This is a genomic window from Burkholderia sp. WAC0059, from assembly GCF_002870125.1.
In the GTDB taxonomy this organism is placed as follows: Bacteria; Pseudomonadota; Gammaproteobacteria; order Burkholderiales; family Burkholderiaceae; genus Paraburkholderia.
The window spans coordinates 341,963-397,378 of the sequence record NZ_PNEO01000001.1 but is presented as its reverse complement, the minus strand read 5'-3'; the positions used below and the strand labels follow the sequence as shown (position 1 = coordinate 397,378).

Here is a 55,416-nt window from a genome sequence, read left to right as displayed (position 1 = left end):
GGCGGGGGTTTTCGATTCTGATACGCCCCGGGCCGCCGCCCGCCCAGGCTTGACGTTACGCGGCCTGGAGGGAAATGCGAACGACATGGCACGCTTCCTGCATTGAGGTGAGCACAGGATCGGCGGTAGCACGCCCCGGGGCAACGGCGCTCCGACAAGGCAAGGCCGATCCCGCCTGGCACTCGGGCAGAGTGCGTGAAGAGTGCGCAGCGCGGGGCAGCGCACCGGAGTTAGCTTCGCTGAGGTGAAACATGATGCTGTTCGACGATTTGAGAGACAACGAATGGGCGCTGGTCGAGGCGTTGTTCTGTGCGGAGCCCGCACGGAGCGAGCGGCGCGGACGGCCTCGTGTGGAAGCGCGCGCGGTCGTCAATGCCGTGCTGTGGGTGCTCTCGACTGGCGAAGGCTGGTCGAAGCTGCCCGGCCGGTATCCGTCGCCGCCGACGTGCCGCCGTCGTTTCGACGAATGGCAGGCCGATGGCACGCTCGCCGAAATCGTAAAACGCCTGGGTTCGAGCGGACGTCAAATTTCCCTGCGCGGTCGCATCGGGGCGACTGCCACCAAATCGCCTGCTCCGCCGAGCCGCGACCGCCTGCGCGGCGCGTTCTGGACCAATCCGGAATCGTGGCGCGCGCCGGTCAAGATGGCCTGAACTCAGCAGCCACCGTCTGACCACCCTCCGCGGCCGGACCCCGCTCACGCGGCCGGCCGCAAGCTCCCTCTCCCGACCCGAAAGCGCGCCAGTACGCGCTTTTTTCGTCTCCGACGCTCCCGACTCCCCGCAGCAAACATTGCGCTCCCGAACGACCCGCACATCGCCGCGGATCCCGGGAGATACATCTCTTTACCATTATTTACAGCGGCCTTTCGCCGCCGACACTATCGTGTGATCATGTCAACAAACGTCGACGCGCCGGCTTGACAGGAGGCTGCGATGAAACCCATGGCCCTGCTCATCTGCGGCATCATGGTTTCGTTGCCGATTTATACCGTGGCCCGACCGGCTCCCTCCAGCGTGCCCGACTGGCACGCGCTGCCCACCTCGATGCTGCTGCGCCAGGCCGATCTGCCGGGCCCGGCGCACGCGGACAGTCCACCCGTGCCGCGCGGCAACCTGCGCGGCGACATCGAAAGCAATGCTCACAACCGCGCGCTGGCGCACCAGCACAACGCGCCGGCGCACTTGCCCCGGCATTGACGGCATTCCGACGTTCGATTGAGTAACCGCGGCACTTCGCGTCATGTCCATGTCGACGCCACTAGCACAACGCTGTGGTAGTCGTGCCGGTAAGCGCCCGTATCTTTCGATACGGGCTTTTTTTCGGCATTGTCCTTGAGATCGCCCCGCAGACAAGCCCGCGGAAAACGCCGACCCGCGCGAGTAGAGAAGAAGATACGACGCTATTGCCGCGCCTCGAGATCGGGTTGAGGCGCATCGGCAGTCGGCGCGTAGTCGGCCGACCGGTTCCCGGACCAGTCCAGCGCACGCTCGTCGCGCGCGAGCCGGGCGAACTCGGCCCGCCCCCGGTCGGTCAGCACCGCGATGTCCACCGGTGCATGAAAACCGGGCGCCGGCGCCACGGTCCGCTGCCGGACCGTTTCCATCAATCCGAGCGTGCGCAGATATTCGAATACTCCGGGACGCCGCGCCCACGGGACCTGCCGGTATTGCACCCGTCGTAGTGCTTCGAGTACCGCTTCGTTGGAATACGTCCTCATCTCACTTCTTTATGAAAATGCAACCCTGCTATGAATCCTGCCTGCTGCGACATGCCAGCCGGCACGGTCCGCCATGCGATGCGGCGATGACCCGTACCCCGGAAAAAACGCCTCACGACAGGGACGACAGGTTATTTCGGGCCCCGTAGAAGAGAGAACGCCCACCGCCGAACGACCAGCGCAGTACGATGGTAGCCTCCGCATCATCCCGAAAATTGATACGTTACCCCATTTGAATTGATTCTATTCACTTTATTTGCGCTTTTTTTCGCACTATCCGTCCTATGGCGCAGCGCGCGACGCGCCGTCGTAGCCTGTACCGTCGCCATTTTCTGGCTGATATCCGCGGGCTGGCTGACCGTGCCGCTGCTCGATCTCGCGCAACCAGAGATATATCGCACTCCGTACGAATCAGAAAATGTCCGTCCCTCGACGTTCGGCGCACGCACGGTCATCATCGTGCCCGGCAGCGGCACGACCCGGTCAACCGATGGGCCGCTCGTCCCGCAACACGACGCGTTCGCGCGCCTGTCGACGGCGGCATCGCTCTACCGGCGCTGCCGCGCGTCGGGCGCGCTGTGCCGCGTGATCCTGAGCGGCGGCAACCCCCAGCATCACGCGGCCAGCGAGGCCGACACCTATGCCCCCTATCTGGCCCGGGCCGGCGTTCCGCCTGCGGACATCGTCATCGAGAACCGCAGCCTGACGACCTGGCAAAACGCGCGAAACGTCGCCCGCATTCTGGACCATGAACATGACGATTCGCTCATGCTCGTCACCTCGGCCTACCAGATGCGCCGCGCCCTGCTCGACTTCGGCCGCTTCGGTTACGCGCCCATGCCCATCGTGTCGAACGTGCGCCGGGCCCGAGTGGGACTGTTGCCTCGCCGGAGCAACCTGGCAGCCGCGGAAACGGCATTGCACGAGTTGATCGGCACGGCCCAGTTCTATCTATACCGCATGATCGGCTGGTTTTGAGCGGCTCCCAAACTGGCAAAATCGCCACAGGAAACGTAACCAGATGTAACTATTTGCTGCGGCAACCGGCCAATGTCATCTGGAACGTATATTTGGCCGTTAGAATGATCGGGTCCTTTCCGCATGGACAGGCACCAGTCAGGCCCATAAACCGCTTCCCTGGAGGTCAAGATGAGAAAAGTGTCCCTCGCCGTTCTGGTTGCGCTTTCCGCGTTGACGGGCGTCGCCCACGCGCAAACGGAAAATGGCATCACGATGAGCACCGATCCGCAAAGGGCGGCCGACATCGAGCAACACGCCCAGGATCTCCAGGCGCAGCAGGAGGCAGCCCCGTCGACGGAATCCGCCCGGCCGGTGCACCACCATCGCGCGCCGCATCACCATAAGAAAGCCGCCCAGTAACCCGGGACGCTGCTTCCCGGTTCGCCCCGTGGGCGGAACCGGCAAGGCCGAAGCCAGCTACCATGCCGGCTTCGGCTTTTTTTGTTTCGGTCTCTTTTGCTTCGGTCTTTCGTCGCCGCGATCCCGCCGGCGCGAACCTCGCCGCGAGGCCGGCCCTGGCCGGCGGCAAGGCCCGGCGGTATGCTAAAGTCCCGCACCTCGAATCGACCCACCCACCGTGCGCCCCTGACGCGGAGAACAGCATGAGCAACATCCAGCTCGACATCGAATGGACCGAGGCGGCATCCCGCAAGATCGAAAAGCTGATGCCGCGCGACAGGCAAGACGCGTTTCTCGCCCTGCCGCCGGTCGAATGCCTGCCGATGGAAGGCGACGTGCTGTTCCTCGGCCCGGCCGGCAAGCAGCAGCCGTTCATCGTCATCGAACGGCAGTATCACCACGACGGCGACGCGGACTGGACCATCATCCTGATTCTCGACGTGCCGGGCACGACCCACTGACGGCCGGCTGTCGAAGCGCCGTCATCCGTCCGCGACGCGCCCCCGCCCGGCTTTCACCTCGCTGCGCTTCGCCTTGCCGTCGAGCCGCCGCAGGTTCGAGGCGCGGCTCGGCCGCGTCGGAACGCGGGCGCGACGCGTAACGCTGACGCTATCGATCAATTCGCCCAGTCTTTCGAGCGCGGCCGCGCGATTCTGCTCCTGCGTGCGATGCTCCTGCGCCTTGATGACGATGACGCCGTCGCGCGTCACGCGGCGGTCCGACAGCGCGAGCAGACGCCGCTTCAGCACGTCGGGCAACGACGAGGCCTGGATGTCGAAACGCAGATGGATCGCGCTCGACACCTTGTTCACGTTCTGCCCGCCCGCACCCTGGGCGCGGACGGCCGTGAATTCGATTTCGTGTAGCGGCACCGGGTGGCGGGCGATCATGGTTGCAACCTGTCTACGAAGCGAAGCGGAACGGCGAGTTTCGCATAGACCGGCCGATGCACGCACCGATCGCGAAGCCTGCCGGCAGTTTGCCAGGTGGGTCGGAATGGGCCGATACTTTCGCGCATTACCCTTGTCGAGTAAACCGGCATGAAGCTACGTCCAGCCCTCGTCGGCGAACTGGCGGTCAACCTGCTGCTGCCCTGGCTCGCCTACCGGCTCGCGCAGCCGCACTGGGGCGAATTCGGCGCTCTCGTGGCGTCGGCCGTGCCGCCGCTCGGCTGGAGCCTCGTCGAACTGGCACGCTTCAGGCGTGTCGACGCGCTGAGCGCCATCGTCCTCCTCGGCATCGTGCTGTCGATCGGCGCGATGGCGCTCGGCGGCGGTCCGCGCATGCTGCTGATGCGCGAGTCGCTCGTGTCCGGCATGGTCGGCGTCGCGTTCCTGCTCTCGCTCTTCGCGCCCCGGCCCCTCCTGTTCTATCTCGCCCGCGCGAGCGGCGCGCGCGAGCAGGCCGGCGGCGGCGAACGCATCGAAGCGTTGTGGCGCGAGCGTCCGGCGTTCGTCTCGGCCATGCGCGCGCTCACGGCCATCTGGGGCGTCGGCCTCACGGGAGAAACGGCCTTGCGCGCGTGGCTCGCGCTCACCTGGCCCATCGAGCGGTTTCTGGCCGTCTCGCCGTTCATCAGCTACGGTATCTACGGCGCGCTGTGCGCCGCCACGTTCGGGTATCGCGCCCGGATGCGGCGCGCCGGCAGGCGCAGCCTGCCCGACGACGCGTCGAACCGGATCCGCAACGCGCCATAGCCCGACCATAGCCCGGCGGCCGAACCCGCGCCCGCGCCGACGGTCAGACGGCCGGAAAAATCAGTTAGACTCACCGGCAGCCCGCAATCCGCCGACGCAACCCGTTGCCTGCCCGTCGTTACGTCCGCTTCCGAACCTCACCAGCAGTCGATGCGCTATTCGGTAGAAGTCAAAAAATTCCTGTATAGCCAGTATTTCTACGGCGGCCTGCGCATCGCGGTCGGCATCTCGCTGCCGGCCATCCTGTGCCTGCTCGTATTCCACGACAGCGACCTCGGCTTCACGATCTCGACGGGCGCGCTCGGCGCCTGCGCCGTCGACATGCCCGGCCCGCTCAAGTACAAGCGCAACGAGATGCTGGCGTGCAGCGCGATCGGGTTCCTGTCCGCGTTCGCGACGGGCCTCGCGACCGTCAACGGCCTCGCGCTCTGGTGCGCCGTCGTGCCGCTCACGTTCGTGCTCTCGCTGATCGTCGTCTACGGCAACCGCTGGCCGCAAATCAGCTTCGCGACGCTGTTCATGATGGTCATGACGCTCGACGCGCATTTCACGCCGTGGGAAGCGCTCGCCAACGCCGCGTGGATTCTGCTCGGCGGGCTCTGGTACACGTCCTGGGCCACGTTCGTGAGCCATCTGCTGGTGAGCCGCATCGAGCAGCAGGCGCTCGCCGAAAGCGTGTTCGCCTGCTCGGACTATCTGCTCGCGCGCGCCCAGTTCTTCGACCTCGACAACGATCTCGACGAGTGCTATCGCAACCTCGTCGCGAAACAGATCGCGGCCGTCGAGCGCCAGGACGCGGCGCGCGACATCGTGCTGCGCAACCTGCCGAAATTCAGGAGCGGCGAACTCGACGCGCGCCGCGCGATGCACTTCAACCTGTTCATCAACACGGTCGATCTGCACGAGCTGTTCGTCGGCACCCACACCGACTATCCGCTCGTGCGCAACACGTTCGGCGGATCGGACCTGCTCGTGTTCTATCGCGACCTGATCCGCAAGGCCGCCGCCGATCTCGAGGACATCGGCCTCGCGGTGCTGCAGAATCGCGCGCCGCGCGCGCGCATCAACGTGAAGGCCGAACTGCGCGCGATCGAGTACGAACTCGAGCTGATGCGCAAGAACGACGTGCCGCAGAAGGACCCCGAAGCCTACGCCGCGATTGCCGCCACGTTCCGGCGCATCTGGAGCGCCACGCGGCTCATCGACCGGATGCGCCGCAGCCTCGCGAACGAGACGCACACGACCGAAACCGAGCTGCGCATCGACGAGGCGCTGCAGCGCTTCGTCTCGGGCCGCCGCGTGCCGCTGCGGCAACTCTTCTCGAACCTGACGATGGCCTCGCCGAGCTTCCGCCACGCGCTGCGCGTGACGATCGCCGTGGCCATCGGCTTCTGGCTCGGCCGGCTGCTGCCGCTCACCAACGCATACTGGATCGTGATGACGACCGTCATCATCATGAAGCCCGGCTATTCGCTCACGCGCCAGCGCAACGCGCAGCGGATCGTCGGGACGCTGATCGGCTGCACGGCGAGCATGACGCTGATCCTGCTCGTCAAGCATCCGGCCGTGCTGCTCGTGGCGATGTTCGCCTCGATGGTGATGAGCTACAGCCTGCTGCTCTTCAACTACACGGCGAGCGTCGTGTTCACGTCGGCCTACGTGCTGATGATGTTCCATCTGCTCGCGCCGGGCGACCTGCGCATCATCGGCGAACGCGCCATCGACACGGTGATCGGCTGCGCGATCGCCATTGCCGCGAGCCATCTGTTCCCGTACTGGGAATACCGGCTGATGGGCAAGCTCGTGAACGCGATGATCGCCGCGACCCGCCAGTATCTCGACGCCAGCGGGTGGAGCGGCGGCCGCGCCGCCGCCTCGGCGGTCGCGAGCGAGGCCGTGACCGAGGCCGGCGCGCGCGCGCCGGCCGTGGCGATGGCGGCGGGCAGCGCCGAGGCGGCCGCGGCTCAAACCGGAGCGGTCGTTGCCGCCGGGGCGCTGGTCGGCGCGGCAGCAGCGGCGGCGACCACGGCCGCGGAAAACGCCTCGCCGGCCGCCGGCCAAAATACGACGGACGACGTAAAGAACGAACCGCCCGAGACCGGCGACGCGCCGGGACAGTCGGCACAAGCCCAAGCCCAGGCATCGCCGTCGCTGCGCCTTCGCGTGGCGGCGGCCGGCGCGGCCGCATCGTCGCTCGAGCGCGACTACCGCTACCGACTGGCGCGCAAGAACGTCCACGTCGCGTTCGCCAATCTCGGCCAGGCCTTCCAGCGCATGATGCTCGAACCGAAGTCCGCGCAGAAGTTCGTCCCCGAGCTCAACGACCTGCTCGTCCGCAGCCACGTGCTGGCCTCGCAGATCACGGCCGCCGCTGCGCTGCTGCGCAGCCCGGCACGGCAGAACGAGGCGCCGCGCGAAGCGCTGCAGCAGGCGCTGTCGTGCGTGCGGGACAATCTCGATGCCGCCGGGGCCGGGGAAGCCGTGCCCGCCGATCAGGCCGAGATCACGAAGCGGTTGACGCGCGCACTCGACACCATGGTGATCGACGCCGAACGCGAACTGGGCGCCACGGCCGACGCGGCCCAGGAGTTGAAACTGCTGGCGCACCAGTGCAAACAGATGCTCGCGGCCTCGTGGCTGATTCGCAAGGACGCAAGCGTGATCCGGCTGCCCGATGCATGAAAAACGCCGTCGGAAACGCCGTTGCGGCGACGACGCTTCAGGGCAGGCGCACGGGCAGCGCGGTCGAAAACTTTAGCTGCTCCATCGCGAAGCTCGAACTGACGTCGAACAGCGGCACCGCCCGGATCAACTGCTTGTACACGCGGTCGTAGTCCTCGATGTCGGAGACAACGACGCGCAGCAGATAGTCGGTTTCGCCGCTCATCCGGTACGCCTCGACGATTTCCGGAATGTCGCGCAACGCGCGCGTGAACGTCTGGGCCCAGTCCTCGGTATGCAGATTCGTGCGCACCGCGACGAACACCGTCGTTCCGACGCCGAGCTTCTTCGGATCGCACAGCGCCACCTGGGCGCGAATCACGCCGGTTTCCCTGAGCCGCTGAATACGCTTCCAGCATGGCGTCTGCGAAAGGTTGACGCGCTGCGCCAGCTCGGCGACCGGCATCGTCGCATCCGCTTGCAGCAGCTCGACGAGCTTCCTGTCGATCATATCCATGCCTTTTCACCCCCATTCGTAAAATATTTTTCTATAAATTCCGATTCAGAGGGAATTATATGGAAACTTCTTCTCTCGATAAACGGCTATAAATGGTGGTCGAATTCACGCCAACGCCGTCAGGGAACACACGATGAATCTGCCTGCCGAACCACATCGCTTTCGCGCCGACGCCGCGGCCACGGCGGCCGTCGAACGTCTTCGGATCGCGCTCGAGGCGGCCTTCGAAACCGCCAGTCCGGCCCGCGGCGACGAAGCGCTCGGCCACGGCATTCGCACAGCGCTCGAGGCCGCGCTGGCCGACGACGCGCTCGTCACGCCGGCGCAGCGCGCCTGCGGCACCGGAACCTATCAGCGTCATCTGATTTTCGCCGACCCGCGAGGCCGCTATGCCGTCGCGTCGCTCGTCTGGCCGCCCGGCCAGGCGAGCCCCGTGCATGCGCATCACACGTGGTGCGGCTATGCCGTCCTCGACGGCACGCTGACCGAAACGCTCTACACCTGGGACGAGGCCGCCGGCCATGCACGCGAAACTCGCTCGCGGCCGCGCGCGGCAGGCGCCGTCTCGTTCGCGGGACGGGGCCGCGGCGCGGCGCATCGGCTGGCCAACAGCGGCGATGCGCCCGTCGTTTCGCTGCACGTCTACGGCGTGACCGGCCAGCAGATCGGCACGCACGTCAACGACGTGTTGCCGTTGGCCCACGCGGCTTGAAGGTCCGACATCCGGCGGCGGCCGTTCAGTAAGCCGCCGTGGCCACCTGCCTGACGAAGCGGCCCTGCTCGAGTTCGTCGACGAACGCGACGGCGTAATCCTCGGCGGAGATCCGGCTATTGCCGTCCGCATCGGCAATCAGCGTGCCGGCCCCTGTCCTGAACCGCCCCGTGCGCTCGCCGGGCGCGATGAGCGCGGCGGGGGCAAAAAAGGTCCAGTCGAGATCGGACACCGTGCGGAAATAATCGAGCGCCGACCGATGCGCAAGCGCGATCGGCTTGTACGCGTCGGGAAAGCCGTCGGTGTCCACGAGTTGCGTGCCCGGCGCCGCCAGCAGCGACCCCGCGCCGCCCACGACGACGAGCCGCTTCAGCCCCACCGCCCGGAGTCCCTCGACGAGCGCCCGCGCGACGACCGACACGTCGTCGAGCCGCTCCCGTGGCGGCGCATAGGCGCTTGCCACGACGTCGTGGCCGCGCACGGCCGCCGCGACGCCGGCCGGGTCGGATACGTCGACTTTTTCCGCCCGGACGGCGGCGGTAGCCGCCACGCGCCCGGGATGGCGCACGAGCGCGCTCACGCGATGACCGCGCCGCACGGCCTCCCCGACAATTCGCGATCCGATGACCCCCGTTGCTCCGAAGAGGGCGATGTTCAACGTTCTGCTCATTTCAATGCTCCTGTTGCAACTAATGTAACCATAATAGTTACATATAAGAAGAAAAAAACGGAGGCGGCGCCTCCTTTCCTTTGGGCCAGCCCGGCCCAGCCGGACCGTCCGAAGCGTCTCGCGGCAACGCGATCAGGCCGACTATCCGCTACGCCGCCGCGCCAGCCGCCGCTCGTTGCGCACCACGTCCGCCGTCACGTCGGCCAGCGTCCGTGCCGCCAGCGAAGTTTCCATCGCCCGCTGCGCGTCGTCGATCACATCGCGCAGCACGTGCTGGATGTTGCGCCCCACGACGCAGGCCGGATTCGGCGCTTCCCGGTGCAAGGCGAAAAGCTGGCCTTCGTCCACGGCCCGATAGACGTCGAGCAGCGTCACCGCCTGCGGTTCGCGCGCCAGCAACGCACCGCCGCCGGCGCCGAGCTGCGAGGTCGTCAGGCCGGCCTCGGCCAGCATCGTCAGCAACCGGCGGATCAGCGCGGGATTCGTGTTGACGCTGCCCGCGATCATTTCCGACGACAGCGGTACGCCTTCCTGTCGCGACAGCAGCGCAAGCACATGCACCGCAAACGCAAAGCGGCTACTGGTGTTCAATCCGGTTCCATACGTCCAATAATTGAAACTATCTTAGTTACATTAATCCGGGCCGTCAATTGTTATCGTCAAGGCGCGCCCTGATCGCGCGATGCCCCCGCTTCCGACGCGGCGCCGTTCCTGTCCGCCCATTGCTGCAACGAGCGGCCGGCCGTCTGCAGCTCGTCCCCGGTTGCGGCCGCCGCATGGCCCAGTACCGAGTGAGCGGCGCTGGCCGCCTCGTGCCACTGCCCATGCGCCGCCGATGCCGAGCCGGACCCTCCCGCCCCAGACTGCGACGCCATCCCGGCAAAACGCCGCTGCGCGTCGGCACGCGCCGCGTCCACCTGCCGATCGACGTGACGGGCGATTTCGTCGAGCTTCTTCTCCGCCTGTTGCCCGATTTGCTGCGCCGAGCTGGCGGCCTCGTTGTCCGCATTGCCGGACGGCGTGCCGTGCTTTTCGCAACCGGCCGCGAGCAAGACGCAGGCCAGCACAGAAACAACGCGCCAACACCGCGACTGCGGCGCATCGGGAAACGTCGTCGTCATCGAAAGGCCCTCCTGGGCGATGGCGCGAGGGCACGTCCATCGTCCCTGCGCGCCGGTCCTGCCGCTGTTACGGATTGTTCAAACATGCTGGAGTAGACTCGTTCGATGTCGGGCGTGTTCCCACTATTCCACTCCGGAGGTATGCGATGGCAGCCAGGAAAATCCTGTTTCTGACCGGCGATTTCGCCGAAGACTACGAAACGATGGTGCCGTTCCAGGCATTGCAGGCGGTCGGCCACGTGGTGGACGCCGTCTGTCCCGGCAAGAAGGCCGGCGAGCGCGTGAAGACCGCGATTCACGACTTCGAAGGCGACCAGACCTATTCCGAGAAGCCCGGACACCAGTTCACGCTGAACGCGTCGTTCGACGACGTCGATCCCACCAGCTACGACGCGCTCGCGATCGCGGGCGGCCGCGCGCCCGAGTATCTGCGCCTCAATCCGAAAGTGCTCGACCTCGTACGCTACTTCGCCGGCGCACAGAAGCCGATCGCCGCCATCTGCCACGCGGGGCAATTGCTTGCCGCTGCCGAGGTAATCCGCGGCAAGCGCATCTCGGCCTACCCGGCCTGCGCGCCCGAGGTGCGTCTCGCGGGCGGCGAATACGCGGACATTCCCATCGACGCCGCCGTGACCGACGCGCCGTTCGTGACGGCGCCGGCCTGGCCCGCTCACCCCGAGTGGCTGCGGCAATTCCTCGTGCTGCTCGGCACGCGAATCGAGCTGTGAAATTCGGCGCGGGCCGCGCCAGGTCAGACGCCACTGTTCCGGCCGATGGGGCTCGCCGCTCTGTCGGCCGGAAGCACAGGCGGAATGAGGACCACGGAAGCCTGCCCAACAAGCGAGCGATTAATGTCCAATCTGGTGTTTACGCACAAATAAAGGGCAATCCCGCACTCTGCCGGCACCGTTCCGCCGCCGACAAAATCCCTGAATCGGTGCGGAAACGCGCTAAATTCAACCCGCCCTCACCATAATCGATCACTTCTGGCCCATCTCTTGCTTAATCCTGCGCCATTTTTGAGCACAAGCGGGACAAGGGATGGACAATCTGAAGACAGGCGCCGATACGCTCTTTCTGCTACTCGGCGCCACCATGGTATTTGCGATGCACGCCGGCTTCGCGTTTCTCGAGCTCGGCACGGTACGCCGGAAAAACCAGGTCAACGCACTGGTCAAAATCCTCGTCGATTTCTCCGTTTCGACGCTCGCCTATTTCTTCATCGGCTACACGATCGCCTACGGCGTCCAGTTCTTCGCCCGCGCCGATCTGCTGGCCGCCCACAACGGCTATGCGCTCGTGCGCTTTTTCTTCCTGCTGACGTTCGCCGCGGCGATTCCCGCGATCGTCTCCGGCGGCATCGCCGAGCGTTCGAAGTTCAACCCGCAGCTTTTCGCGACCTTCGTCATCGTCGGCTTCATCTATCCGTTCTTCGAGGGCATCGCGTGGAACGACCGCTTCGGCTTGCAGGACGGGCTGACCCGAATGTTCGGCGCGCCGTTCCACGACTTCGCCGGATCGGTGGTGGTACACGCGTTCGGCGGCTGGGTGGCGCTGCCCGCCGTGCTGCTGCTCGGCGCGCGTCACGGACGCTATCACCGCGACGGCCGCGTCGTCGCGCATCCGCCGTCGAGCATCCCGTTCCTCGCGCTCGGCGCCTGGGTGCTGGCCGTCGGCTGGTTCGGCTTCAACGTGATGAGCGCGCAGACCCTCGACAAGATCAGCGGCCTCGTCGCCGTCAACTCGCTGATGGCCATGGTGGGCGGCACGCTGGCCGCCTGGGCGGCCGGCCGCAACGACCCCGGCTTCACCTACAACGGACCGCTTGCCGGCCTCGTGGCCGTCTGCGCGGGCTCGGACGTCATGCATCCGCTGGGGGCGCTCGTCACGGGCGCGATCGCCGGCGTGCTGTTCGTCACGATGTTCACCTGCGTGCAGAACCGCTGGCGCATCGACGACGTGCTCGGCGTCTGGCCGCTGCACGGACTGTGCGGCGCGTGGGGCGGCCTCGCGGCCGGCATCTTCGGCCTGCCGGCGCTCGGCGGCGTGGGCGGCGTATCGTTCGCCTCGCAGCTCGTCGGCACGCTCGGCGGCATCGTCGTCGCGACGCTGGGCGGCACGCTCGTGTACGGCGTGCTGCGCGTCACGGTCGGGCTGCGCATCGACCTGGAAGAGGAATACAACGGCGCCGACCTGTCGATTCACCGCATCTCCGCCACGCCGGAACAGGAGAGCGCGCGCTGACCGGGAACCCGCTCCGGATCGCCGTCGACATCGACCCGCTCAGCCGCGCGCCCGCGACGTCGGGCGAAATGCCGGGCGCGGCCACGCCCGGCTTCCTACAGACGCTGCGCGATCGCGAGCGTCAAGATCCGCGCCCAGCGCTTCGCCTCGCGCTCGCTGCGCATCGGCAGCAGCCATAGCGGCTGGCCCCGGTCGCTCACCCGCAACGCGACGCGCCAGCCCGCGCCCTCCCGCTCGGGCCGCGCGCCCTGCAGATCGGCGAAGATGTACGAGCCGCGCGTCGCGCCGACTCGCACGTCGCAGAGCCTTTTGTCGGCAGCGAGACGTATCTCGCCCCAATCGTCCGAGAGGCCGTGCGTCCAGTCGCCGTCGTGCAGATTGGCGGCGACGTCGCGACGACGGCGCAGGAAAGCGGCGAGCGCCACGGCGAGGGCCGCCGCGACGACGACCGCCGCGCCGATCGCTACATCCGTTCCGAACCGTGCTGCCAGCGTATCGAATGCGCGCACCGCGCCGTAGACGAGCGCGACGAACGCCAGCAGCAAAACGAGAATCGGCATGCTTCAGGACGTCCGCGCTTCGACGCGCGGCGCGCCGTCCCGCCCGAAAGAAGGCGGGACGGCCGGCGCCCGGCCGTGGAGGGAAACCGCAACGGTCATTGCGACTGCGGGTGCTGCGCGGCCCAGGCCTTGACGGCCTGCAGCGTGTTCGCGACGTGCTGGTCGGGCGAAAGGCTCGTGTACTCGTAGAGAATCGTGCCGTCCGGCGCGATCACGTACGACACGCGGTTGGCCAGCGATTCGTGCATCGGCATGGCCGCGTCGTAGGACTTGATGATCCGGCCGCTTTCGTCGGCCGCGACCGGGAACTTGCTGCGGCACTCGCTCACCGAGAACTTCGTCAGCGTGGCGATGTTGTCGTGCGAGACTCCGATCACCGTCGCGCCGTACTTTCGATACTCGTCCACGGCGTCGGCGAACTCGTGCGCCTCGATCGTGCAACCCTTCGTGAAGGCGGCCGGATAGAAGTACAGCACGACCGGCCCCTTCCTGAGCGCGTCCGCCAATGAGTAGCGATAGGTCTTGCCGCCGAGCGAGGCTTCGGCCGTGAAATCGGGCGCGTGCTGGCCCGGCTTGAGCGTCGCCTGCGCGGTCAGCGCATGCAGCGAGAGAGCGGCGAGCGCTGCGCTCACCGCCGCGATCCTGCTACGTTTCATGTCCCGAATCCTCACAATGGTCCCGCGAATCGTGGTTATCGACTTCTTTTCCGATGCTCCGTGCCCGCCGTGGCGGCGCACGCGCGCAGGGGCTAGATGCCGCCGCGCGCCGTGAACCAGGCGAGCGCGCCGAGATTGAGTTCAGCGAGCCGGGCCGGCGTCAGCATCGCGAACGCGCCGCCCTGCGCCGCGACGAGCGCCTGCGCCCCGGCATCATCGCCGCGCTCGACCGCGAGCGCAATACGCAACAACACGCCCAGGTCGCCGTCGCGGCTGCCCACCGCGTCGCGAATCGGCTGCGCGAGGCCGAGACGACCGAGCGCATCGTCGCCCGTCGAATCGACGAGCACGTGCAGCAGCGAAAACACGCCGGTCATGAACGCCGCGTCGGCGAACGCCGCATCGTCGGGCCGCAGCGCGCGGGCGGCCAGCTCCATGAAGCAGGCGCGCGTGCCGGCCAGTTGCACGAGCGGATCGGAACCCCAGGGCAAATCGTGATCGCTCGCGTAGAGCAGGAGCTGCGTCCAGCGCGCGATCCGGCGCCGGCCGGCCGCGAGCACCGCCTCGCGCAAGGACGAAATCGGCTTCGTCAGGCCCAGCGTCGACGAGTTGACGAGCCGCAGCAGTTGCACGACCACGCCCGGGTGAGCCTTGAGCTCGGTTTCGAGCTCGTCCACGCCGGCATGGGAAGCGACGAGCGTCAGGAGTCTCGTCAGCCCGGCCTGCGAGGAGCGCGTGCGCGGCATGCTGAGCACCTGGGGACGCGCGAAGAAATAGCCCTGGAACAGATGGAAGCCGAGCGAGAAGGTCAGGTCGAAGTCCTCGCGCGTCTCGACTTTCTCCGCCACGAGCTGCTTGCCGGCGGCGATGACGGTCGCGGCCAGCCCGGGCAGCGCGGCGCGATCGACCTGCAGCAGGTCGACCTTCACGATGTCGGCATGGGGCAGCGCCGCGAGGAATGCGTCGTCGCAGGCGACGACGTCGTCGAGCGCGATCCGGAAGCCGCGCCGGCGCAACTGGTCGACGCGCTGGCGCACGGGCTCGTCGAACCGGACGTGCTCAAGCACTTCGAGCACGAAGCACGCGGGAGAAAGCAGATACAGGATGTCGTCGAACAGCAGGTCGCGACCCACGTTCACATAGCCGGCGTGTTGCCCCAGCACGGCCTGCACGCCGAGATTGCCGAGCGCGCGGACGATCACCTGGGCCGTCGCGAGCCCGTCGTCGGTCACTTCCGCCCGGTTGACCGGGCTCGCGCGGAACAGCAACTCGTAGGCCGTGATCGCGCCGTCGCGGTCGAGAATCGGCTGGCGCCCCAGATAGACGAACGGCAGTTCCGCGCTGGCGTCGGCGCCGGCCGCCTCGACGGCCGGCGGATCGTGCGTCGACGACGGATCAGGCATGGGGGCGCGGCTCCGGAGAACGCACGGCGCCGGTCCGGTCAGGCGCGACGGGCGGGCAGGCGAGCCCTTGCGGGCGGGCGAATGGCGGCGGCATGGTCGCACCACTTTAACCGAATCCTTATACAGTCGCACCTGCTTCCTGCCCGTGCTCCGATCCGGCAAGGAACCCGACGCTTTTTGCATTCGGGCTAAAGATTTGTCCCGCAGAAGCCGATAACTGTATGACAAACGTTTCCAGACGCCCAACCGATCTGGCCCCAACGGGCCGGCGGGCGCTGCCAGCGAGCATAGTGGGGCAGCCTGGCCCGTACATGAGCGAGAGATTGCCAGCAACACACATGGAAGCGAACAGAATGACCGCGCTCCGCCCGCGCAGGTTGCGTAAAGCCCTCGACCGGCTTTACGCCCTCGTGAGACGCGACGACGACGCGCGCGAAGGCCCGGCGAACGCCGCCAATGACGCCGCCGACGCCGGCCCGCGCGGAACCCGATTCGCGCAGAACGCGGCCGGAGCGGCGCTCGAAACGACGGCCGGCGCAGTCGATTTCTTCGTCCACGTCGACGAAAGACTGCGCTTCCTGTATGTCTCGGATGCGAGCCTGCGCTTTGCCGGCTACCCCCGCGCCTATCTGCGGGACGCGACGCTGCGCGACCTGGTCGCGGCCGCCGACCTGCCCCGGCTCGACGCCCTGCTCGAACGCGCCGCCGCGAGCAGCCGCACCGAGAAAGCCACCGTCGATCTCGTGCGCTCGCTCACTTACCCGCTGACGGTCGAGCTGCGCGTGCTGCGCGCGCCTTACGCGGGCGTCGACGGCTACGCGGTCGCGGGCTTCGACGTGTCGGACCGGCAGGCCACGGAGGCACGCCTCACGCACGCGCTCCATCACGACCCGCTCACGGCGCTGCCGAACCAGGCCGCGCTCGCGTCGGCGCTGGCGCGCATGCAGGCCGACGCCGACGCGAGCGGCCTGCCGGCCGCCCTGCTGGTGCTCGACATCGACAGCTACCAGCGCGTCAATCGCGCGCTCGGCTACGACGCGGGCGACGAGATGCTGCGCGAGACGGCGCGCCGGATCACGAACCTCGCCCAGCAGGGCGAGCTGATCGCGCATGCCGGCAGCGACGAATTCGCCATTCTTATCGCGCCGCGCGCCGGCGTGGACGCGCAAACCCTGCAGGCCGAAGCCGAAACGCTCGGGCGCCGGCTGCTCACGGCCGTCCTGGAACCCTATCTGTTCTGCGAACAGCCCGTGCACCTGTCGGCCAGCATCGGCATCGCGCTCTATCCGGACGCCCGGCACGCGGCCGACAACGCCGCGCGCAACGGCAACGCGAGCCCGGTGCTGCGCTGGGCCGACCAGGCGCTGCAGCGCGCGAAAGCCTCGGGCGGCAACACGCTCGCGCTGCACGTGCCCGACGACGACCCCGCCGACGCCGAGCGGCTGAAGCTCGAATCGGACCTCTACGACGGCGTGCGCAACGGCGAGTTCTCGCTGCACTTCCAGCCCATCACGAGCAGCCAGACGCACGGCGTCGTCGGCGTGGAAGCGCTGATGCGCTGGCAGCATCCGGTGCACGGGCTCGTCCCGCCCTCGACTTTTATTCCGCTTGCGGAATCGGTCGGGCTGATTAATTATCTCGGCAACTGGGTTCTGAAGGCCGCCTGCATGCAGCTCGCCAAGTGGGACGAGCAGGGCATTTCACTTCAATACATCGCCGTCAACGTGTCCCCGCAACAATTTCGCAATCCGCACTTCAAGGACAGCGTGTACGAAGCGATCGAGCTGACCGGCGTCGATCCCGGCCGGCTCGTGTTCGAGATCACGGAAAGTCTGCTCATGCACGACCCGGTCCATGCGCGCGCGCTGCTCGAGGACCTCACGGCGCTCGGCATCGGCTTCGCCATCGACGATTTCGGCACCGGCTATTCGAGCCTCGCCTACCTCCAGCGCTTCCCGCTCTCGAAGCTGAAGATCGACCGCAGCTTCGTCGAGAACCTGCTCACCTCGCGCAACGACCAGGCGATCGTCAACGCCGTCGTCGGGCTCGCGCGCACGCTCGAACTCGAGCTCGTGGCCGAAGGCGTGGAAACGGAAGCCCAGCGTGAGCTGCTCACGAAGATGGGCTGCGATCACATCCAGGGGTGGCTCGTCTGCAAGGCGCTGCCGTCGGAAGAACTGGCGCAGCGCTTCGAGTCGCGCGCGCTCTATCTCCACCGGGAGGCGGCCTGATGATTCTGCGCCCCGCCCTTCCATGATCGACATGGCGCAGACAACGACGAAAACGGTACTGCTCGAGCGGCTCTGGACGCGGATGAACGAGCGCGGCGACTTCCCGATGCTCTCGCAGGCGTTGCGCAGCACGATGGCCGCCGTGAACAGCGACGAGCTCGACTTCGGCGCACTCGTGCAGATCGTGCTTTCCGACTTCGCGCTGACGCAAAAGGTGCTGCGGCTCGCGAACTCGGCCATGTACATGGCGTTCGGCGGCAACATCACGACCATCACGCGCGCGCTGACGGTGCTCGGCATGGACGCGGTCGGCCATCTCGTGGTCGGGCTGAAGATCGTCGATCACTTCCATCACAGCGCGTCGCGCCGCATCGACGCGAAGCTCGAGCTGAACCGCACGATGCTCTCCAGTTGCGTGGCGCGCAAGCTCACCGAGCACGACGACCTGCGCACGGCCGAAGAGGCGGTGGTCTGCACGCTGATGCGCCAGGTCGGCAAGCTGCTCGTCGTCTGCTACCTCGACGCGGAATGGGACCAGATTGGCCGCAGCGTCACCGACGGCATCGGCGAGGACGAGGCCGCCCAGACCGCGCTCGGCGTGACGTTCGCGGAACTCGGACTCGAAGCGGCGGTGCGCTGGCGACTGCCCGAGCAGATTCGCTCGGGCATGGCGCTCTACGACCCGCACGGCGACGAGCCGCGCCCGGTGCAGTGGCTGCGCGCCATCACGAGCTATTCGACCGAAGTGGCCGGCGTGCTGACGACGCCCGACCTGGCCGGCGAAACGCGCGACGCGCGCCTCGCGGAACTCGCGTGCCGCTACAGCCGCGTGCTCGCCGCCGATTCGGACACGCTCGTCAAAATGAGCGTCTCGCTGGCCGCCGAGGAAACCGAAGGCAGCGTGATGCGCGAGATCACCGAGCTGCGCGCCAACGCCATGACGCGCGCGGACCTCACGCCCGGGGCGCGCATCGCCGCCGGCATCGAGGACCTGCGGGCCCTGCCCGACGACAGCCCGCTCGACGCCGTGCTCTCGCTGGTGTCGGAAACGGTGCTGGCCGGATTCGGCTTCACGCGCACGATCGCGTTCGTCTCGCGCGGCGAACCCCTCTTCGAGGCGGGCTTCGGTTTCGGTCCGGGCGCCGAGGAGGCCCTGCCCGGCCTTTCGCTCAGCGCGACGTTCGAGCCCGACGTCTTTCACCTCGCCATCGCGAACTCGGTCGGCATCTTCATCGAGAACGCGCGCGATCCGAAAATCGTGACGCGGCTGCCCGGCTGGTTTCATCGCTCGTTCGGCGATGCGCGGGCCTTCGTGCTGCTGCCGGTGCCCGGCGGATACGAAGACGCGCCGCCTGCCGCGCTGCTGTACGGCGACTGGCTGATCACGCAGCCGCAGCCCGGCATCTCGCAGCAGGAAATGAATGCGCTCAACGAGCTGGCACGCGAGCTGACGCGCTTTTTCTCGCGAAACCAGAGCACGGTGCTTTAGCCGGAGAGCGCGGGACGACGGCCCGTCAGTCCTCGATGCGCTCGAGTTCCGACGCGTCGGTGTTGCGGTCGGCCATGCCGGCCCATTCGGCCGCCTCGAGGCCGAGCGCCGACACGTCTGCCGCGCCCAGCGATTCGAGCCGCTCGCACACCTCGTCGATCCGCGCCCAGTTCGCGCATTCGAGCGCCTGCACGGCGTCGAGCAGCTGCCCGAGCCGCCCTTCGCGCTGGACGATGGCCTTGCGGATCATCGGCGAGAGGGCCAGCCTGTCGAGCGTGCCGCCGATCGCGCCGCCGAACACCGTGTCGATGAGCGAAAACACCCCCACGAGAAACGCGGCCTCGACTTCGCCGAGTCCCGCGTCGGGCAGCCGTTCCATGGCCAGCTCGATGAAACGCGCGCGCGTGGCCGCGAGCTGCAGCAGCGGATCGTCTTCGAGCGGCACCTTGCGACCGTCCGCATAGAGCAGCAATTGCGTCCAGCGCGCGATGCGGTCCGTGCCGGTCGCGTTGATCGCCTCGCGCAGCGTCGTCACCTTGCGGCCGAGATCGAAGCGGCCCGAATTGGCGAGCCGCATCAGGTGCATGACAAGCACGGGGTTCAGCATGAGTCCGGCTTCGAGCTGCGCGACGGTCGGCTCCGAAGCCAGCAATTGCAGCATGTCGAGCAGCGCATGGCGAGGCGCGCTCGCATGGCGCGTGCTGCCCTGCGGCAGCGCGAAAAAATAGCCCTGAAAGCGATCGAAGCCGAATTCGTGCGCGAGCGAGAAATCGGCCGCGTTCGCGACGTGATCGGCGATCAGGATCTTGCCCGCCGCCTTCAGCACCTCAGCGAGCTTCGGCAGCATCACGCGCGGGATGCGCGAGAAGTCGATCTTCACGGCCTCGACGTAAGGCAGCAGTTTCGCGAAGGCGTCGTCGATCTGCGCGACGTCGTCGAGCACGAAGCGATAGCGGTAGCCGTGCAGCTTGACGAGCCGCTCGATCAATGCCGGATCGGCGCCGAGGGCCGGCGAAAGCTCGAACGTAAAGCGGCCTGGAGGCAAGTGGCGCATGCCGTCGTCGAACAGCAGCCACGCCGGCACGTCGATCTGCGCGTCGTGTCCGGCCAGCGCGGCCCGCAGGCCCGGCGACGCGAGCGCGCCGACGAACGCGCGGATCTCGCCGGCATGCGGATTCGCTCCGTCGCCCGGAGCGCCGTCCGATTCGTCCGATACGGCGCCCGGCGCGTCCCGAGGCGCGTCGGGCGACTCGATACGGACGATGCGCGCCTTCAGCTCGAAACCGCAGAGCATGCCGTCGCGATTCAGGATGGGCTGACGCGCGAAACAGACTTCGTACTGCTCAACTGCGTGAGCGCTCTGCACGCGTTGCTGCAATGGCGGCTGCACGCCGGCATCGTCGTTCATGTGTCCCCCGCAAAGCGTGACCCTTCTTTCGATTTCTGATCGTCCGGTTCGCGATTTTATCCCGACGCAGGCACCGCAGCCTACGCGCAAATCGCTCTATTTTCGGCAAGTACGGCCGGAATAATGACCGCATACGCCCCCCAATTTCCGCCTGCCGTCGTTCCGTCAGGCGAGCGAGGCCAGCGTGTCCGCGGTCGTCTCGACGACCAGCAGCCCCGCGCGCAAACCGGGCTTCACGGCGGGATTCGGAAACACGATGCGCTCCTCGTCGTGCCCGGCCACGTAGCGATGATCGCCGTCGCGCGCGAGCAGCGTGCCGCGCGCGAACGGCGTGAAATTCGGCACGTCGGACGCGAGCTCGAGTTCGAAGGCCTCGCTGTGTTTCGTGATCTGCGCCGTCACCGTGAAGACGCGCGGCAGCGTCACGCCGGCGCCGGCCAGCGCACAACCCGCCAGCAAGCCGCGCACCGCGCGGTCGGCGGCCTCGAAACGCGTCAGATCGTTCTGGCCGAACGGCCTCGCCCGGCCGAGCTCCAGCGTGCAGGCGAGCGTGCCGCAGCGCCCGGCCGTGAAGTGGGACCACGTCGCGCCTTTTTCGGTATGCACGAGCACGGCCGCGACGCGCGCCTCGCCCAGCCACGCGAACATCGCGCGCGACGGCAGCGCCCCCGTATGCGGCAACAGCGCGAACGGCTCGAACAGCGAAGCCCGGATGGCCGTGTGCATGTCGAGATGCCAGCGCGCCTGCCCTGCCGGCGCGTCGTCGAAGAAGCGCCGCACCATGCGCTCCAGCGTCGCCGCGCGCGGCGCTTCGCGGCTGCCGGACAACCGCTCGTGGCGACCGCCGAAGAGCCGGTTCAGATCGTCGTCGAGATAACGCCGGCCGGCGCGCATCGCGGCCACGTTGCCGAGCACGACGAGCAAACGACACGAGAGCGATGCCCGAGCGCAGGCCAGATCGCGCACGAGCCGCGAGAGCAGCTCGATCGGCGCCGTTTCGTCGCCGTGTATGCCGGCGGACACGATCACGCTGCGCGTCGCGAGCCCCGTCGGCCCCGGATCGAACTGCAGCACGCCCTCGTCCAGCCAGCGCCAGCGCACGCCGCGCGCGCACTCGCCCCGTTCGTGTCCGGGCGCGGGACGCGTGCCGGCCAGCGTGCCGCCGACGAAATCCGCCAGCAACGCGGGCAGATTCGCGAGCTCAGCGCTGAAAGTCATAGAGCGAGCCCAGGCCGAGGATTTGCGTCAGTTCGTCGAGCGCCGTGCGCGATTCGACGAGCAACGACGGATCGGCGAGATCGTCGGGCGCGAGCCGGTCGCGATAGTGCCGCTCGATCCAGGCATCGAGCCGCCCGAACAACGCCTCGTCGAGCCAGACGCCGGGCGCCGTCGCCGCGCGCTGCGCCTCATCGAGCACCACGCGCAGCCGCAGGCAAGCCGGGCCGCCGCCGTTCTTCATGCTCTCGCGCAGATCGAACGCGAGCACTTCGCCGATCGATCCGCGCCGCGCCACGAGTTCGTCGAGCCAGGCGCCGACCCGCTCGTTCTCCCGGCACTCCTGCGGCACCACGAGCATCTGCGTCCCGTCGGTCCGGCTCAGCAACTGGCTGTTGAACAGATACGACGACACGGCATCCGCCACGCTCACCTGTGCGTCGGGCACCTCGATCACCTCGAGCTCGGCGCCGCGCGCCGCCAGCTTCTCGCGCAATGCGTCGTACACCTGCCGCTGTCCGACGAACGCGTGCTCGTGGCACAGCAGCGTGCCGCGATTGCCGACGGCGATCACGTCGTTGTGGAACACGCCCGCGTCGATCGCGTCGGGATGCTGCTGCGCGAACACGACGCCGTCTTCGGCGAGACCGTGCCGATGCGCGACGGCGCGGCTCGCCTCGAAACTCTGGCGCGCCGGAAAGCGCTTCGGCTCGGGGCCACGGCGAAACTCGCTGCGCCCGTACACGAAGAACTCCACGCCCGGCGCCCCGTATTGCGAGCAGAATCGCGTGTGGTTCGCCGCCCCTTCGTCGCCGAGCGCCGGCGTGCCCGGCAGCGCCTCGTGCACGACGAAATGCGCGGAATCGGCGAAGACAGCCGCGAGCGTCCGGCGCGTCTCCTCGTGCTCGATCGCGCGATGCAGCTTGCTGCACAGGTTCGCGGGCGTGAAGTGCACGCGCGCGTCGGGCGTATCCGGCGACGGGCTCACGGTCGCCGCGTTCGCCGTCCACATCGCCGACGCGGAGCTCGCGGCCGCCAGCAGTTCCGGCGCGGCCTTCGCGGCACGCGCGATGGCCTCGGCCTCCTTGCCGCCGAAGCCGAGCTCGCGCAGCAGGCGGATCGCGGGCCGCTCCTGCGGCGGCAACACGCCCTGCCGGAAACCGAGGTCGGCGAGCCGCTTCATCTTGCGCAGCCCCTGGCGCGCGGCCGCCTTCGGATTGGCCGCGGAACGCTCGTTGCTCCGCGAGGCGACGTTGCCGTACGAAAGCCCCGCGTAGTTGTGGGTCGGTCCGACGAGGCCGTCGAAATTCGCTTCGAATGAAGCCGGATCGTGCGCTTGCATCAGTGGTATTCCCCAGAACTCAGAACGAAAGACCCGGCGCGACGCCCGCCGCTATCCGCAGTCGCGGCAGTCTCGCGACCGGCGCCATCGGCCGGGCGCAGTAATCGGCCGCGCGGCAGGTGACGTCGTTCGCCGACGCGCCCGCCCCGCGCCACACGGTCTCGCCCGCTCCCGTATCGCGCGACGAAAAGACCGGCCCGGATACGCGCCGCCGCTCGCCGTCGATGAAGCATTCGCCGTTCATGCGCGCCCCGTCCCTGACACCGTAGCCAGCGGCTCATGCCTGCCTCGGCCTGAGCGCGAGCACGCGCACCGGATCGCCCGCCGCGACGCCGAGCGCAACCGCTTCGTCGGCCGCGAGCGCGAACGCGCCGTCCCGCACCGTGCCCGCCGCGATGCCCACGCGGAAATCATCCATCGACGTATTCGACACGAGCGCGCGCGCGCCATCGCCCGCTTCGTCGCGCGCGCCGATTTCGACCGTCGCGACCGCGCTCTCGCGCACCGTGCGCAAGTCGGCGATATGGCATTCGAGCACGGGCCCCGCGTCGAAGATGTCGACGTGATTCTCGTAGCGCAGCCCCTCGGCTTCGAGCATCCGGCGCGCCGGAATCGTGTCGGCGTGCGTGCGGCCGACGCAACGCTGCGCTGCGTCGGGCAGCAGCTCGAGATAGACCGGATAGCGCGGCATCAGCTCCGCGAGAAACGACTTGCGCCCATGCGAGCTCAGGTAGTCGGCCGCGTTGAAGTCGATCTGGTAGAAGTGCGAACCGACGGCGCGCCAGAACGGCGAGGTGCCGTCCGCGTCGAAGTGGCCGCGCAACTCCGCGCAGAGACGTTGCGGAAAGCGCTCGCGGAACTGTGCGAGGAACATGAAGCGCGAGCGCGACAGCAGGCCGCCGACGCCGCCCGCGCGATGGCGCGGCGAGAGGAACAGCGAGCAGAGCTCGGTATAGCCGGTCAGGTCGTGCGAGATGTTGAGCGCGTGCATGTGCGTCCAGATGCCGAGGTCCTGGCTGGCATGCACGACCGTGCTCACGCGATAGTTGTAGAACGGCTGCCGCAGCCCGACCGAGGTCTCGATTCCGCAAACGCCGCCCACGTCGCCCGTGGCCGTGTCCTCCATCACGAAGAAGTAGCCGGCCTCGTGCGGCTCGGCCGCGCCCGCTGTCGTGCGCCGTGCGCGCGCGATGCGCGCGGCGAGCGCGTCGCGATCCGGTTTGAACGTGGTCAGCCCCGGCCCCGTCTCCTGCGCGAGCGCGACGAGGGCGTCCACGTCGCCGGTCCGCACGGTACGCACGACGATCATCGCGGACCTCCGCTCGTCGCGCCGCCGTCCGGTTCCGCCGGACCGTGATCGCCATGATCGCCATGATCGCCGGGAGCGCCGGGAGCGCCGCGATGCAGCGGCACGCAGCGCACCGCGTCGCCGCCGCGCACGCCGAGCGCGTCGCGCGTGGCGGCATCGAGCGGCGCCAGCGCCACTTCCCGCTCCCCCGCAGCCGACGACCGACGCGCCGGCAGCATCGCCAGCACGCAGCGGAATTCGCCGTCGCGGTTGCTCGCCACGAGATAGCGCGCGCCGTCGTCGGCCGCGCTTTCCGCCGTGCCGTCCACCTCGCGCACCACGCGAAGCGCGTTGTCCCTGACCGACGCGGTGCGCTCCACCTGTGCCGTCAGCACCGGGCCCGCATCGAAAATGTCGACGTAGCGGTCGGGCTCGAAGCCCTCTTCCAGATGGATCTCCCAGGCAAGCAGCGCCCGCGCGTCGGGCTCGCCCAGCACGCGCTGCGCCGCTTCGGGCAGGAGCGGCACGTAGATCGGCCAGGCCGGCATGACCTCGGCGATGAACGTGCGGCTGCGCCCGCCCGAGGCCACCTCGATCTCGCGAAAGTCGCGCCCGAAGAACTTGCGCCCCACGGCCTCCCAGAACGGCGAAACGCCGGCATCGTCCGTCACGCCGAGCAGCAGCGAGAACACCTCGGACGTGAAGCGCCGCCGGTTCGCCGCCACGTACATCATCCGCGCGCGCGAAAGCAGATGCGCGGCCGCGTCGCCGCGCAGCGACGGGTCGAGATAGAAGCCCGCGAGCCGGCTCTTGCCGGTCAGCTCGTGCGACATGGTCAGCGCGTGGATCTTGCGCTTCACGTGCAGCTCGCGCGACGCGTGGATCAGCGCATCGTTGCGAAACGCGTAGAACGGCTCGGCGTAGCCCGCCGCCGCGACGATGCTCGCGGTGCCGAGCAGCCGGCCGCTCGCCGCGTCCTCGAGCACGAACAGATAACACTCCTCGCCCGGAAAATCGACGTCGGCGCGAAACGAGTCCCCGGAAAGCGCGATGCGCGCGGCCAGCGCCTCCCGTTCGTGCGGCAGCGAATGCAGCACGGGCTGCGCGGCGCGCGCCATCCGCGCGATTGCGTCGAGGTCGGCCAGCCTGGCTGCACGTACAAAAAGCATCGTCGTCGGTCCCGTATCCGCTCTGCCTGCCGCTCCGAAAATCGTCAGTTCGATCTCATCGTCTGCGCATTCCGCCCGGCCCGGCCGCTATCCGATGCCTAGCTGCTCGCGAATGGCCGGCAACATGTACTGCACGGCCGCGCGCCCTTCCGCAATGGCCGGCGCGGCGCGGTGAAAGTCGAAGATGCCCATGCCGCCCAGACGCGGCTGCACCAGCACGTCGGCGGGTTCGCCGGCGAGGCGGCTGCGCGTAATACGGACCTGCATGATGTCGATGCTCTGGGCGACCGAATTGAGCAGCGAGGGCGCGCGCGCGCTCGGCGGCGGCGCGACCCGCACGTCGGCGCCGGACGCGTCCGGCTGCAGCCAGCGCGAGAAGAAGTGCCCGTTGCGGCGCGCGGCTGCCGGCGCGACGGCCGACTCGCCCGGCGCCGCTTCCGGACGCTCCGGCTCGGCGCCGGGCGCGACCTCGCGCGGCATCGTGTCGATGGCGCCGCCGAGATCGCGGCCGTTCAGGATGTCGTGATTGAGGTCGACCGCGATCACGCAGTCCGCGCGCATCGCGCGCGCGGCCGAGACGGGCACCGGATTGCAGAGGCCGCCGTCGACGAGCCAGACGCCGTCGCGCCAGACCGGCGTGAAGAGCCCCGGAATCGCGATCGACGCACGCACCGCGTCCACGACGCTGCCCTCCTGGAGCCAGACCTCGCGGCCCGTATCGAGCTCGGTGGCCACGGCCGCGAACGGCAGGCCCAGCTCGCGAATCTCCCGCCCGTTGAACTGCCGCTCGAACAGCTCGATCACCTTGCGCCCGCCGAGCAGGCCGCCCGAGAAGCGCAGGTCGAGCAGCCGCACCACGGTTTGCCAGGTCAGCCGGCCGGCCCAATCCTCAAGCCAGTCGAGGTCGCCGTTCGCATAGACGGCGCCGATCAGCGCGCCGATCGACGTGCCGCACACCACGTCCGGCCGGATGCCCGCCTCGTGCAGCGCGCGGATCACGCCGATGTGCGCCCAGCCGCGCGCGGCGCCGCCGCCGAGCACGAGTCCGATTCGGTTGGAACGTCGCGGATGGATCACCAGAGTCGCTTCTCCCGACGAAAAGTAAAGGACGGCGCCTCGCCGCTCAATGCCCGCGCGGCAGGTCCGAGCGCGAGGTTGTCTCGACCCGGCCGTCGGGCCCGAAGTGCACGTTGAACAACGCTTCCGCGATCACGCCGCCCTCGCGCCATTTCCAGCTCCACACGGTCTGCGGCTTGAGCCGATAGGCGGCCACCTCGCCCGGCTTGCCGAGCAGTTGACGCACCTCGTCCGTGCTCATGCCCGGCCGGATTTTCGCGAAGTTTTCGGCGGTCAGCACCTGCGCGATCGAGACGAGCCGCCCGTCGGAATCAATGTCGACCATGAAGGTGTCGAGGCCCGCGGGACCGCGCGGATATTCGAGGCGCCGCGAGCCGTCGTCGAACGCGCGCTCCGTTTCGGGCTTGCCCATCTGGCGGCGCACCTGGTCGAGCGTCGAAACGCCGGGCGTGAGGCCGCGCAGCAGCAGCGCGCTGGGCTTGATCGCGTTGAACAGATCCCTGAGTGTCTGCACGATGGAAACGCCCGGTTGGTCGTGGCCCTGATCGATGTCCGCCGCCCATGGCGAGCGCGCAAGGCCCGGTCCGGCCGGCATTGGACAGCCGGGCGAACGGAAACGGCTGGCCTCGTGCGGAAGTCCGGCGAACCGGGGGCGGCCGACGCGCCTGAGCACGCGCCGGCCTTCGGCACAGCATAACCGCCCCGCGCCGAAACCGCGAGTCGACGAAATTAGCCGGCGTCCCTGCGCTCGTCCGCGCTCCTCGCCGCGCGCGCGGCGCTTGCGGACGGAACCGCCGCCGGAACCGCCGCCGGCGCGGGCTGACCCGCGAGCGGCACGACGGAAGGCACGAGCGCCGGCGTCTGGCGCGCCGCGCGGCGGCGGCCGCGCACGAGTTCCGCGACCTGCCACGACACGAGCGCGAGACAGCCGAACACGACCTCGCGCATGCGCTTGACGAGCGCGAGCGAGAGCGCCGTCTCGCGATCCACGCCGAAAATCTGCGCAAGCATGACGACGGCCGCCTCCTGGACGCCGAGTCCCGCCGGCACCATGAAGGCGGCGTGGCGCACGGCCTGGGTCAGCGCCTCGATGGCGAGCGCGCCGCCGACCGAAACCGGGAAACCGAGCACTCGCAGCGCCCACCAGGTTTCGAATGCGCCCAGCACGTAGCCGGCGAGCTGCCAGAGAAACGCGCGCAGCAGCAGGCCGCCGCGACGCAGCAGCGCGTCGATATCGGCATCGAGCTGGGCGCCGTCGACGCCGGCGAGCACTGGATGCGCATCGCCGAGCAGATGCGAGGCCCAGCGCTCGATGGCCCGGAAAATGCCGCCGCGACGCAGCAGCACGACGGCGATCACGGGCAGCGGCAGCGAGAGCAGCAGCGAGAGGCCGATCGTGCGCAGCGCGTCCGGGTGATGCGTCGAGACCAGAATCAGCACGAGCCCGAGCGCCGAAAACGCGTACTGCACGGCGATCGTCACCATTACCTCGATGATGACCGACGCGCTGACGCGGCTCGGCTCGGGCATCTTCCAGCACGCGAACCGGATGCCGACGATCTCGCCGCCGATGCCCGCGGCCGGCAGCAGCCGGCTCACGGCCTCGCGCACGGTCGCGCTCCACCAGAGGAAACCGAGCGGCGCGCCGCCGTCGAGCAGCAACCGCCACGCCTGCGCGTCGAGCAGCAGCGGCAGCGCATGGAACGGTACGAGCCAGAGCAGCGCCGGGCCCGCATGGCCGAGGATGTGCAGGACGTCGGCCGCGCCGTCGTGCAGCACGACGACGATCAGGATCGCGATGCCGACGGGCAGGCCGGCCCACTTGAGAAGCCGCCTCATGACGGCAGCGCGGCCGCCCCGAACACGTCGGCGAAGCCGCCGCGCACGGCGCCGGCCGCCTCCATGGCGGCCCGCACGCGCGGCGAGAGCAACGCGGCCAGCTCGTCCGCATGACGATAGGCGTGCATCGCCGGCGTGAGCGGCCCTTCGCCCGGCGCGCCGGCCATGGCCGGATGACAATAGATCTCGCCGACGCCCGACGGCAGGCGCGCCAGCGCGTCGAGCAGTACGGATTCGTCCATCGCGCCCGTGTGCTCGATGCCGACCACGTAGTCGTTGTGCGCGACGCCGGCGCGGCGCAGCCGTGCGCGCACGAGCCCGATCCACGGGCGCAGCCAGGCCGGCGCGCTCGCCTCGCAGGGCAGGCGCATGGCGCGCAGCCCGTAGTCGCGGCCGATCTCGAGGATCAGCCCGAGCACGGTCGGGTGCAGATGGAAATGCTTGTGCGTGTTGACGTGATCGAGCGGCAGCCCGGTCGCGGCGAATGCGTCGAACTGCGCGCGAATCTCTTTCGCGAGCTGTGCGCGCACGTGGGGAAGAAAAAAGAAGCGGAAGCCGTCGCGCACCATGTCGTCGCCGAAGCGGCCGCGAGCATCGACGAGCGCGGGAATCGCCTCGCGCGGCAGGACGGCCGCGCCGTCCGCGAGGACGAGATGCAGGCCGACGCGCAGCGTCGGCAGGCGCCGCGCGCGCTCGACCGCGTCGCGCGCGGCCGGCTCGCCCACCATGAGGCTCGCGGCGGTCAGCACGCCGTGCCGGTGCGCCTCCTCGACCGCCGCGTTGACACGCCCGTGCAGCCCGAAGTCGTCAGCCGTGACGATGAGTCTGGGTCGCGCGCGGGCCGGCCCGACCATCACGCCTCATGCGCCCGCAGGAAGCGGAAGAACTCCACGCCTTCGCGCAGACGCCGCTTCATCATCTCCCAGCTCGTCAGCATCTCGCTCAGGATTTCCCAGATCTTCGAGGGCCGGAAATAGAACTCGCGATAGAACTTCTCGAGGTGGTGATAGATCTGCTCGCGCGAGAGGTGGTCGTAGCCGATCGCGGCCAGTTGCACGCCTTCCTTGCTCACGAGGTTGACGGTCTTGTTCTCCTCGAGCCAGCCGTTCTCGACCGCCTGGTCGTAGAGGAACGTGCCCGGATACGGCGCGGCCAGCGACACCTGGATCGTGTGCGGGTTGATTTCCTTCGCGTACTCGATCGTCTTGCGGATGGTTTCCTCGGTCTCGCCGGGCAGGCCCAGGATGAAGGTGCCGTGGATCTTGATGCCGAGCTTCTTGCAGTCCGCGTTGAAGCGGCGCGCGAAGTCGGTGCGCAGCCCCTTCTTGATGTTCACGAGAATCTGGTCGTCGCCCGACTCGTAGCCGACGAGCAGGAGGCGCAGGCCGTTTTCCTTCATGATCTTCAGCGTCGAGTACGGCACGTTCGCCTTCGCGTTGCAGGACCACGTGACGCCGAGCTTGCCGAGGCCGCGCGCGATCTCCTCGGCGCGCGGCGCGTCGTCGGTGAACGTGTCGTCGTCGAACATGATCTCCTTCACTTCGGGCATGTTCTGCTGGATCCACTTCACTTCCTCGATCACGTTCTCGACCGAGCGCACGCGGTAGCGATGGCCGCCGACCGTCTGCGGCCACAGGCAGAACGTGCAGCGCGATTTGCAGCCGCGGCCCGTGTAGATCGACACGTACGGGTAGTTCAGATAACCGATGAAGTAGTTGCCGATCTTGAGGTCGCGCTTGTAGACGGGCGCGACGAACGGCAGCTCGTCCATGTTCTCGATCATCGGGCGCGGCCCGGTGGTTTCGATCGAGCCGTCCTTCGCGCGGTAGTTGATCCCGAGGACCTCGGCGAACGGCTTGCCCTCGGCGATCTCGCGGCAGGTGTAGTCGAATTCCTCGCGGCAGACGAAGTCGATCGCGTCGCTCGCGAGCAGCGAGTTGACCGGATCGACGGCGACCTTCGCGCCGACCATGCCGATGAGCGTCGAGGGCTTCGTCTTCTTGATGTCCTGCGCGAACATCGCGTCGGTCGGGAACGACGGCGTGCTCGTGTGAATGACGACGAGATCGTAGTCCTTGCAGATCGCGAGCGTTTCCTCGACCGAGAGGCCATCGGCCGGCGCGTCGAGCACACGGCTGTCCGGCACCAGCGCGGCCGGCTGGGCGAGCCAGGTCGGATACCAGAACGAGCGGATCTCGCGCTTCGCCTGGTAGCGCGAACCGGCGCCACCGTCGAAGCCGTCATAGGAAGGGGCCTGCAAAAACAGCGTTTTCATGAACACTCCGGCAACCTGGGTCTGAGTCGTATCGTGTAGGAATAGGGTGAATCGAACCGCCCGCGCGTTCCGATCCGGTCAGCGCCCGTCGGACGCCTCGACGGCCGGGCGGCGCGCCGTCACGCCGGACGGATTGGCCACCGGCACGCGCGCGCCGCGCCACACCACGTGCGAGCCGAACGCCGCCGCCAGCCACTGAAGCGCCAGCAAGGCGTCGCGCAGCGGCACGAGCGGCAAGTCGCGCCAGAACGCGCGGCAGCCGAAACCGCTGCGGGCATGCAACAAAATCCGTGCAATGATACCGCCAACCGCGCTCGCCGCAGGTAACCAGACCGCGGGGGCGCTCCCGTGGCCGCCCGGAACCGCACCGGCCGCCACGGCGAGCGCGATGCCGGCCGCGAGCCATGGCGTGGGAAACGTGATGAAAAGCGAGGCGAATCCGGCCGGATTCACCGAGCGGATGGTGCGCAGCCAGCGCGTCTCGCGCAGCCAGAGCGTGCGGAAGGTCGGCTCGATCACGTCGGTGTCGACGAGCAGCGGCGCGAGCACCGTCGCGAAGCCGTGCTCGCGCGCGTACTGGGCCAGCACGTAGTCGTCGGCGAGACAGTCCTTGAGCGCCGCGAAACCGCCGATCCGCTCGAGCGTCGCGCGGCGCAACGCCAGCGTCGAGCCGAAGCCGAACGCCCGCGAACCGGCCGTGTGCGCGACGCGCACCGACGGCGCGAACCATTCGTTGATGAAGAGCGCGCCGACGCGCGGCCAGAAACCGCCGATGCTGCGCGCCCGGTAAAGGCAGGTCACGACGCCCGTCCGCGAGTCGGCGAGCGGCGCCGTCACGATCGAGAGATAGTCGGGCTCGACCGCGATGTCGCTGTCGGCGATCACGAGCAGGTCGTGCCGCGCGCGCGCCGCCAGGTTGATCAGGTTACTGACCTTCAGGTTGCTGCCGTAGACGCGCGCGTCCACGACCAGCTCGATGTCGCGCTGCGGATACGCGGCCTGCAGCCGGCGCACGACCGCGATGGCCGGATCGGCCGACGACGACACGCCGAACAGCAACTGGAAACGCGGGTGCGACTGCTCGCAGAACGTCGCGAGATTCTCGTAGAGACGCGGCTCGGCACCGCACAGCGGCTTGAGCACGCTGACCGGCGCCGGCGCGCCGGCCTGCGCCTCGCGCGCCGCCCGGCGCACGCGCGCGGCGGAACCGAGCGACGGCATCGTCACGGCCGCGAGCGCCGCGTAGAGCGTCGCTGCCCAGCACAGCGCGATCGCCGCCCAGTGAAGCGTCGGCACCAGCGCCCCCATCATGCCGCACCGCGCCGCGTGAAACGACGGGAAGACCGGCGCGCGTGCCCGCTCACGTCGCCCGGTCGGGCCGCCCGCCCGCCTTCCCGATTCCGGCCGGCGGCGACACGAACGGCGCGACCGCCCCGGTCATGCGGACCGATGCCGTCGAGCCGTCCCGCGACCCGCAACGACAGTGCAGTAACTTCTTGTAACATTTAGATCGTCTGGAACCGCCGGGAAAATCGTCTATAGCCCCACGCAATCGACCCGCAAACCGGCGGGCGCGAACGTCGCCTTTCCATGCGACCTTCATGCAACCTTTTGCGAGGTAGCCCGATAAATCGTCAAACTCAATTCGCGTCGAATACGGTGCCGGCATACGGCCGCCGCTTCGGCCCGACTTCCGCCCAACCTTCGTCTCGACAAGGCCGGCGCCCGAGCCGCCGCTACGGCGAATCGGCGATGCGGCGCGAGCGAAAAATTGTAGCAGTACCCGTCGCGCGCTGCCTGGCAAGCCCGCAAAAAATCCCCGAGAAATGGCTTGAATACAGGGCTTATTGCATCACCGGAACAATCCGTCGCGAATTTCCCGGGAATCGAAATGAAACAGCAAGAAAGCGGAAAAGCAATTGTTCTCAATCGCCGCTTCATTGCCTTTTTCTCCGCCGCGCTTCACGTTGCGCTTCATGGCGCCCTCGCCGTCGATTAACGGCGTTTCGTGCGCGGCCGCGCAATCCCGTCCACATGCCATACCCGCGCCGGGCGCAGGGCCTCCGGCAGGGGCGCCAGCAGGAATGAAAGGCGTTTGGCACAATGGCCTGCTCCCGGTCGCGCCGCCGCCGGCGGCCCCTCCTCCCGGCAACACGAACCCCGAAGCCTCATGATCCCGTTTTCCGTTCTCGACCTCTCGCCGATCCCCGCCGGACACCACGCGGGCGACGCGCTGCGCAACACGCTCGACCTCGCCCGCCACGCCGAACGCCTGGGCTACCTGCGCTACTGGCTCGCCGAGCACCACAACATGCCCGGCATCGCGAGCGCGGCCACGTCCGTCGTGATCGGCTACGTGGCCGGCGGCACGCAGACGATCCGCGTCGGCTCGGGCGGCGTGATGCTGCCCAACCACGCGCCGCTCGTCATCGCCGAGCAGTTCGGCACGCTGGCCTCGCTCTATCCGGGGCGCATCGACCTCGGTCTCGGCCGGGCGCCCGGCACCGACCAGACGACGGCCCGCGCGCTGCGCCGCGACCTGCTGGCGAGCGCCGATTCGTTTCCCGACGACGTCGTCGAGCTGCAACGCTACTTCGGCGAGCCGGCGGCCGGCCAGCGCATCCGCGCCGTGCCCGGCGCCGGGCTCGACGTGCCGCTCTGGCTGCTCGGCTCGAGCCTCTTCAGCGCGCAGCTCGCGGCGATGCTCGGCCTGCCGTTCGCCTTCGCGTCGCACTTCGCGCCCGACCTGCTGGCGGCCGCGCTGCGGACCTACCGCACGCAGTTCCGCCCGTCGGCCACGCTCGAAAAACCCTATGCGATGGTCGGCGTGAACGTCTTCGCGGCCGATACCGACGGCGAGGCGCAACGCCTCTTCACCTCGCTCCAGCAGCAGTTCGTGGCGCTGCGGCGCGGCACGCCGGGCCAGCTCCCGCCGCCCGTCGACAAGATCGAAGCGGGCGAATTCGAGCTGGCCGGCGTCGCGCATTCGCTGTCGTGCTCGGTGATCGGCGCGCCCGACACCGTGCACGCCGGCCTCGCCGCGCTGATCGCCGAGACCGGCGCCGACGAGTTGATGGTCACCGCGCAGATCTACGATCACGCGGCGCGGCTGCGCTCGTTCGAGATCACGGCCCAGGTGCGCGACGCGCTGGCGAAAGCTTAGGACCGAAAGCCGTCGGCGGCGGCCGCCTGCCCCGCCAGTACTACTGCGGCTACTACTGCGGCTGCGGCGGGGTCGCCACGAGCCATTTGAGCAACGCCGCATGGAATGCCCGCGGGTCCTGCATCTGCGGCGCGTGCCCGAGTCCGGCAAACTCCACGAGCGTCGCGTGCGGAATCGCCTGCGCGGCGGCCTTCCCGAGCACCGGATAATGGCCGAGCGTCGCGCGCACGGCCGGCGGCGCGGCGTCCTTGCCGATCGCGGTCGTGTCCTTATCGCCGATCAGCAGCAGCGTCGGCATCTGCAGATGGCCAAGCTCGTAGACCACGGGCTGCGTGTAGATCATGTCGTAGAGCAACGCCGAGTCCCACGCCACCTGCTTTTTCCCCGGCCCGCGATACATGCCCGCCAGCATCTGCACCCACGGCTCGTAATCGGCGCGCCATTGCCCCGCGTAGTAGGTCGCCTGCTCGTAGCGGCGAATGCTGTCGGCCGTCGTCTTCAGTTCGCGCGCGTACCAGTCGTCGACCGAGAGCGAAGGCACGCCCTTCGCCTTCCAGTCCTCGAGGCCGATCGGGTTGACGAGCACGAGCCGCCGCGTGTCGTCCGGATACATGAGCGCGTAGCGGATCGCCAGCATGCCGCCCGTCGAATGGCCGATCAGCGTCTCGTGCCCGATGCCGAGCGAGGCCAGCAGCGCATGCGTGTTGCGCGCGAGTTGCTGGAAGCTGAACTGGTAGGCGGCCGGCTTGCTCGACTTGCAAAAGCCGATCTGGTCGGGCGCGATCACGCGGTAGCCCGCCGCATCGAGCTGGCCGATCGTGCCTTCCCAGGTCGCGGCGCAGAAGTTCTTGCCGTGCAGCAGCACGGCGACCTGCCCGTTGGGATGGGCCGGCTGCACGTCGAGGTAGGCCATCTGCAGCGTCTGCCCCTGCGAGACGAACGAGAACCGGTGCACGGGCGCCGGATAGGCGAAGCCCTGCAGTTCGGGACCGTAGGCCGGACCGGCGTCGCCAGGGCCGGAGCCCGGGCCGGCTCCCGTTTCGGAGGCCGCGCCGGCGGCGAGCGGCAATGCGGCGGCACAGGCGGCGAAGAGCATGGACAACAGGCGACGGGGGAAGGTCATGGGCAGCCCATCCGGTTAAGGCGTGATTGAGACGCAAAAAGGCAATCGAAAGCTCGCGCGCCCGACGGCGGATCCCACGGACGCCCCGCGATTCTATCCGCGAGGCGCGTGACGCACAGGCGGCCCGCGCCGTGAAACAACATCGCACCGGCCGCGCCGAATTCGGTTATCGTTGTGTGGCATCTGCACGCGATCCATGGCCGCCGTCCGGTCCCCACGCCCCACCCCGGCAGATCGATCATGAAAAACGTCCTCAGCATCCAGTCGCACGTCGTGTTCGGGCACGCCGGCAACAGCGCGGCGGTCTTCCCGATGCAGCGGCTCGGCGTCAACGTCTGGCCGCTCGACACCGTGCAGTTCTCGAACCACACGCAGTACGGCCACTGGAGCGGTAGCGCCATCGACGCCGCGCAGATGGTCGAGCTCGCCGAAGGCATCGGCGCGATCGGCATGCTGCCGCGCTGCGACGCCGTGCTCTCCGGCTATCTCGGCGCGCCCGAGCAGGCGCAGGCGGTCATCGACATCGTGCATGCCGTCAAGAGCGTGAACCCCAGCGCCTGGTACTTCTGCGATCCGGTCATGGGCACGGCCGCGGGCTGCCAGGTCGCGCCCGGCATCGAGACGTTCCTCGTCGAGCGCATGCCCGAAGTCGCCGACGTCATCGTGCCGAACCACGGCGAACTGCAGCGCCTCGTCGGCCGCGAGATCGAGACCGCCGAGGAAGCCCTCGCCGCCTGCCGCGAGGTGCTCGCGCGCGGACCGAAGATCGTGCTCGTCAAGCATCTGCTCGATCGCAACAGCCCGGCCAACCGCTTCAACATGCTCGTCGTCAGCCGGCACGAAGCCTGGCTCGGCCAGCGCCCGCTCTATCCGTTCGCGCGCCGGCCCGTCGGCGTGGGCGACGTGACGAGCGCCGTGTTCGTCGCGCGGCTGCTGCAGGGCGACGCGCTGCGGGTCGCGTTCGAACACACGCTCGCGGCCGTGAACGCCGTGGTGAAGACGACCTGGGAAGCCAACCGCTACGAGCTCGAACTGGTCGCGGCCCAGGACCGGATCGCCCGGCCCGGGGAATGGTTCGACGCCTGGGCCGCCGACGCCGGCTGACGCTGCTTTCGACGCCCCTTCCGACGCTGCTTTCGCCCGTCTCCATGCCGCCGCCCCGGCGAACGCCGGGGCGGCAGGTCCCGCAAAGTCCCGCAAGGTTGCGGAAAAATTGAACTGCTATAGTCTCGCCGGACCCGGCAGCGTCGCCGGTCCCGGCGCGGCACGATTCGACGCGGATCGTGCCGATCGTGCGAATCGTGCGCCCCCCCCGGCTGGTGCCGGGACGATCGCCCACGATGCCGCGGCGATGCAGCGAAACGGACAAGAAGGCGGGCAGCCCCGCGCTGCCCGGATAATCGACGCGCCCGCCGAACCCGGCCGGACCTGCCGCCGCAAGGCCGGGCGCCACAAGCAGTCACGACAAGGGAGTCGCCATGAGTCCGTTCAGGGTGCGCGCACCCCTCCTCGCGTTGTGCGGCGCGCTGGCGCTCGGCGCATCCCTCGCGCGCGCGCAGGCGGCCGGCCCGCTGCAGGTGAGCATCGGCTTCGCCGCGCCGCTTTCGGGCGAGAACGCGGTCTACGGCAAGGATCTCGAGGACGGCGTGCAGCTCGCGCTCGACGAAGCCAACGCCGAATCCGTCCGCATCGACGGCCGGCCCGCGCACTTCGCGCTCATTGCCGTGGACGATCGCGCCGATCCGCGCGCGGGCGTCCAGGCCGCGCAGCAGCTCGTCAACCGCAACGTCCCGGTCGTGATCGGGCATTTCAACTCCGGCACGACGATTCCCGCGTTGCGCGTCTACGAAAGCGCCGGCATTCCGATGATCGATCCGGCCGCGACCAACCCCGCCATCACGAACCAGGGCTTCGCGAACGCGTTCATGGTGATCGCGAACGACGCGCAGAACGCGAGCCACGCCGCCGACTACGCGCTCGACGTGACGAAGGCGAAGCGCATCGCGATCCTCGACGACCGCAGCGCGTTCGGCCAGGGCGAGGCCGACGTGTTCGCGCAGGCGGTCCGCCGGCACGGCGGCACGATCGTCGTGCGCCTCTACCCGGGCGGCGACGCCGCCGACTACCGGCCGCTCCTCGCCCACATCCGCGCGGCCCATGCCGATCTGCTGTTCTTCGGCGGATTCGACACGCAGGCCGCGACCGTGGCGCGCGAGATGCAGCAGGCCCATGTCGACGCGCAGCTCGTCATGGGCGGCGGCGTCGCGAACGCCGCGTTCATCCGGCTCGCCGGCCGCGCCGCCGAAGGTGCGATGGCCTGGGAATACGGCCGCCCGCTCGCGCAACTGCCCGACGGCCAGGCGTTCGAGCGGAAGTTCCGGGCGCGCTTCGGCGTCGACGTCCTCTCGTACGCACCGTTCGCCTACGACGCGACCTGGGCCGCGATCCGGGCGATGGAGGCCGCGAAGTCGGCCCAGCCCGACGCGCTGCGCGGCGCGCTCAGGCGCGTCAGCTTCGACGGCGTCACCGGGCACATCGCGTTCGCCGGCAACGGCGCGCTGCGCAGCAGCACCTCGACGCTCTACCAAGTCAGGCAGGGCGCCTGGGTGCCGATCGTGACGAAGCACGACGGCGCCTGAAGCCGCCCGCCCCTCCGCTGCCCCCGCCCGCTCACCCCGCCGCCTTCAACACGACCTGCGCCTCGGTATCGCGCTCGATGCGCACGAGCGCGTCCTGCATCCGCGCGTACATCTGCGGCGTGCACATCTCGCGGCCGAAGTGCGCATCGAGCTGCCGCGTGATCTGCAGCGTGCGCGAGGCCGGATCGAAAACGTAGTGCGCGGCGAACGAAAGAAACGGGTCCTCGACCCGCGCGTCGCGCGGCAGGTCGGTCACGCGCAGGTTCGCGGGCAGCGTGATCTGCGCGACCTCGTCGAACCGGCCGCCGATGCAGGCGAACGGCTGCGTGCGCCGGTCGTCGCCGAGCCAGCGTTCGATCCAGCTCGCCATGCCGCCCGAGAAGCTGCTCGACGCGCGCACGGCCGTCGTGCCGTCGGGCCACGCGTAATGGTCGAGCGTGCCCGTCGTCGTCGTCGCGAACGGGCCGTCGGTTGCCCGCACGTCGTCCGTCTCGATGCGGGCGGTGCCGCGCAGTCCGCTCTGCGCGAGTCGTTCCCGCGCCACCCGCTGCGCGCGCTGCCGGCCCGCGCGCCGGAACAGGTTGCGCTCGGGCTCGGCGCTCGCGCCGTCGTCCTCGACGCGGTAGGCATAGCCGGCCGAGCCGTCGGACCGCACGTCGATGTCGAGCCGCGCGGCGCGGCTGCGCGGCTCCGACGACGGCGTGCGCACGAGCGCGCTGTCGTCGACGAGCAGCGCCGGCCGGTCCATCACGACGTCGGGCAGATAGCCGAACGCCGTGCCGCCCGCCGTGGTGTCGGCGAAGAGGCCGAGGTCGGGCAGCCAGGTGATGGCGTGATTGATCGCCCCGCTGCCGTAGCCCGGCACGGACGGCAGCGAGTAGACCGGGCCGAGGTTCAGCAGCGCCGCCTCGCCGCGAATGCCGACGGCGGCGAGCAGCGCGATGTAGAGCGCGACGTGGTCCTTGCAGTCGCCGTAGCGGTCGCGCAGCACGTCGACGGCGCGATGCGGAACCGCTTCGGTCTCGCCGAGAAAGAGCGCGACGTAGCGGACGTTGAAGCGCACCCAGTCGTAGAGCAGGCGGGCCTTCTCGCGCGGCGTGTTCGCGCGCGCGGTCAGCGCGTTCGCGAAGTTCGAGAGGAGCGGATCGGCCGCGTCGGGATCGGCGGCGGCCTCGCGGTAACGGGCGGCGAACGTCGCGAAGTCCGGCACGGTGGAAACCATGAGCCGGTCGCCCCAGTTCACGTAGGCCGCCGCGCCGTCTTCGAGCGGGGCATAGGGGCCGTGGCGGTATTCGAACGTGTAGCGCGTGCGGCCGTGCGCGCTCACGGGCGCAAGTTCGGTGTAGCCGCGCGCGTCCGCGTGCAGCGGCAGATCGGCGGGCAGATCGAAGATCAGTTGCTGGAACTCGACGCTCTCGCGGTCCGGCTCGACGTAGTACGAAAACGTGTCGGCCTGCAGCGCCTTCTCGCGCGTCTTGCGGAACGCGAGATGCACGCGCGAACCCGGCTCGACGCCGGGAAAGACGACCGTGCGCAGCACGCCGTCCTCGAAGGTCGGCGCGCCGGCCGAGCGCGGTTCCTGCACGTCGCGGATGCCGTCCGGTCCGACCGGATGCGCGCGGCCATCGGGATCGATCGTTTCGGCCGCGAGTAGCTGGACGTGCTCGGTGTCCCTGTTGAACCAGACGTAGCGCTGCGCGACGTCGTCGACGCCGGCCGCCGTGTTGGCGCGCATGACCGTGTCGTCGCGCTCCTCGACCGAGCCGTCGTGCTGCACGACGAACAGATGAACGTCGCGCTCGAGCGTCGAGGGCGGCACGTCGCCCGGCGATGCGGCGTCGGAATCGGAGTCGGACGGGGAAAGCGCCGCCTGGCCTGTCTGCGGTAAAGCCTGCGCTTGCGGCGGAGGCGCCGTCGTCGCGTGGCCGGCCTGAGCGTCCGCGAGCGTTGGGAACGTCGCCAGCAACACCAGCAGCGGCGGCACGAACCGCCGGCACCAGCGGCCAACGCTCTCGCGAACCGCATGCAACCCGCCGCCTGCGCGTGCCGCCGTTGCCGGTTTCAGGGCCGCCGATCTTGCCAAGATTCACCTCGCCTTAGCTGCGAACCGCCAGTTGCCGTTGTAGCACATCGCCGTTCGGCACCAGGCGCTACCCGAAAGGCGCCCCGTCGCCCGCCTATTCGGCCCGATCCGGCAATCGCACGGCATCGTCCGGTTCGTCGAGCCCGCGCCCCGTGAACCGCGCATGCTGCCTGAGCATCCGCGAAAGCTCGCGCACGTGCGCCGACGGCCGGTCGAACCGCGAGCGCAACAGGCTCAGCGTCAGCGGAATGACCTCGGCGAGCGGCCTCACGACGACCCCGGGCCAGCCCCAGCCGCCGACCGAGAACTCGTCGACGATAGCCACGCCCGCGCCGTCGCGCACGAACGCGCAGGCCGACTCCGCGCGCACGATCTCCACCGCCGCCTGCCACTGGATGCCGGCGCGCTCGAACGCGCTCGCCACGAGCTGGCCGAACGGGATGCCGCGCGCATAGGCGATCAGCGGATAGTCGACGAGCGCGCGCAGCTCCACGGCCTCGAGCCGCGCGAGCGGATGCCCCTCGGGCACGATGCAGACCATGCGGCCCGAGGCGAACGGCTCGACCACGAGGTTCGGATGATCGAGCGGCAGCACGGAAACCGCGAGCTCGACCTTGCGCGCGAGCAGTTCGTCCGCGATGTTCGAGAGCAGCGTGGTGTGAAACTTCACCCGCACCTGCGGATGCAGCGCCAGATAGCGCGCGACCACGGGCGGCACGAAATTCAGCGCGAGGCTCGGGCTGCTGCACAGCCGCAAATTGCCGGCCGGGTTCGACGAGAGGTCGCGCGCGAACTCGTCGATACGCACGGCCTCCTCGAACAGCGCCCCGACCTCCTTGAAGAGCAACTCGGCCTCGGCCGTCGGCGTGAGCTTGCCGCGCTCGCGATCGAACAGCCGCAGCCCGAGCGTGCGCTCCGTATGGGCGATGAGCCGGCTGACGGCGGGCTGGGACACGTACAGCAGCCGTGCCGCGCCGTTCATCGAGCCGGTCAGCATGACCGCCCGGAACACTTCCATCTGGCGAAATTTGAAACGCATGTCGCCCCCGGACCGATAACGGGAAGTTATACCCTGACGAACACTCAGCATATACCCGCCGAAGTCCCTCCGTGTATGCTCGTTCAGGAGACCGGAGGACTGACGCCATGCCCAAAACTTATAACGAAACGGAACGCCCCATGGAACTGACCCGCATCGGTTTCGTCGGGCTCGGCATGATGGGTTTGCCGATGCTCGAAAATCTCGCCGGCCGCGGCACCACGCTCGACCTCGTAGCATTCGACACGGCCGACGCGCCGTTCGAAAAACTCGCGCAACACCCGGCCTGGCAGAAGTCGCTGCGCCGCGCGCGGCGTCTGGCCGATCTCGAGGGCTGTCACGCCGTGATCACCATGCTGCCCGACAGCGCCGTCACCAATGCCGTCGTCGCGGGCGCCGGCGAGGCGCGCGGCCTCGTCGACGTGCTCGCGGGCGGCGCGATCGTCGTCGACATGGGTTCGTCGAACCCGGCCGACACGATGGCGCTGGCCCGGCGGCTCGGCGAGGCGGGCATCGCGCTCGTGGACGCACCGGTCTCGGGCGCGGTCGCGCGTGCCCGCGCGGGCACGCTGACGATCATGACGGGCGGCCCCGAAGCGGCGCGCGAACGCGTGCTGCCGATCCTGCGGCACATGGGCGGCACGATCATCGCGACGGGCGACGTCGGCTCGGCCCACGCGATGAAGGCCCTGAACAACTACGTCTACGCGGCGGGACTGCTCGCCACCTCCGAGGCGCTACTGATCGCCGAACGCATGCAGCTCGACCTGACGAAATTCGCCGAGGTTCTCAACGCGTCGAGCGGCCGTAACGTTGCGACCGAAACCAAGCTCAATCAGTTCATCATCCCGCGCACGTTCGCGGGCGGCTTCGCGCTGCGCCTGCAGGCCAAGGACGTGACGACCGCGAGCCATCTGCAGGCGCTCGCCGGCGTGCGCGCGCCGCAGCTCCAGCTCTGCAAGGCGCTCTGGGACGAGGCGCTCGTCGCCCTCGAACCCGGCGCCGACAACACCGAGATCTACCGCTTCCTCGAACGGGCGAACGCGCCCGACGACGAGGCGCATGGCGACGCGGGCAGCACCGGCACGCCGCTGCCGTCATGACCCCGCCGGCCCGGCGCCCGGAACCGCTCCCCGCAAAAGGCAAAGAAGCCCCCCCATGTCGCTGATCGCAATCCGCAAGCGCAGCCTCACGGTCGAAACCACCTGGCACGAGGGTGGGCCGCCGCTCGAGACCCCGCTGAAGCTCGCGGCCGCCTGCGCCGTCATCCGCAATCCCTATGCCGGCCGCGACGAACCCGATCCGATGCCGTTCATGGCCGGGCTGCGCGGGCTTGGCGAGGCACTCGTCACAGAGCTCGTCGCGACGCTCGGCGGCCGGGACAAGGTGGAGGTCTACAGCAAGGACGCCATCGTCGGCATCGAGGGCGAGATGGAACACGACGCGGTCCGGCACGAGGCCGGCGGCTGGGCGATGCGCCACGTACTGGGCGAGCCGAAGGCAATGGTGCCGGCGAACAGGGCCGTGGCGGCGACCGGCTAACGCATTTCGGCGTCGAAGTATTTCAGGAAGGAATTGTCGTCCCGGGGGGATTTTGACGACTCATTGCAGATCCGGCGGCAGGGGAGGAAGAACCGGCACGACACCCGCCTTGCCGACGATAAAGATTCGCCCGGGCATCCGGAAGCCTTGCAGCTTCAGCAGATCAAGCGGCCCGGCGCCGACCTGGGTGCACGTCCGCCAGGCGGGCAAGCAGCCGGCCCATGAACGTCATGTATGGTGAACCGCCAGTCACTTCGCCGCCGTTTTCCGGTCTGTCGCCTTTGCGGATTGGAGATTTCATCGGAGTTGTCTGTCCTGCTCCGGGATCGGTTGCGCTGCTTGCCGCACTGGCACCTGCTGAAGCGGGTAGGTCGGCAAATTCGATGCTCTTGAGCACAGCCATGATCTTGGGCAGCATATTGCTTCGGGAAGTATCGATTGTCATGATCGGCGTATTCACACAGAGAATCTGCGGGCCGTCAGTCTGCCTAAGGCAGAAATTGAACAACCGCCGACGAGTCGCTTCATCACCAGTCGTCTGATCATAGGTATTGCCTAGCCCCTTCCAGCTTTTCCCCACCAGTTCGTAGGTACGAAAGTGCTGTGATTTCTCAAAGGCTTGATTACTGCCACTCCAAATCCACCGGCCATCGATTTTCCTGGCATCAAGTTGCTCCGCTACATCGCCTGGCGATGCTCCGGTGCGACAATAGAATCCGGCTTCAATGTCAATGCCATTTTCTAGTTCTAAATATGTGTAAGCTCCAGAGCCACCTTCTGTTGCAAATAGCCCCCCTTCAAGATCGTGTATCTGAAAATTGCACTTTCCGAACGAATAAACTGGATCCGGCTGCTGTCTCGTTTCCACCGTCGCTTGATTGAGAGAACTCTCCGCATACGTGCCGGTAATAGCAATACAGAGCACAAAGACCAGGAAAACCCGAAGTTTCATGTACACCTCGCAACATAACCTGTAGGAATGGAATGGGGAACCCGTCCGAATCTGGAAACATTGGCATATCGAGAAGCGTCATTTGAGCAGATGTATACGCCTGGAAACGAGCCACCAGGCCGTTCACCGACTTAAGGGACTCCGACGGACTTCCTGCATTGACCGTAGCAGCCACAAGACCAAACGCGTCGTTGGTGTAATAGGCAATGGAATCGCTACGATTTTGGCCATGCCCTGCCGCCGTCTGCGCTAACTGCGCCGTATAGATTTCGTTGAAAGCCTGTCTGACCTCGAACTCCAGCACATCGAGCGGTGACTCGACCGTCCCGATCGACAGCCGCAGGTGCTGCGTCAGTCTGGCACTGGGGTGCTGCAAAACGTCCTTGATCGTTCCCATGACAGCAGTGGGCTCCGGTTTCCTGTTGATCGGCAGGGGCGCACAGGTGAGTGGGCCAGTGCCATTCGGCGCTGTACGCTAACCTGGCAGACCAAAGTATGTCTATGAGACATAGTCTGCGTTTGACGAATATTCACGGCCCTGACGTTTTGTGACTTTCCTTGATGGTTGAATCTGCCCTTTCTGATGGTCAGTGGATCGAATCAAGTGGTTCCTGGTGCGGTGCGGTTGAGATGGACTCGCTTTGGAATTTCATTGTGGCTCTTGATCTCGCCGGACGAAATCACGCCCTGCATCGAGCAGAAAGATATATAGGAAAACATCGAGTCGAGCCGATATCGGCTTCGGGATGGCTCACCCCGGTTCCTTCTTTTACATACGCGCGTCCTGGCCTGGCAAAGGTCTTGCCCGGGCACGGTCCTGCCCATCTCTGCGCACTGGTCGGCTACCGGATCCGGCACGGCGTGGCGTGGCCGGAACGCCCGCCTTCGTCCGCGGCATCGGCGCGATCTACAACACCGTCGTCGCGCTGCTGGACGACACCACGCCATATCTCAGATGTGGAGGCAGTCGCACCACCATGAGAACGGGTTCCTGCTCTACGTGAGCGGCGGCGCGCTCGTGAGCCTCGTCATCTACTGGCTCATGCCGGAGACGAAGGGACGCGAGCTGACCCGATCGCGCCCGACGCGCGCCCGGGCTGGCGACTTGACGGCCTGACGGGCTCCGCGGCCTTACGGCTCGCCGAGCCGCGCGAGCAGCGCGTAGAGCTTCGTCACGTGGCGAAGCAGCAGCTCGCGATGCTTGTCGATCTGCTCGAGCCGCCCGGCGAGATCCGCGCGCACGCGCTCGTCGGGCTCGGCCGCCGCGACCACGTCGTCGATGCGCATGCGCAACGCGAGCGCATCGACGGGCGGCAGGTTCAGATAGCGTTCGAGCCGCCGCACGTCCTGCATCGCCAGCTCGCGCACCTTGCGCGAGCCCGCCAGACGCCGGTGCGCCTCGAGGTCGGCCGGCGCGTCGTCGCGCTTCGGCGCGCCCGCGAGCGCGCCGAAGATCGGCTCGGGCGCGCGCAGCACGGCGCGCTTGCGCATCGGGTGGGCCGTGCCGCGAAACCGCGCGCGCGGCGTTTCGTTGTCGATCGAGGCGCGTGCCTCGTCGGGCACCTCGTCGTCCTCGCGCAGCGCGTCCATCCAGCCGACGGGCAACCCCGTCACGGCCTCGACGCCACGCACGAACTCCTCGCTGAATTCGCGCCGGCCCGAGAGGATCAGCTTCAGGTACGACGGCGAAAACGTCATCATGCGCGCGAGGCGCGTCGACGCGCCGACTTCGCGCGTGAGCAGCGCGAGATTGGCGCGCCACACGGGCAGCAGGGAAGCGCCGGAATCGTTCATCGCAGGTCTCGCTCCTCCATCCGTTGCGCGCAACCCGCGCGCCGTATTCTCCCGACTTCGATCGACGACCGGCCCGGAAACCTCGACGCGCGAATGGCGCGACTGCGTTCGACCGATCCTGCTGGAAGGTTAGCCGGTCTGCGCGAGGCACCGCAACTTGCGTGGCGCTTCGCGCGCGACCGGTCGGCGGAGCATGCCGCATGCCAGCCCCAGGCGAGCGACGGGAAAAAGGTTCGCAAACGGATATCGCGGCATGCCCCCAACGAATGCACACGATGTTGCTGATCCGTAAGCTCAACTCGATAGAATCGGAGGCGACGGTAAAACGCAGGCTGACCTGATCTAACCACCGGGCCAAAAATTACTATGCATCTCGCACTGAGCTTCGAATGGCTGACCAATCTGCTCGCCATCCTGTTCATCGTCGCGTGCCTGCACGACGTTCGATATGACGAATACGGCACGCTTACGCTCGCCGCCGCCGCCATGGGCCTCGTCGTCATGGCCATCGAATTCCTGCTGCAACCCGCCTTCGAAATGGCGCTCTAGGAGCGGCGTACGGTGTCCGCGCCGCCGCCCGGACGGCCCGCGCGCGAGACCCCGCAGCGACGACCCGCTCCCCGTCGATACCGGCATACGGCCCTCGTGCAAGGTACACTCTCACGCGTATCCCGATCCGGGCCGTTTCGCGGCGCGCGCGCCGCGCGCCTTCCCTGGCTGCTCAAGGAGTTCCCGTTGATGAGAGGCGGTTTTTCACGTCCCGCTGCCGGCGTGCGCGGACTCGTCGTCCTGCTGTTCGCCGCGCTGTCCGGCTGCAGCCTGTTTCGTCCGCCTCCGCCGCCCGCCCCGCCCGCTCCGCCGCCCGTCGTCGCCAGCGCCCCCGAAGTCGCCAGCGCGCCCGTCGTCGCGCCGCCTCCGCCCGTCGTCGCCAGCGCCCCCGAAGTCGAGCCGCGCCCCGCGCCGAGACACATCTGGCATCCGCGCCTGCGCCGGCGCCGCCCGGCGCCGCCGCGCCCGGCGCCCCGGCCGCCGGCGCCTTCGCCCCTGCCCGCGCCGATCATCGAGACGCGCGAACTCGAGCGCGCCGGCACGCGCACGCTGCTCGACAGCAAGGTGCAAAAGCCCGACGGCAAGGTGGTCGGGCGCGCCGTCGATCTCGTCGCCGATCCGGACGGCCGGCCCGTCGCGGTCGTCGTCAACCTGCAGGGCTTCATGGGCATCGGCGACCGCAAGGCGCGCTTTCCGTGGAACGTCGTGCGCATCAACACCGAGCCGAAAACGCCGGCCATCACGCTGATGCTCGCGCCCAACCAGCAGCCGTCGCCGGACCGGCCCGGCCCCGGCACGCCGCAGCCGGGGCCCGAGCCGGCCACGTCGACGCGGCTGCCGATGCTCGACACGTTCGTCGAGCGAGCGAACGGCTCGCGGGTCGGCCGCGTCGTGGACGTGGTGCTCGACGGCGCCGCCAACCCGCAGGCCGTCGTGCTCGACGTGAGCGGCATCATGCAGACGCGCCGCATGATCGCGGCGGACTGGTCGGCGCTGCACTTCGTCACGAAGAACAAGGTGCTCGAGGCCCAGCTCGAGCTGTCCGACGCCCAGGTCAACGCCTCGCCGCCCTACACCGCCAACGAGCCGGTGCAGGCCGTGTCGCCGGTGGTACCGAAGGCGCCGGCCGCCGCCGCCCACGCGCACGGTGCCCAATGACGGAGCGTCTTCAGGCCGACCCCCGAAGTCTGCGCGCGCTCGACTGGCTGAATTTTTTCGTCGCGAACGTGCAAACCGGCTTCGGCCCGTTCATCGCGTCGTACCTCGCGTCCCACAAGTGGACCCAGGGCGAGATCGGCCTCGCGCTTTCGGTCGGCACGATCAGCGCGATGGTGAGCCAGGTGCCGGGCGGCGCGGCCGTCGACGCGCTGCGCGACAAGAAGGCCGCCGCCGCGTGGGCGATCGGCGCCATCATCCTGAGCGCGATGCTGCTGGCCACGAGTCCGACCGTCGTGCCCGTCATGGCCGCCGAGGTGTTCCACGGCTTCGCGAGCTGCATGCTGGTGCCGGCAATGGCCGCGCTCTCGCTCGCGCTGGTGGGCCGCCAGGCGCTCGGCAACCGGCTCGGCCGCAACGCGCGCTGGGCGTCGATCGGCAGCGCCGTGGCGGCGGGACTGATGGGGCTGTGCGGCGAATACCTGTCGCCGCGCGCCGTGTTCTGGCTGACCGCCGCGCTCGCCGTGCCCGCGCTCGGCGTGCTCGCCCTGATCCGGCAGACCCGCGCGGCGCCGCGGCCGGCCGCTGACCTCGCGCAACGGCGCGAGCCCGGCGGCACGGCGAAAACCGTCCCGGTCGCGGCGCCCCCGTCCCCCCCGCCGCGCGAGGCACGCGAAACGCTGCTCGACCTGCTGCGCGACCGGCGCATGCTGATCTTCGCCGCCTGCGTGGTGCTGTTCCATCTTTCGAACGCCGCGATGCTGAACCTCGCGGCCGGCGAGGTGACGGCCGGCATGGGCGACAACGTGCAACTCGTGATCGCGGCATGCATCATCGTGCCCCAGGCCATCGTCGCGCTGATGTCGCCGTGGGTCGGGCGCACCGCCGAGCGCTGGGGCCGCCGGCCCGTGCTGATTCTCGGCTTCTGCGCGCTGCCGGCGCGCGCGCTGCTGTTCGCGGGCATCGGCAATCCTTATCTGCTGGTGCCGGTGCAGTTGCTCGACGGCCTGAGCGCGGCCGTGTTCGGCGTAATGCTGCCGCTCATCGCCGCCGATGTCGCGGGCGGCAAAGGCCGCTACAACCTGTGCATCGGCCTGTTCGGCCTCGCGGCCGGCATCGGCGCGACGCTCAGCACCACGCTCGCGGGCTTCATCGCCGACCGCTGCGGCAACACCGTGAGCTTCTTCGGTCTCGCGGCCGCGGGCGCGCTCGCGGTGTTGATGGTGTGGTTCGCCATGCCCGAAACGCGCGACGCCTACAAGGACGACGAGCAGCCATCGACGCAACCTCAGGCCGACTAGGCAGGACCTGTTCACGCCAATAACAGGCTTGCGAACGTGCGTTGCCGGCTGTGCGGTTCAAGGAACGGGGAGCGCCAATTTTTTGCGCCGGCCCAGACAGGCGACGAGCGACACCGCAATGCGGCCGGCAAGTCACGTTCCCCTGGCTTTTGAAATATCCGTTTTGAAATATCCGTCGTGAGGCTGGCCGCCAAACGGGCCGGCCGCAACGGGCATGCCGTTGCGGCCGGGGTCCACGTGCGGGCGCGAGGAAGACCGCTGCGAAAGGAGATACCGGAAAAGATGCCGGTAACGCGCGGGGCCGCGCGTCGGCGGAAATGCTCCAGGCATCCGCGCGCGGCACGCGCAGGACGGCGCGCCGGCGGCCGGCTGGGGGCCAGTCGCCTGGCACCTTACGCGGCGAGCGCCTCGTCGAAGCGGACGGTACTCACGCCCTTGACGAAATGATCGAGCTTGCTGGCGAGAATCATCGCATCGGCGTTGGCCGGGCGATGGCGCCGGTTCGGACTGGGGCGGAACACGGCGTCGCCGCGCCGGATCTTTTCGCCCGTCAGCGCGCAGATCGCGCTGCGCCGGGCCGTGCAGACCCGCCAGAGCTGGTCGGAATAGCGACCGTAGGTCGGATCGCTCCAGCAGACGGTGATGCTCTCCGGATCGTGGCGACGAATCAGCGTGATGCCCTGCGCATCCCAGTTGCGGACCGCACACTGGCGGCCGTGCCCAGCGTCATGCAGCGGGCGCATCGGGAGCGCCCTGTACGGGCCCGCCTCGTCGTCCTCCGAATCCCAGTCGCCGGCCCCGCCGACGAGAAGGTCGATGGTTTGTTGCCATATGCTGCCGGTATCTAATTTCGTCATAATGCACCTCGTGCACGTGAAAACGATTCAAATATGCCGGTCGATAATAAGCACGCAGCCACGTCCGGATTATAGCGTGTCCGTCCCGCAATCCCCAGATTGAAACAAAATGTTTCAGGTATTAATTGAACTCTGAAAACGGTTCCGAGGCGCAATGACGGTATACCCTGAGTACTGGTTTCTTTACATCGAATCATTTTTTCCGAGTGCCGGCGACGACTTCCCCGAAACCGGAAAATTTAACCCTGCGCCGGGATGCCGACCGTCCGCGGCCATGTGACGGCTCCCACAGCCCGCCGGAAAAACGCGACCCGCCTCCCGGCGCGCGACCGCCATAACACTGGCCTCGCCGCACGGACAATTGCAGAGCGCGGAAACCGGACGCGGAAAATATCGAATTCGAGAATACGAACCGATTTTTACATCCAATTTTCAACTCCAGCAATACGACAATTGTGAATTAAATTAAAGTGTAATTCTTTGTCAAGTTCCTCAAGTTGTCACGATTCAATTGCCTGAGCCCGGCTTTACGGTAAGGATCTGTAATACATCCGGCATAAATCCGCCGGCCGCGCCCGCCGTTAGTCGAGATAATCGGCCGCGCGGCGCCTGAGCATCGCGCCGAAGTCGTCGAGCCAGTCGACCGAAAGCCGCCAGCTCTGCCAGTACAGGTCCACGTCGAGCGCGCGCCCCGCCACGAGCTCGACCAGCTCGCCGCACGCGAGATGCGATTCGACCATGCGCTCCGGACACATGCCCCAGCCGAGACCGTTCAGGCAGGCGCGCAGAAAACCGGCGACGTGCGGAATCCAGTGCAGCGGCGCGTCGACGGAAGCGCGCGTGACGCGGCGGATGAACCGCTTCTGCAACTGGTCCTTCGGGTTGAACTCGACGCAGGGCGCGCGGCGCAGCGAATCGGCCGACACGCCGCGCGCGAAATGGCGCCCGAAAAACGCCGGCGAGCAGACCGCCAGATACCGCATGCGCCCGAGCCGCGTCGAGCGGCATCCCTGCACCGGCTCGGCCTGGGTCGTCAGCGCGCCCTGCACGCTGCCGTCGCGCAACCGCTGCGCCGTGTGGTCCTGATCGTCGATGACGAGGTCGAGCAGAATCTCGCGCTCCACGCAAAAATCCGCCACCGCATCGACGAACCAGGTGCCGACGCTGTCGTCGTTCACGGCGATGCGCAGCGTCGGCCGCGTTTCGTCGAGCCCCGCCGACAGCGACGGCAGCCGCCCGCCCAACTCCGCCTCGAGCAGTCGCACGCGCTCCGCGTGGCGGCACAGCAGTGCCCCCGAGGCCGTCGCCTGGCACGGCTGGCCGCGCTTCACGAGCACCGTGCCGACGCGTTCCTCGAGCAGCTTCACGCGCTGCGAGACGGCCGACGGTGTGACGTTCAGCGCTCCCGCCGCGCGGTCGAACGAGCCGTAGCGCACCACAGCGGCGAGCGCGTCGAGCAGGGCGTAGTCGAGCATTAGCGCTCCTTAATCGGGTTTAATTGAATTAGCTTTTCTTAGGCCGGAGCACACGGCAGACTAGCGCCGTTTTCGCCGACTGTCCAACCCGCCCCGACCATGAACTGGCTTTCGTTTTTCAACGGCGCCGCGCTCTGCGCCTCGCTGATCGTCACCATCGGCGCGCAGAACGCGTTCGTGCTGCGCCAGGGCATCCTGCGCTCGCACGTCGGCAAGATCGTCGTGCTCTGCACGCTGTCGGACTTCGTGCTGATCGCGGCCGGCGTGGCCGGCGCCTCGGCGCTCGTCGAACGCTTTCCGGCCTTCGTGCACCTGATGCTCTACGCGGGGCTCGCCTGGCTGACGTGGTTCGGCCTCGGCGCGCTGCGGCGGGCGCTGCGGCCGGGCCATGCGGCGCTCGATACCACCACGACCGCCGATGCCGGCAACGCGACCGCGCAAACGGCGCAACGCGGCCCGTCGGTCGTGCTGATGACGCTCGCGTTCACGTGGCTCAATCCGCACGTCTATCTCGACACGTTCCTGCTGATCGGCACGGCCGGCGCGCGCGAGCCGCAGCCTGCGCGGCTCGCCTTCGCGCTCGGCGCGATGTCGGTCAGCGCGATCTGGTTCGTCGGGCTCGGCTACGGCGCGCGGGCGCTGGCCCCGCTGTTTCGCCGCGCGCTCGCGTGGCGCGTGCTCGACGGCGCCATCGGCGGCATGGTTCTGCTGATCGCGATCGCGCAATTGCGCTAGGGGCATTAAGCGTTAGGGGCTGGCCGCCGGAAGGGCCGAGCGCCGTTGCCATGCTCCAGACCGCCGACCCTTCCGGCGGCCGGCGCCAACCCGTCGTCGGCATCAACAGGCATTAACCCGCCTCCTCGCGCAGCAGGGCGTCGACGAGCGCCGGCGACACGTAGTGCGGGCCGTCGAACAGGTAGACGCGATAGCCGCGATAGGCGGCCAGTTGCGGCGCAAGCTCGGCCGCCGTCGCCGCGCGAAAGCCGCCGCCCTGCCGCGGCCGGAACGCCTCCGCGATGATTCGCACGCGCGCGCGGCCGAGACGCGCCGCGAGCGCGTCCGCATACTCGCGCGCCGCCGCCGGGCCGCGCGCATAGACGCCGCAGCCGTCCTGCAACAGGACGCCGACGTCGCGCGGCAGCCAGCCGTCGAGCCAGTTCGCCAGCGCCGCGCCGCCGATGTTGCTGTTGTCGTAGACGCTGATCCACAGCGGGCGGGGCAGTCGCGCGAGCTGCGGCCCCAGGCTCGGCGCGTCGCGCCAGGTCGGATCGACTTCAACCGGGAAATACCAGCCCGTGACATGTACGGGCGGCCGCACGGCCACGAGCTTCAGCGAGCGCTCGACGAGCGCCTCGACGTTCGCGCGCGCCTTCTTCTCGTCGGAATAGCCGGCCAGCCCGACGATCACGCCGCGCGCCCACGGCTCGTTCGCAATGCGCGTCCAGTCCGGCACGTGCGAAGCGGGCAGGCCCGCGCCGGCCATGAACGCGACGTCGTCGACGGCGAGCCATTGCACGAGCAGCTCGTTCACGCCGAGGCGCGCCCAGTCGCCGTGCAGGTCGAGGTGCGCGCTGTCGGGCTGCCAGACGACGCCCTGCGCGAGCGCGTCTGCATGGGCCCACACGCCGACCCGCGGCACGCAGCCGCCGGCCACCGCGAAAAGACCCAGCGCCGCGAGACGAGCGAGCGTCTCGCGGCGCGGCGGTCTCGGCCGCCGGTCCGGATGCGCGTTCGCGTTCGAGCTTGCCGTCATCGGAATTTCCTCAATAAGACAGGACCGTGCCGAAAAACACGCCGCCGCCGCGCGTATCGCCGACGACCCGCCAGCGGTACTGCAATGACACGTCCAGGTACGAGCGCGGCGAATCGTAGAAGCTGTCGCGGAACCAGTAGCGCGTCGAGAAGCCCACGCCGATGCCGACCGGGATGCTGCGATCGACGCTCGAATCGTAGTCGGCGCCGATCACGCCGTACGGGAACACCGTGAGCTTCGGACTGATGCCGTCGAGCCGCCAGGTGCGGCCCGCCTCGAGATAGCCCGTCCCGTAGTTCCAGCCGTTGCTGACGTAGTGCCCGACCTCGGCATAGTCCTGCACGGTCCACCACGACGGCACGTCGAGCCGCCGCGCGGTGCCGTAGCCGCCCGAGTAGGCGAGCCGCAGGATCCAGTCCGAGAGCGAGTGCGAGCCGAGCGGCACGAGCCGCTCGAACGCGACGACCGCGTTGACCGACGGCAACGGCTTGAAGCGCGCGCCCACGGCGCCGAGCGCCGTGGAGAGGCCGCTCGGCTCGTTGTCCTTGGCGCCGAGGTCCGTGTAGGTGCGCGCATAGACCTCGAACATCTGGTCGCCGAGCGAGCCGAACGGACGCCAGTAAGCCTCGAGCCCGGCCTGCCAGTTGTCGTAGGCGCCGGGCTCCGAGCCATTCGCGACGCCGGGCTGCAAGCCCGCCCCGCGGTAGTTCAGCGACGTGACGAAGCCCCAGTCGCGCGTCGCATCGGCATGCGCGTTGCGCAGGTCCTGGAGCTGCGTGAGCGAGGCCGGCGCGACGCCGGCGGGCGGGGCGGCGCCGTAGTCGATCGCGCGCGCGTAGTAGCGCGCGGCCAGCGCGTCGAAATGCGCGCGGTAGGCGCTGTAGGCCGCGTCCGCCGACGAGCCCGGCGGCAGTTGCCCGGCCTCGTCGGCTGCTGCGAAATACTCGAACGCGCGGCGGTCGTCGCCGGCCCGCTGCGCAAGATAAGCGGCCTGCAGCGGCGACATCGCGTCGAGCAGGCCCGCGTTCATCGCGTCGCGCGCCGCGCGGGCCGCGCCCGTCCCGTCGCCGGCGGCGACGAGCGCGTCGATCAGCTCGATGCGATGGACGGCGCTGCCCGGGTCCGCCGCCACGGCCTCGCGAGCATGGGCGACGGCGGCCGCCCGGTCGCCGCGCTGCGCGGCGAGCAGCGCCGCCCGGTGCGCGGCAAAACCGGAGTCCGCCGGATAGACGTCGCAGACGGTGCCGTACGGATCGACGGTGCAGTCGAACACGGGCAGCACGGTGGTCCCGACGCGCCGGGGACCGCCGCTGCCGGGCGCCGGCCCACCTGACGCACCCGGCAGCGGCAGCCGAGCGCGCGCGGCGTAGCGGCGCTCCGCGACGAGCGCGTCGGTGTCGTCGCCCGCCGGCTTGAGCGGCGCAAGCAGGTCGAGCGCGCGCTGCGGCTCGCCGTCGGCAGTCCAGACATCCGCCACGACGAGACGCGCCACGCGGCGCTCGCGCGCGGGTCCGCCGTCGATCCGCAGCGCCCGCGCGAAGTCGGCGTCCGCCTCGTCCCGGCGGCCCTGCGCGGCAAGCGCGGCGCCGCGCACCACGTAGAGCATCAGCGCGGGACCGACGCCGGCATCGATCGCATCGGTCGCGGCCTGTTCGAGGCCGGCCATGTCGCCCTGCGCGGCGAGCGCATCGAAGAGCTGCAGCCGATACCCGAGACGGTCGGGCGCGTAGCCGATCGCCTGCCGCGCGAACGCCGCCGCCTCGGCGAACGCGCCGCGTTGCCGGGCGGCCAGCGCCGCGGCGGCCGGTTTCGGCGCGAGCCGCGCGCCGATTTCGAGGCGCCGCTGGCGGAGTTCCGCGCGCTCGCCGAAGCGGTTCGTCGTATCGAGTACGGCCCGCCACGCCTCGCCGTCGCGACCCGCCGCGTTCAGCGCGTCGATGACGAGCAGCCGCAAGTTCAGCACGTCCGGGCGCAGCGCGATCGCTTCGTTCGCGGCGCGCAATGCGCCGGCGTAGTCGCCGGCGGCATAGGCCGCGTAGGCGCGCTGCGACGCCTGCCAGGCCGGCCCGCTCAGCACGCTGCCCGTGCCGTTGACCGCGCCCGCGGTCGTCGTCCCCGCCGCCGCAGCCCGGCGCGCCGCGCGCGCGGCGGCCAGTTGCGCGTCGATCTCGCGTTGCCGCGCGACGAGCGACGGGTCGGGGCCGAGCGCGCGAATCGCCTCGGCAAGCGTGCGACTCGCCTCGGCCATGCGCCGCTGCGCGGCCTGGGCGTTCGCGAGCAAAAGACGCAGCGACGCGACGTCGGGCCGCTGACGAATCGCCTCCCGCGCGTGCGCCTCGGCCCGCGCATAGTCGCGCTGCCGGTACGCGTCGTAGCCCTCCTGCGCCACGCGGTACGCCGCGCCGCCCAGCGGCAACGGCAGCGCGACCGGCGGCGCGGCGCGGGCCGATGCGACGCATCCCGCGCACAGCATGCCGAGCAATAGCAGCCGTGCGAACCCCGGCGCGAACCCGGGCACCCACCCCAGCGCGCGCCGCCGGCTGCCGGCCGGAAGCGGATCGGAAACGCCTCGCGTCATGTCGTCCATCGCGCGGTCACCGCTTCGTTGCGCAGACGCTGCTGCTCGTCGATCGCGCTCTGGAGCGCCTCGCTCGTAATCACGCCGTGCTCGACCATGTAGTCGCCGATGCGGCCGTGCTCGGCCGGCTTGTAGCGCGCCAGCGCCGCCTCGAATGCGTCGCGCCGGACGTGGCCGCGCTCGATCAGCAGGTCGCCGAGCAGCGGCACTGGCCGCCGCGCGGCGGCCGCGCCGGCGGAAACGGGGGACGCGGCATCGGAAGGCACGGCGGAAACGGCAGCGACCGGCGCCCCGGTCTCATCGGCGGACGTCGCCCCGCTTTCCGCCCCGTCCTCCGCCCGGCTTGCGCCCACCACGGGCGCGCCGAGCAGCAGGCGGATGCCGTCGGCGATCTCGCCTTCGCGCGCGATGCGCTGCACGACCGGTTTGCCCACGGCGCCCTGCACGGCCGCGAGCGTGTCGCCAGCGAGCGGATTCGCGGTAAGCAGCACGGCGTGGCCCGTCGCGTCCTCGCCCTGCGGCAGCACGCGATGGCGCACCACGAGTTCGACCGGCAGTTGCCCGGCATGCGCGCGCAGCAGGTCCGCGTCGAGATGGCCGCGCGGCAGGCCCGCCTGGAACGCGATCGCCTCGGCGAGCGTCTCCTCGTCGAGCCAGCCGCGCGCCATCAGCACGCGGCCGAGCGGAGCCTGCTGCGCGT

At 68.8% G+C, this 55,416-nt stretch carries 53 protein-coding genes and 1 pseudogene (1 of these 54 running past the window's edge); 22 read left to right on the top strand and 32 right to left on the bottom strand.

Annotated elements, in window-relative coordinates; genetic code table 11:
* Positions 1 to 251: 251 nt before the first annotated feature.
* Positions 252 to 653, top strand: coding sequence for a transposase (locus CY652_RS01730; RefSeq protein ID WP_102128932.1), 402 nt, complete (start codon positions 252 to 254; stop codon positions 651 to 653).
* Between the two features lie 282 nt (positions 654 to 935).
* On the top strand, positions 936 to 1,199 hold the full coding sequence (locus CY652_RS01725; protein WP_102128931.1) for a hypothetical protein: 264 nt from the start codon (positions 936 to 938) through the stop codon (positions 1,197 to 1,199).
* A gap of 203 nt (positions 1,200 to 1,402) precedes the next feature.
* Here the strand turns inward: CY652_RS01725 and CY652_RS01720 are convergent, their stop codons facing one another.
* Positions 1,403 to 1,720: a hypothetical protein gene (locus CY652_RS01720; RefSeq protein WP_102128930.1), complete on the bottom strand. Its 318-nt coding sequence runs from the start codon at positions 1,718 to 1,720 to the stop codon at positions 1,403 to 1,405.
* 237 nt (positions 1,721 to 1,957) lie between these two features.
* On the opposite strand from CY652_RS01720, the gene CY652_RS01715 reads away from it, so the two are divergent.
* The 3 genes from CY652_RS01715 to CY652_RS01705 all read left to right on the top strand — a co-directional run bounded on the left by CY652_RS01715 (position 1,958) and on the right by CY652_RS01705 (position 3,600).
* On the top strand, positions 1,958 to 2,698 hold the full coding sequence (locus CY652_RS01715) for a YdcF family protein (protein WP_102128929.1): 741 nt from the start codon (positions 1,958 to 1,960) through the stop codon (positions 2,696 to 2,698).
* Between the two features lie 171 nt (positions 2,699 to 2,869).
* Positions 2,870 to 3,100 carry a hypothetical protein gene (locus tag CY652_RS01710; RefSeq protein WP_102128928.1) on the top strand — a complete coding sequence of 77 codons (231 nt, stop codon included), beginning with the start codon at positions 2,870 to 2,872 and terminating at the stop codon, positions 3,098 to 3,100.
* Between the two features lie 242 nt (positions 3,101 to 3,342).
* The gene (locus CY652_RS01705; protein ID WP_102128927.1) at positions 3,343 to 3,600 is read left to right on the top strand and encodes a DNA-binding protein; all 258 of its coding nucleotides are present in this window, start codon (positions 3,343 to 3,345) and stop codon (positions 3,598 to 3,600) included.
* A gap of 21 nt (positions 3,601 to 3,621) precedes the next feature.
* Here the strand turns inward: CY652_RS01705 and arfB are convergent, their stop codons facing one another.
* Positions 3,622 to 4,029, bottom strand: coding sequence for an alternative ribosome rescue aminoacyl-tRNA hydrolase ArfB (gene arfB, locus CY652_RS01700; RefSeq protein ID WP_102128926.1), 408 nt, complete (start codon positions 4,027 to 4,029; stop codon positions 3,622 to 3,624).
* 150 nt (positions 4,030 to 4,179) lie between these two features.
* Between arfB and CY652_RS01695 the strand changes: the two genes are divergently transcribed.
* Positions 4,180 to 4,836, top strand: a complete 657-nt coding sequence (locus tag CY652_RS01695; RefSeq protein ID WP_102128925.1) for a VC0807 family protein — start codon at positions 4,180 to 4,182, stop codon at positions 4,834 to 4,836.
* A 150-nt stretch (positions 4,837 to 4,986) separates the two neighbouring features.
* Positions 4,987 to 7,518 (top strand): FUSC family protein, encoded by a 2,532-nt coding sequence (locus CY652_RS01690; protein WP_102128924.1) that lies wholly within the window; start codon positions 4,987 to 4,989, stop codon positions 7,516 to 7,518.
* A gap of 37 nt (positions 7,519 to 7,555) precedes the next feature.
* On the opposite strand, the gene CY652_RS01685 is transcribed toward CY652_RS01690, so the two are convergent.
* The gene (locus tag CY652_RS01685) at positions 7,556 to 8,014 is read right to left on the bottom strand and encodes an Lrp/AsnC family transcriptional regulator (RefSeq protein WP_102128923.1); all 459 of its coding nucleotides are present in this window, start codon (positions 8,012 to 8,014) and stop codon (positions 7,556 to 7,558) included.
* A gap of 133 nt (positions 8,015 to 8,147) precedes the next feature.
* On the opposite strand from CY652_RS01685, the gene CY652_RS01680 reads away from it, so the two are divergent.
* Positions 8,148 to 8,726 (top strand): cysteine dioxygenase family protein, encoded by a 579-nt coding sequence (locus CY652_RS01680; RefSeq protein ID WP_102128922.1) that lies wholly within the window; start codon positions 8,148 to 8,150, stop codon positions 8,724 to 8,726.
* Between the two features lie 25 nt (positions 8,727 to 8,751).
* On the opposite strand, the gene CY652_RS01675 is transcribed toward CY652_RS01680, so the two are convergent.
* The 3 genes from CY652_RS01675 to CY652_RS01665 form a co-directional block, all read right to left on the bottom strand.
* Positions 8,752 to 9,396, bottom strand: a complete 645-nt coding sequence (locus CY652_RS01675; RefSeq protein ID WP_102128921.1) for an NAD(P)-dependent oxidoreductase — start codon at positions 9,394 to 9,396, stop codon at positions 8,752 to 8,754.
* 141 nt (positions 9,397 to 9,537) lie between these two features.
* On the bottom strand, positions 9,538 to 9,987 hold the full coding sequence (locus CY652_RS01670; RefSeq protein ID WP_102128920.1) for an Rrf2 family transcriptional regulator: 450 nt from the start codon (positions 9,985 to 9,987) through the stop codon (positions 9,538 to 9,540).
* A 68-nt stretch (positions 9,988 to 10,055) separates the two neighbouring features.
* Positions 10,056 to 10,517, bottom strand: a complete 462-nt coding sequence (locus CY652_RS01665; RefSeq protein WP_102128919.1) for a hypothetical protein — start codon at positions 10,515 to 10,517, stop codon at positions 10,056 to 10,058.
* Positions 10,518 to 10,663: 146 nt separating this feature from the next.
* On the opposite strand from CY652_RS01665, the gene CY652_RS01660 reads away from it, so the two are divergent.
* Positions 10,664 to 11,245 (top strand): DJ-1/PfpI family protein, encoded by a 582-nt coding sequence (locus tag CY652_RS01660; RefSeq protein WP_102128918.1) that lies wholly within the window; start codon positions 10,664 to 10,666, stop codon positions 11,243 to 11,245.
* A 313-nt stretch (positions 11,246 to 11,558) separates the two neighbouring features.
* Positions 11,559 to 12,761, top strand: coding sequence for an ammonium transporter (locus tag CY652_RS01655; protein WP_102128917.1), 1,203 nt, complete (start codon positions 11,559 to 11,561; stop codon positions 12,759 to 12,761).
* A gap of 95 nt (positions 12,762 to 12,856) precedes the next feature.
* Here the strand turns inward: CY652_RS01655 and CY652_RS01650 are convergent, their stop codons facing one another.
* The 3 genes from CY652_RS01650 to CY652_RS01640 form a co-directional block, all read right to left on the bottom strand.
* On the bottom strand, positions 12,857 to 13,321 hold the full coding sequence (locus CY652_RS01650; RefSeq protein ID WP_102128916.1) for a hypothetical protein: 465 nt from the start codon (positions 13,319 to 13,321) through the stop codon (positions 12,857 to 12,859).
* Positions 13,322 to 13,416: 95 nt separating this feature from the next.
* Positions 13,417 to 13,977, bottom strand: a complete 561-nt coding sequence (locus CY652_RS01645) for a peroxiredoxin (RefSeq protein WP_102128915.1) — start codon at positions 13,975 to 13,977, stop codon at positions 13,417 to 13,419.
* Between the two features lie 92 nt (positions 13,978 to 14,069).
* Complete coding sequence (locus tag CY652_RS01640) at positions 14,070 to 15,380, bottom strand: EAL and HDOD domain-containing protein (protein ID WP_102128914.1); 1,311 nt, start codon at positions 15,378 to 15,380, stop codon at positions 14,070 to 14,072.
* A 338-nt stretch (positions 15,381 to 15,718) separates the two neighbouring features.
* Here CY652_RS01640 and CY652_RS01635 point away from each other — a divergent pair, with 338 nt between their 5' ends.
* Positions 15,719 to 17,611, top strand: a complete 1,893-nt coding sequence (locus CY652_RS01635; protein ID WP_102128913.1) for a putative bifunctional diguanylate cyclase/phosphodiesterase — start codon at positions 15,719 to 15,721, stop codon at positions 17,609 to 17,611.
* A 25-nt stretch (positions 17,612 to 17,636) separates the two neighbouring features.
* A complete protein-coding gene (locus tag CY652_RS01630) occupies positions 17,637 to 19,100 on the top strand; it encodes an HDOD domain-containing protein (protein WP_374703621.1) in 1,464 nt (487 codons plus the stop codon).
* Positions 19,101 to 19,125: 25 nt separating this feature from the next.
* On the opposite strand, the gene CY652_RS01625 is transcribed toward CY652_RS01630, so the two are convergent.
* From CY652_RS01625 to CY652_RS24715, 13 genes are all read right to left on the bottom strand, one after another.
* A complete protein-coding gene (locus tag CY652_RS01625) occupies positions 19,126 to 20,394 on the bottom strand; it encodes an EAL and HDOD domain-containing protein (protein ID WP_102129027.1) in 1,269 nt (422 codons plus the stop codon).
* A gap of 279 nt (positions 20,395 to 20,673) precedes the next feature.
* Positions 20,674 to 21,726 carry a succinylglutamate desuccinylase gene (astE, locus tag CY652_RS01620; RefSeq protein ID WP_102128912.1) on the bottom strand — a complete coding sequence of 351 codons (1,053 nt, stop codon included), beginning with the start codon at positions 21,724 to 21,726 and terminating at the stop codon, positions 20,674 to 20,676.
* Positions 21,710 to 23,065, bottom strand: a complete 1,356-nt coding sequence (gene astB, locus CY652_RS01615; RefSeq protein ID WP_102128911.1) for an N-succinylarginine dihydrolase — start codon at positions 23,063 to 23,065, stop codon at positions 21,710 to 21,712. The genes astE and astB overlap by 17 nt, the downstream gene beginning before the upstream one ends.
* A gap of 19 nt (positions 23,066 to 23,084) precedes the next feature.
* Positions 23,085 to 23,309, bottom strand: coding sequence for a hypothetical protein (locus tag CY652_RS01610; protein ID WP_102128910.1), 225 nt, complete (start codon positions 23,307 to 23,309; stop codon positions 23,085 to 23,087).
* Positions 23,310 to 23,342: 33 nt separating this feature from the next.
* Entirely contained in the window at positions 23,343 to 24,374 is a 1,032-nt protein-coding gene (gene astA, locus CY652_RS01605; protein WP_102128909.1) for an arginine N-succinyltransferase, read from the bottom strand.
* Complete coding sequence (gene aruF, locus CY652_RS01600) at positions 24,371 to 25,522, bottom strand: arginine/ornithine succinyltransferase subunit alpha (protein WP_102128908.1); 1,152 nt, start codon at positions 25,520 to 25,522, stop codon at positions 24,371 to 24,373. The genes astA and aruF overlap by 4 nt, the downstream gene beginning before the upstream one ends.
* Positions 25,523 to 25,609: 87 nt before the next feature.
* Positions 25,610 to 26,599, bottom strand: a complete 990-nt coding sequence (locus CY652_RS01595; protein WP_102128907.1) for a patatin-like phospholipase family protein — start codon at positions 26,597 to 26,599, stop codon at positions 25,610 to 25,612.
* Between the two features lie 46 nt (positions 26,600 to 26,645).
* Positions 26,646 to 27,194, bottom strand: a complete 549-nt coding sequence (gene bamE, locus CY652_RS01590; protein WP_374703616.1) for an outer membrane protein assembly factor BamE domain-containing protein — start codon at positions 27,192 to 27,194, stop codon at positions 26,646 to 26,648.
* Positions 27,195 to 27,328: 134 nt separating this feature from the next.
* Positions 27,329 to 28,438 (bottom strand): lysylphosphatidylglycerol synthase domain-containing protein, encoded by a 1,110-nt coding sequence (locus CY652_RS01585; RefSeq protein WP_102128906.1) that lies wholly within the window; start codon positions 28,436 to 28,438, stop codon positions 27,329 to 27,331.
* A complete protein-coding gene (gene hpnK / locus CY652_RS01580; RefSeq protein ID WP_102128905.1) occupies positions 28,435 to 29,292 on the bottom strand; it encodes a hopanoid biosynthesis-associated protein HpnK in 858 nt (285 codons plus the stop codon). The genes CY652_RS01585 and hpnK overlap by 4 nt, the downstream gene beginning before the upstream one ends.
* Positions 29,292 to 30,713: a hopanoid biosynthesis associated radical SAM protein HpnJ gene (gene hpnJ, locus CY652_RS01575; protein WP_102129025.1), complete on the bottom strand. Its 1,422-nt coding sequence runs from the start codon at positions 30,711 to 30,713 to the stop codon at positions 29,292 to 29,294. The genes hpnK and hpnJ overlap by 1 nt, the downstream gene beginning before the upstream one ends.
* A 78-nt stretch (positions 30,714 to 30,791) precedes the next feature.
* The gene (hpnI, locus tag CY652_RS01570; RefSeq protein WP_374703615.1) at positions 30,792 to 32,024 is read right to left on the bottom strand and encodes a bacteriohopanetetrol glucosamine biosynthesis glycosyltransferase HpnI; all 1,233 of its coding nucleotides are present in this window, start codon (positions 32,022 to 32,024) and stop codon (positions 30,792 to 30,794) included.
* 541 nt (positions 32,025 to 32,565) lie between these two features.
* Positions 32,566 to 32,691: a hypothetical protein gene (locus CY652_RS24715; RefSeq protein WP_258002147.1), complete on the bottom strand. Its 126-nt coding sequence runs from the start codon at positions 32,689 to 32,691 to the stop codon at positions 32,566 to 32,568.
* A gap of 192 nt (positions 32,692 to 32,883) precedes the next feature.
* Between CY652_RS24715 and CY652_RS01565 the strand changes: the two genes are divergently transcribed.
* Positions 32,884 to 33,876, top strand: coding sequence for an LLM class flavin-dependent oxidoreductase (locus CY652_RS01565; RefSeq protein ID WP_102128904.1), 993 nt, complete (start codon positions 32,884 to 32,886; stop codon positions 33,874 to 33,876).
* A gap of 52 nt (positions 33,877 to 33,928) precedes the next feature.
* Here CY652_RS01565 and CY652_RS01560 read toward each other — a convergent pair whose 3' ends face one another.
* Positions 33,929 to 34,999, bottom strand: a complete 1,071-nt coding sequence (locus CY652_RS01560; protein ID WP_102128903.1) for an alpha/beta fold hydrolase — start codon at positions 34,997 to 34,999, stop codon at positions 33,929 to 33,931.
* Positions 35,000 to 35,239: 240 nt separating this feature from the next.
* Here CY652_RS01560 and pdxY point away from each other — a divergent pair, with 240 nt between their 5' ends.
* Both pdxY and CY652_RS01550 read left to right on the top strand, forming a co-directional pair.
* The gene (pdxY, locus tag CY652_RS01555; protein ID WP_102128902.1) at positions 35,240 to 36,103 is read left to right on the top strand and encodes a pyridoxal kinase PdxY; all 864 of its coding nucleotides are present in this window, start codon (positions 35,240 to 35,242) and stop codon (positions 36,101 to 36,103) included.
* Between the two features lie 374 nt (positions 36,104 to 36,477).
* Positions 36,478 to 37,638, top strand: coding sequence for a branched-chain amino acid ABC transporter substrate-binding protein (locus CY652_RS01550; protein WP_102128901.1), 1,161 nt, complete (start codon positions 36,478 to 36,480; stop codon positions 37,636 to 37,638).
* 31 nt (positions 37,639 to 37,669) lie between these two features.
* Here the strand turns inward: CY652_RS01550 and CY652_RS01545 are convergent, their stop codons facing one another.
* Together CY652_RS01545 and CY652_RS01540 are read right to left on the bottom strand one after the other, a co-directional pair.
* Complete coding sequence (locus CY652_RS01545; RefSeq protein ID WP_258002146.1) at positions 37,670 to 39,622, bottom strand: DUF3857 domain-containing transglutaminase family protein; 1,953 nt, start codon at positions 39,620 to 39,622, stop codon at positions 37,670 to 37,672.
* A 193-nt stretch (positions 39,623 to 39,815) separates the two neighbouring features.
* Entirely contained in the window at positions 39,816 to 40,760 is a 945-nt protein-coding gene (locus CY652_RS01540) for a LysR substrate-binding domain-containing protein (RefSeq protein WP_102128900.1), read from the bottom strand.
* A gap of 140 nt (positions 40,761 to 40,900) precedes the next feature.
* Between CY652_RS01540 and CY652_RS01535 the strand changes: the two genes are divergently transcribed.
* The gene (locus CY652_RS01535) at positions 40,901 to 41,863 is read left to right on the top strand and encodes an NAD(P)-dependent oxidoreductase (RefSeq protein ID WP_102128899.1); all 963 of its coding nucleotides are present in this window, start codon (positions 40,901 to 40,903) and stop codon (positions 41,861 to 41,863) included.
* Between the two features lie 55 nt (positions 41,864 to 41,918).
* Positions 41,919 to 42,299, top strand: a pseudogene (locus CY652_RS01530) (amino acid synthesis family protein); the annotation flags it as partial.
* 166 nt (positions 42,300 to 42,465) lie between these two features.
* On the opposite strand, the gene CY652_RS24710 reads toward CY652_RS01530, so the two are convergent.
* Positions 42,466 to 43,254 carry a hypothetical protein gene (locus tag CY652_RS24710; protein ID WP_258002145.1) on the bottom strand — a complete coding sequence of 263 codons (789 nt, stop codon included), beginning with the start codon at positions 43,252 to 43,254 and terminating at the stop codon, positions 42,466 to 42,468.
* A gap of 955 nt (positions 43,255 to 44,209) precedes the next feature.
* Here CY652_RS24710 and CY652_RS23730 point away from each other — a divergent pair.
* A complete protein-coding gene (locus tag CY652_RS23730; protein ID WP_146009999.1) occupies positions 44,210 to 44,371 on the top strand; it encodes an MFS transporter in 162 nt (53 codons plus the stop codon).
* Between the two features lie 14 nt (positions 44,372 to 44,385).
* Here the strand turns inward: CY652_RS23730 and CY652_RS01520 are convergent, their stop codons facing one another.
* On the bottom strand, positions 44,386 to 45,048 hold the full coding sequence (locus tag CY652_RS01520) for a hypothetical protein (RefSeq protein ID WP_102128896.1): 663 nt from the start codon (positions 45,046 to 45,048) through the stop codon (positions 44,386 to 44,388).
* A 366-nt stretch (positions 45,049 to 45,414) separates the two neighbouring features.
* Between CY652_RS01520 and CY652_RS01515 the strand changes: the two genes are divergently transcribed.
* The 3 genes from CY652_RS01515 (at position 45,415) to CY652_RS01505 (ending at position 48,053) form a co-directional block, all read left to right on the top strand.
* Positions 45,415 to 45,597 (top strand): hypothetical protein, encoded by a 183-nt coding sequence (locus CY652_RS01515; protein WP_102128895.1) that lies wholly within the window; start codon positions 45,415 to 45,417, stop codon positions 45,595 to 45,597.
* A 189-nt stretch (positions 45,598 to 45,786) separates the two neighbouring features.
* Positions 45,787 to 46,755, top strand: coding sequence for a PRC-barrel domain-containing protein (locus CY652_RS01510; RefSeq protein ID WP_102128894.1), 969 nt, complete (start codon positions 45,787 to 45,789; stop codon positions 46,753 to 46,755).
* Positions 46,752 to 48,053 (top strand): MFS transporter, encoded by a 1,302-nt coding sequence (locus CY652_RS01505; RefSeq protein ID WP_102128893.1) that lies wholly within the window; start codon positions 46,752 to 46,754, stop codon positions 48,051 to 48,053. The genes CY652_RS01510 and CY652_RS01505 overlap by 4 nt, the downstream gene beginning before the upstream one ends.
* A 392-nt stretch (positions 48,054 to 48,445) precedes the next feature.
* Here the strand turns inward: CY652_RS01505 and CY652_RS01500 are convergent, their stop codons facing one another.
* Together CY652_RS01500 and CY652_RS01495 are read right to left on the bottom strand one after the other, a co-directional pair.
* Positions 48,446 to 48,910, bottom strand: a complete 465-nt coding sequence (locus CY652_RS01500; protein ID WP_258002144.1) for a DUF3331 domain-containing protein — start codon at positions 48,908 to 48,910, stop codon at positions 48,446 to 48,448.
* A 581-nt stretch (positions 48,911 to 49,491) separates the two neighbouring features.
* Positions 49,492 to 50,385, bottom strand: a complete 894-nt coding sequence (locus CY652_RS01495; RefSeq protein ID WP_102128892.1) for a LysR family transcriptional regulator ArgP — start codon at positions 50,383 to 50,385, stop codon at positions 49,492 to 49,494.
* Positions 50,386 to 50,484: 99 nt separating this feature from the next.
* Between CY652_RS01495 and CY652_RS01490 the strand changes: the two genes are divergently transcribed.
* Positions 50,485 to 51,120 (top strand): LysE/ArgO family amino acid transporter, encoded by a 636-nt coding sequence (locus CY652_RS01490; RefSeq protein WP_102128891.1) that lies wholly within the window; start codon positions 50,485 to 50,487, stop codon positions 51,118 to 51,120.
* Positions 51,121 to 51,232: 112 nt separating this feature from the next.
* On the opposite strand, the gene CY652_RS01485 is transcribed toward CY652_RS01490, so the two are convergent.
* The 3 genes in view from CY652_RS01485 to CY652_RS01475 are tightly spaced (at most 10 nt apart) and all read right to left on the bottom strand, a layout consistent with a single transcriptional unit that may run on beyond the window.
* Entirely contained in the window at positions 51,233 to 52,138 is a 906-nt protein-coding gene (locus CY652_RS01485; RefSeq protein WP_258002143.1) for a hypothetical protein, read from the bottom strand.
* 10 nt (positions 52,139 to 52,148) lie between these two features.
* Positions 52,149 to 54,716 carry an NfrA family protein gene (locus tag CY652_RS01480; RefSeq protein WP_102129020.1) on the bottom strand — a complete coding sequence of 856 codons (2,568 nt, stop codon included), beginning with the start codon at positions 54,714 to 54,716 and terminating at the stop codon, positions 52,149 to 52,151.
* Positions 54,713 to 55,416, bottom strand: the end of a protein-coding gene (locus CY652_RS01475) for a glycosyl transferase family protein (RefSeq protein ID WP_258002142.1). It continues 1,564 nt past the right edge of the window; the window shows 704 of its 2,268 coding nt (coding positions 1,565–2,268); its start codon lies off the right edge, out of view; it ends in the stop codon at positions 54,713 to 54,715. Before CY652_RS01475 ends, CY652_RS01480 begins: the two co-directional genes overlap by 4 nt.

Excerpts from the sequence above, each read along its gene's own strand:
- hpnK (WP_102128905.1), bottom strand. The coding sequence starts at position 29,292 with ATGGTCGGGCCGGCCCGCGCGCGACCCAGACTCATCGTCACGGCTGAC.
- CY652_RS01655 (WP_102128917.1), top strand. The coding sequence starts at position 11,559 with ATGGACAATCTGAAGACAGGCGCCGATACGCTCTTTCTGCTACTCGGC.
- hpnJ (WP_102129025.1), bottom strand. The coding sequence starts at position 30,713 with ATGAAAACGCTGTTTTTGCAGGCCCCTTCCTATGACGGCTTCGACGGT.
- CY652_RS01645 (WP_102128915.1), bottom strand. The coding sequence starts at position 13,977 with ATGAAACGTAGCAGGATCGCGGCGGTGAGCGCAGCGCTCGCCGCTCTC.
- CY652_RS01650 (WP_102128916.1), bottom strand. The coding sequence starts at position 13,321 with ATGCCGATTCTCGTTTTGCTGCTGGCGTTCGTCGCGCTCGTCTACGGC.
- CY652_RS01560 (WP_102128903.1), bottom strand. The coding sequence starts at position 34,999 with ATGACCTTCCCCCGTCGCCTGTTGTCCATGCTCTTCGCCGCCTGTGCC.
- CY652_RS01680 (WP_102128922.1), top strand. The coding sequence starts at position 8,148 with ATGAATCTGCCTGCCGAACCACATCGCTTTCGCGCCGACGCCGCGGCC.
- CY652_RS01725 (WP_102128931.1), top strand. The coding sequence starts at position 936 with ATGAAACCCATGGCCCTGCTCATCTGCGGCATCATGGTTTCGTTGCCG.
- CY652_RS01675 (WP_102128921.1), bottom strand. The coding sequence starts at position 9,396 with ATGAGCAGAACGTTGAACATCGCCCTCTTCGGAGCAACGGGGGTCATC.
- CY652_RS01565 (WP_102128904.1), top strand. The coding sequence starts at position 32,884 with ATGATCCCGTTTTCCGTTCTCGACCTCTCGCCGATCCCCGCCGGACAC.
- CY652_RS01500 (WP_258002144.1), bottom strand. The coding sequence starts at position 48,910 with ATGACGAAATTAGATACCGGCAGCATATGGCAACAAACCATCGACCTT.
- CY652_RS01535 (WP_102128899.1), top strand. The coding sequence starts at position 40,901 with ATGGAACTGACCCGCATCGGTTTCGTCGGGCTCGGCATGATGGGTTTG.
- CY652_RS01660 (WP_102128918.1), top strand. The coding sequence starts at position 10,664 with ATGGCAGCCAGGAAAATCCTGTTTCTGACCGGCGATTTCGCCGAAGAC.
- arfB (WP_102128926.1), bottom strand. The coding sequence starts at position 4,029 with ATGATCGCCCGCCACCCGGTGCCGCTACACGAAATCGAATTCACGGCC.
- CY652_RS24715 (WP_258002147.1), bottom strand. The coding sequence starts at position 32,691 with ATGAAGCGCAACGTGAAGCGCGGCGGAGAAAAAGGCAATGAAGCGGCG.
- CY652_RS23730 (WP_146009999.1), top strand. The coding sequence starts at position 44,210 with ATGTGGAGGCAGTCGCACCACCATGAGAACGGGTTCCTGCTCTACGTG.
- bamE (WP_374703616.1), bottom strand. The coding sequence starts at position 27,194 with ATGCCGGCCGGACCGGGCCTTGCGCGCTCGCCATGGGCGGCGGACATC.
- CY652_RS01640 (WP_102128914.1), bottom strand. The coding sequence starts at position 15,380 with ATGCCTGATCCGTCGTCGACGCACGATCCGCCGGCCGTCGAGGCGGCC.
- CY652_RS01485 (WP_258002143.1), bottom strand. The coding sequence starts at position 52,138 with ATGACGGCAAGCTCGAACGCGAACGCGCATCCGGACCGGCGGCCGAGA.
- aruF (WP_102128908.1), bottom strand. The coding sequence starts at position 25,522 with ATGCTTTTTGTACGTGCAGCCAGGCTGGCCGACCTCGACGCAATCGCG.
- astA (WP_102128909.1), bottom strand. The coding sequence starts at position 24,374 with ATGATCGTCGTGCGTACCGTGCGGACCGGCGACGTGGACGCCCTCGTC.
- CY652_RS24710 (WP_258002145.1), bottom strand. The coding sequence starts at position 43,254 with ATGAAACTTCGGGTTTTCCTGGTCTTTGTGCTCTGTATTGCTATTACC.
- astE (WP_102128912.1), bottom strand. The coding sequence starts at position 21,726 with ATGACTTTCAGCGCTGAGCTCGCGAATCTGCCCGCGTTGCTGGCGGAT.
- CY652_RS01665 (WP_102128919.1), bottom strand. The coding sequence starts at position 10,517 with ATGACGACGACGTTTCCCGATGCGCCGCAGTCGCGGTGTTGGCGCGTT.
- pdxY (WP_102128902.1), top strand. The coding sequence starts at position 35,240 with ATGAAAAACGTCCTCAGCATCCAGTCGCACGTCGTGTTCGGGCACGCC.
- CY652_RS01585 (WP_102128906.1), bottom strand. The coding sequence starts at position 28,438 with ATGAGGCGGCTTCTCAAGTGGGCCGGCCTGCCCGTCGGCATCGCGATC.
- CY652_RS01505 (WP_102128893.1), top strand. The coding sequence starts at position 46,752 with ATGACGGAGCGTCTTCAGGCCGACCCCCGAAGTCTGCGCGCGCTCGAC.
- CY652_RS01710 (WP_102128928.1), top strand. The coding sequence starts at position 2,870 with ATGAGAAAAGTGTCCCTCGCCGTTCTGGTTGCGCTTTCCGCGTTGACG.
- CY652_RS01635 (WP_102128913.1), top strand. The coding sequence starts at position 15,719 with ATGGAAGCGAACAGAATGACCGCGCTCCGCCCGCGCAGGTTGCGTAAA.
- astB (WP_102128911.1), bottom strand. The coding sequence starts at position 23,065 with ATGCAAGCGCACGATCCGGCTTCATTCGAAGCGAATTTCGACGGCCTC.
- CY652_RS01510 (WP_102128894.1), top strand. The coding sequence starts at position 45,787 with ATGAGAGGCGGTTTTTCACGTCCCGCTGCCGGCGTGCGCGGACTCGTC.
- CY652_RS01515 (WP_102128895.1), top strand. The coding sequence starts at position 45,415 with ATGCATCTCGCACTGAGCTTCGAATGGCTGACCAATCTGCTCGCCATC.
- CY652_RS01490 (WP_102128891.1), top strand. The coding sequence starts at position 50,485 with ATGAACTGGCTTTCGTTTTTCAACGGCGCCGCGCTCTGCGCCTCGCTG.
- CY652_RS01495 (WP_102128892.1), bottom strand. The coding sequence starts at position 50,385 with ATGCTCGACTACGCCCTGCTCGACGCGCTCGCCGCTGTGGTGCGCTAC.
- CY652_RS01685 (WP_102128923.1), bottom strand. The coding sequence starts at position 8,014 with ATGGATATGATCGACAGGAAGCTCGTCGAGCTGCTGCAAGCGGATGCG.
- CY652_RS01690 (WP_102128924.1), top strand. The coding sequence starts at position 4,987 with ATGCGCTATTCGGTAGAAGTCAAAAAATTCCTGTATAGCCAGTATTTC.
- CY652_RS01550 (WP_102128901.1), top strand. The coding sequence starts at position 36,478 with ATGAGTCCGTTCAGGGTGCGCGCACCCCTCCTCGCGTTGTGCGGCGCG.
- CY652_RS01520 (WP_102128896.1), bottom strand. The coding sequence starts at position 45,048 with ATGAACGATTCCGGCGCTTCCCTGCTGCCCGTGTGGCGCGCCAATCTC.
- CY652_RS01730 (WP_102128932.1), top strand. The coding sequence starts at position 252 with ATGATGCTGTTCGACGATTTGAGAGACAACGAATGGGCGCTGGTCGAG.
- CY652_RS01610 (WP_102128910.1), bottom strand. The coding sequence starts at position 23,309 with ATGAACGGCGAATGCTTCATCGACGGCGAGCGGCGGCGCGTATCCGGG.
- hpnI (WP_374703615.1), bottom strand. The coding sequence starts at position 32,024 with ATGATGGGGGCGCTGGTGCCGACGCTTCACTGGGCGGCGATCGCGCTG.
- CY652_RS01540 (WP_102128900.1), bottom strand. The coding sequence starts at position 40,760 with ATGCGTTTCAAATTTCGCCAGATGGAAGTGTTCCGGGCGGTCATGCTG.
- CY652_RS01695 (WP_102128925.1), top strand. The coding sequence starts at position 4,180 with ATGAAGCTACGTCCAGCCCTCGTCGGCGAACTGGCGGTCAACCTGCTG.
- CY652_RS01720 (WP_102128930.1), bottom strand. The coding sequence starts at position 1,720 with ATGAGGACGTATTCCAACGAAGCGGTACTCGAAGCACTACGACGGGTG.
- CY652_RS01705 (WP_102128927.1), top strand. The coding sequence starts at position 3,343 with ATGAGCAACATCCAGCTCGACATCGAATGGACCGAGGCGGCATCCCGC.
- CY652_RS01480 (WP_102129020.1), bottom strand. The coding sequence starts at position 54,716 with ATGACGCGAGGCGTTTCCGATCCGCTTCCGGCCGGCAGCCGGCGGCGC.
- CY652_RS01625 (WP_102129027.1), bottom strand. The coding sequence starts at position 20,394 with ATGCTCTGCGGTTTCGAGCTGAAGGCGCGCATCGTCCGTATCGAGTCG.